The 57,671-nt window shown below is 43.1% G+C and carries 57 protein-coding genes and 1 pseudogene (1 of these 58 running past the window's edge); 43 read left to right on the top strand and 15 right to left on the bottom strand.

Annotated features, from left to right (window positions below):
- The 3 genes from E0H88_RS00290 to E0H88_RS00280 all read left to right on the top strand — a co-directional run.
- On the top strand, window positions 1–376 hold the end of the coding sequence (locus E0H88_RS00290) for a glucose/quinate/shikimate family membrane-bound PQQ-dependent dehydrogenase (protein WP_131272674.1). 2,027 nt of this gene lie to the left of the window's left edge; 376 of the gene's 2,403 nt are visible here — the last part of the coding sequence; its start codon lies off the left edge, out of view; it ends in the stop codon at window positions 374–376.
- Window positions 377–630: 254 nt separating this feature from the next.
- Window positions 631–2,274: a nitrite/sulfite reductase gene (locus E0H88_RS00285; RefSeq protein WP_092820405.1), complete on the top strand. Its 1,644-nt coding sequence runs from the start codon at window positions 631–633 to the stop codon at window positions 2,272–2,274.
- Window positions 2,267–2,752: a DUF934 domain-containing protein gene (locus E0H88_RS00280; protein WP_131272673.1), complete on the top strand. Its 486-nt coding sequence runs from the start codon at window positions 2,267–2,269 to the stop codon at window positions 2,750–2,752. Before E0H88_RS00285 ends, E0H88_RS00280 begins: the two co-directional genes overlap by 8 nt.
- A gap of 74 nt (window positions 2,753–2,826) precedes the next feature.
- On the opposite strand, the gene E0H88_RS00275 is transcribed toward E0H88_RS00280, so the two are convergent.
- The 3 genes from E0H88_RS00275 to E0H88_RS00265 form a co-directional block, all read right to left on the bottom strand.
- Complete coding sequence (locus tag E0H88_RS00275; protein ID WP_092820403.1) at window positions 2,827–3,276, bottom strand: VOC family protein; 450 nt, start codon at window positions 3,274–3,276, stop codon at window positions 2,827–2,829.
- Window positions 3,277–3,445: 169 nt separating this feature from the next.
- Window positions 3,446–4,621, bottom strand: a complete 1,176-nt coding sequence (locus E0H88_RS00270; RefSeq protein WP_092820402.1) for a thiolase family protein — start codon at window positions 4,619–4,621, stop codon at window positions 3,446–3,448.
- Window positions 4,622–4,738: 117 nt separating this feature from the next.
- Entirely contained in the window at window positions 4,739–5,260 is a 522-nt protein-coding gene (locus tag E0H88_RS00265; protein ID WP_092820401.1) for a GspH/FimT family pseudopilin, read from the bottom strand.
- Window positions 5,261–5,642: 382 nt separating this feature from the next.
- Here E0H88_RS00265 and omp38 point away from each other — a divergent pair, with 382 nt between their 5' ends.
- Complete coding sequence (omp38, locus tag E0H88_RS00260) at window positions 5,643–6,698, top strand: outer membrane protein Omp38 (RefSeq protein ID WP_092820400.1); 1,056 nt, start codon at window positions 5,643–5,645, stop codon at window positions 6,696–6,698.
- 142 nt (window positions 6,699–6,840) lie between these two features.
- Window positions 6,841–7,668 (top strand): alpha/beta fold hydrolase, encoded by an 828-nt coding sequence (locus tag E0H88_RS00255; protein ID WP_131272672.1) that lies wholly within the window; start codon window positions 6,841–6,843, stop codon window positions 7,666–7,668.
- 57 nt (window positions 7,669–7,725) lie between these two features.
- On the opposite strand, the gene E0H88_RS00250 is transcribed toward E0H88_RS00255, so the two are convergent.
- From E0H88_RS00250 to E0H88_RS00240, 3 genes are all read right to left on the bottom strand, one after another.
- Complete coding sequence (locus E0H88_RS00250) at window positions 7,726–9,186, bottom strand: amino acid permease (RefSeq protein ID WP_131272671.1); 1,461 nt, start codon at window positions 9,184–9,186, stop codon at window positions 7,726–7,728.
- 9 nt (window positions 9,187–9,195) lie between these two features.
- On the bottom strand, window positions 9,196–10,221 hold the full coding sequence (locus tag E0H88_RS00245; RefSeq protein WP_131272670.1) for a methyltransferase: 1,026 nt from the start codon (window positions 10,219–10,221) through the stop codon (window positions 9,196–9,198).
- Between the two features lie 66 nt (window positions 10,222–10,287).
- Complete coding sequence (locus E0H88_RS00240) at window positions 10,288–11,658, bottom strand: uracil-xanthine permease family protein (protein ID WP_092820396.1); 1,371 nt, start codon at window positions 11,656–11,658, stop codon at window positions 10,288–10,290.
- A gap of 174 nt (window positions 11,659–11,832) precedes the next feature.
- Between E0H88_RS00240 and typA the strand changes: the two genes are divergently transcribed.
- From typA to E0H88_RS00225, 3 genes are all read left to right on the top strand, one after another.
- Window positions 11,833–13,665 (top strand): translational GTPase TypA, encoded by a 1,833-nt coding sequence (gene typA, locus E0H88_RS00235; protein WP_092820395.1) that lies wholly within the window; start codon window positions 11,833–11,835, stop codon window positions 13,663–13,665.
- Window positions 13,666–13,874: 209 nt separating this feature from the next.
- On the top strand, window positions 13,875–14,312 hold the full coding sequence (gene mscL / locus E0H88_RS00230; protein WP_092820394.1) for a large conductance mechanosensitive channel protein MscL: 438 nt from the start codon (window positions 13,875–13,877) through the stop codon (window positions 14,310–14,312).
- A gap of 140 nt (window positions 14,313–14,452) precedes the next feature.
- Window positions 14,453–15,151, top strand: coding sequence for an HAD family hydrolase (locus tag E0H88_RS00225; protein ID WP_165493257.1), 699 nt, complete (start codon window positions 14,453–14,455; stop codon window positions 15,149–15,151).
- Here E0H88_RS00225 and E0H88_RS00220 read toward each other — a convergent pair.
- Both E0H88_RS00220 and mutM read right to left on the bottom strand, forming a co-directional pair.
- Complete coding sequence (locus tag E0H88_RS00220) at window positions 15,132–15,413, bottom strand: peptidylprolyl isomerase (protein ID WP_092820391.1); 282 nt, start codon at window positions 15,411–15,413, stop codon at window positions 15,132–15,134. The genes E0H88_RS00225 and E0H88_RS00220 overlap by 20 nt on opposite strands.
- Window positions 15,410–16,270 (bottom strand): bifunctional DNA-formamidopyrimidine glycosylase/DNA-(apurinic or apyrimidinic site) lyase, encoded by an 861-nt coding sequence (gene mutM, locus E0H88_RS00215; protein ID WP_092820390.1) that lies wholly within the window; start codon window positions 16,268–16,270, stop codon window positions 15,410–15,412. The genes E0H88_RS00220 and mutM overlap by 4 nt, the downstream gene beginning before the upstream one ends.
- Window positions 16,271–16,843: 573 nt before the next feature.
- Between mutM and E0H88_RS00210 the strand changes: the two genes are divergently transcribed.
- The 3 genes from E0H88_RS00210 to E0H88_RS00200 all read left to right on the top strand — a co-directional run bounded on the left by E0H88_RS00210 (window position 16,844) and on the right by E0H88_RS00200 (window position 21,100).
- The gene (locus E0H88_RS00210) at window positions 16,844–18,949 is read left to right on the top strand and encodes a TonB-dependent receptor domain-containing protein (protein WP_131272668.1); all 2,106 of its coding nucleotides are present in this window, start codon (window positions 16,844–16,846) and stop codon (window positions 18,947–18,949) included.
- A gap of 15 nt (window positions 18,950–18,964) precedes the next feature.
- Window positions 18,965–20,074, top strand: a complete 1,110-nt coding sequence (locus tag E0H88_RS00205; protein ID WP_092820388.1) for an NADH:flavin oxidoreductase/NADH oxidase — start codon at window positions 18,965–18,967, stop codon at window positions 20,072–20,074.
- A gap of 99 nt (window positions 20,075–20,173) precedes the next feature.
- Window positions 20,174–21,100 (top strand): AEC family transporter, encoded by a 927-nt coding sequence (locus E0H88_RS00200; protein ID WP_092820387.1) that lies wholly within the window; start codon window positions 20,174–20,176, stop codon window positions 21,098–21,100.
- Window positions 21,101–21,184: 84 nt separating this feature from the next.
- Here the strand turns inward: E0H88_RS00200 and E0H88_RS00195 are convergent, their stop codons facing one another.
- Window positions 21,185–21,991 carry a tetratricopeptide repeat protein gene (locus tag E0H88_RS00195; RefSeq protein ID WP_092820386.1) on the bottom strand — a complete coding sequence of 269 codons (807 nt, stop codon included), beginning with the start codon at window positions 21,989–21,991 and terminating at the stop codon, window positions 21,185–21,187.
- A gap of 364 nt (window positions 21,992–22,355) precedes the next feature.
- Here E0H88_RS00195 and E0H88_RS00190 point away from each other — a divergent pair, with 364 nt between their 5' ends.
- Entirely contained in the window at window positions 22,356–22,601 is a 246-nt protein-coding gene (locus tag E0H88_RS00190; RefSeq protein WP_131272667.1) for a hypothetical protein, read from the top strand.
- Between the two features lie 54 nt (window positions 22,602–22,655).
- On the opposite strand, the gene ygfZ is transcribed toward E0H88_RS00190, so the two are convergent.
- Together ygfZ and E0H88_RS00180 are read right to left on the bottom strand one after the other, a co-directional pair.
- Window positions 22,656–23,381, bottom strand: a complete 726-nt coding sequence (ygfZ, locus tag E0H88_RS00185) for a CAF17-like 4Fe-4S cluster assembly/insertion protein YgfZ (RefSeq protein ID WP_131272666.1) — start codon at window positions 23,379–23,381, stop codon at window positions 22,656–22,658.
- 122 nt (window positions 23,382–23,503) lie between these two features.
- Window positions 23,504–25,639, bottom strand: a complete 2,136-nt coding sequence (locus tag E0H88_RS00180; protein ID WP_131272665.1) for a multicopper oxidase family protein — start codon at window positions 25,637–25,639, stop codon at window positions 23,504–23,506.
- A 527-nt stretch (window positions 25,640–26,166) separates the two neighbouring features.
- Here E0H88_RS00180 and acnD point away from each other — a divergent pair.
- The 21 genes and pseudogenes from acnD (at window position 26,167) to E0H88_RS00075 (ending at window position 43,548) form a co-directional block, all read left to right on the top strand.
- Window positions 26,167–28,785, top strand: coding sequence for a Fe/S-dependent 2-methylisocitrate dehydratase AcnD (acnD, locus tag E0H88_RS00175; RefSeq protein WP_131272664.1), 2,619 nt, complete (start codon window positions 26,167–26,169; stop codon window positions 28,783–28,785).
- Between the two features lie 182 nt (window positions 28,786–28,967).
- Window positions 28,968–29,792 (top strand): hypothetical protein, encoded by an 825-nt coding sequence (locus tag E0H88_RS00170; RefSeq protein ID WP_131272663.1) that lies wholly within the window; start codon window positions 28,968–28,970, stop codon window positions 29,790–29,792.
- Between the two features lie 100 nt (window positions 29,793–29,892).
- A pseudogene (locus E0H88_RS16025) lies at window positions 29,893–30,120 on the top strand (antitoxin).
- 87 nt (window positions 30,121–30,207) lie between these two features.
- A complete protein-coding gene (locus tag E0H88_RS00160; protein ID WP_131272662.1) occupies window positions 30,208–30,825 on the top strand; it encodes a hypothetical protein in 618 nt (205 codons plus the stop codon).
- Window positions 30,826–30,975: 150 nt separating this feature from the next.
- Window positions 30,976–31,125, top strand: coding sequence for a zinc ribbon-containing protein (locus tag E0H88_RS00155; protein ID WP_086198845.1), 150 nt, complete (start codon window positions 30,976–30,978; stop codon window positions 31,123–31,125).
- A gap of 119 nt (window positions 31,126–31,244) precedes the next feature.
- Window positions 31,245–31,823: a DUF4126 domain-containing protein gene (locus E0H88_RS00150; protein WP_131272661.1), complete on the top strand. Its 579-nt coding sequence runs from the start codon at window positions 31,245–31,247 to the stop codon at window positions 31,821–31,823.
- A 313-nt stretch (window positions 31,824–32,136) separates the two neighbouring features.
- Entirely contained in the window at window positions 32,137–32,343 is a 207-nt protein-coding gene (locus E0H88_RS00145; RefSeq protein ID WP_131272660.1) for a hypothetical protein, read from the top strand.
- 253 nt (window positions 32,344–32,596) lie between these two features.
- A complete protein-coding gene (locus tag E0H88_RS00140) occupies window positions 32,597–32,818 on the top strand; it encodes a hypothetical protein (RefSeq protein WP_086198842.1) in 222 nt (73 codons plus the stop codon).
- 277 nt (window positions 32,819–33,095) lie between these two features.
- A complete protein-coding gene (locus E0H88_RS00135; protein ID WP_131272659.1) occupies window positions 33,096–33,797 on the top strand; it encodes a DUF1003 domain-containing protein in 702 nt (233 codons plus the stop codon).
- Window positions 33,798–34,373: 576 nt separating this feature from the next.
- The gene (locus E0H88_RS00130; protein WP_171458652.1) at window positions 34,374–34,622 is read left to right on the top strand and encodes a DUF6868 family protein; all 249 of its coding nucleotides are present in this window, start codon (window positions 34,374–34,376) and stop codon (window positions 34,620–34,622) included.
- Between the two features lie 131 nt (window positions 34,623–34,753).
- Window positions 34,754–35,467 carry an SIMPL domain-containing protein gene (locus E0H88_RS00125; protein WP_131272657.1) on the top strand — a complete coding sequence of 238 codons (714 nt, stop codon included), beginning with the start codon at window positions 34,754–34,756 and terminating at the stop codon, window positions 35,465–35,467.
- Between the two features lie 602 nt (window positions 35,468–36,069).
- Window positions 36,070–36,516 (top strand): hypothetical protein, encoded by a 447-nt coding sequence (locus tag E0H88_RS00120; RefSeq protein WP_131272656.1) that lies wholly within the window; start codon window positions 36,070–36,072, stop codon window positions 36,514–36,516.
- A 79-nt stretch (window positions 36,517–36,595) separates the two neighbouring features.
- Entirely contained in the window at window positions 36,596–37,261 is a 666-nt protein-coding gene (locus tag E0H88_RS00115) for an RluA family pseudouridine synthase (RefSeq protein WP_131272655.1), read from the top strand.
- Window positions 37,262–37,498: 237 nt separating this feature from the next.
- Window positions 37,499–38,452, top strand: a complete 954-nt coding sequence (locus tag E0H88_RS00110) for an SNIPE associated domain-containing protein (protein WP_092820374.1) — start codon at window positions 37,499–37,501, stop codon at window positions 38,450–38,452.
- Window positions 38,453–38,612: 160 nt separating this feature from the next.
- Entirely contained in the window at window positions 38,613–38,993 is a 381-nt protein-coding gene (locus E0H88_RS00105) for a ribonuclease E inhibitor RraB (RefSeq protein WP_092820373.1), read from the top strand.
- A gap of 439 nt (window positions 38,994–39,432) precedes the next feature.
- Window positions 39,433–40,533: a catalase family protein gene (locus tag E0H88_RS00100; protein WP_131272654.1), complete on the top strand. Its 1,101-nt coding sequence runs from the start codon at window positions 39,433–39,435 to the stop codon at window positions 40,531–40,533.
- Window positions 40,534–40,738: 205 nt separating this feature from the next.
- Window positions 40,739–41,191 (top strand): SRPBCC family protein, encoded by a 453-nt coding sequence (locus E0H88_RS00095; RefSeq protein WP_092820371.1) that lies wholly within the window; start codon window positions 40,739–40,741, stop codon window positions 41,189–41,191.
- A gap of 10 nt (window positions 41,192–41,201) precedes the next feature.
- Window positions 41,202–41,549: a DUF488 domain-containing protein gene (locus E0H88_RS00090; RefSeq protein WP_131272653.1), complete on the top strand. Its 348-nt coding sequence runs from the start codon at window positions 41,202–41,204 to the stop codon at window positions 41,547–41,549.
- Window positions 41,550–41,955: 406 nt separating this feature from the next.
- Window positions 41,956–42,297: a zinc ribbon domain-containing protein YjdM gene (locus E0H88_RS00085; RefSeq protein ID WP_131272652.1), complete on the top strand. Its 342-nt coding sequence runs from the start codon at window positions 41,956–41,958 to the stop codon at window positions 42,295–42,297.
- Window positions 42,298–42,487: 190 nt separating this feature from the next.
- The gene (locus E0H88_RS00080; RefSeq protein WP_131272651.1) at window positions 42,488–42,847 is read left to right on the top strand and encodes a 5-carboxymethyl-2-hydroxymuconate Delta-isomerase; all 360 of its coding nucleotides are present in this window, start codon (window positions 42,488–42,490) and stop codon (window positions 42,845–42,847) included.
- Window positions 42,848–43,212: 365 nt separating this feature from the next.
- Window positions 43,213–43,548 carry a YegP family protein gene (locus tag E0H88_RS00075; RefSeq protein WP_131272650.1) on the top strand — a complete coding sequence of 112 codons (336 nt, stop codon included), beginning with the start codon at window positions 43,213–43,215 and terminating at the stop codon, window positions 43,546–43,548.
- A 173-nt stretch (window positions 43,549–43,721) separates the two neighbouring features.
- Here E0H88_RS00075 and E0H88_RS00070 read toward each other — a convergent pair whose 3' ends face one another.
- On the bottom strand, window positions 43,722–44,489 hold the full coding sequence (locus tag E0H88_RS00070) for a hydroxymethylpyrimidine/phosphomethylpyrimidine kinase (protein ID WP_131272649.1): 768 nt from the start codon (window positions 44,487–44,489) through the stop codon (window positions 43,722–43,724).
- Window positions 44,490–44,590: 101 nt separating this feature from the next.
- On the opposite strand from E0H88_RS00070, the gene E0H88_RS00065 reads away from it, so the two are divergent.
- Complete coding sequence (locus E0H88_RS00065) at window positions 44,591–45,235, top strand: HAD-IA family hydrolase (RefSeq protein ID WP_092820365.1); 645 nt, start codon at window positions 44,591–44,593, stop codon at window positions 45,233–45,235.
- A gap of 57 nt (window positions 45,236–45,292) precedes the next feature.
- On the opposite strand, the gene E0H88_RS00060 is transcribed toward E0H88_RS00065, so the two are convergent.
- Window positions 45,293–45,757, bottom strand: a complete 465-nt coding sequence (locus E0H88_RS00060) for an Lrp/AsnC ligand binding domain-containing protein (RefSeq protein ID WP_086197651.1) — start codon at window positions 45,755–45,757, stop codon at window positions 45,293–45,295.
- Window positions 45,758–45,894: 137 nt separating this feature from the next.
- Between E0H88_RS00060 and E0H88_RS00055 the strand changes: the two genes are divergently transcribed.
- The 4 genes from E0H88_RS00055 to E0H88_RS00040 all read left to right on the top strand — a co-directional run bounded on the left by E0H88_RS00055 (window position 45,895) and on the right by E0H88_RS00040 (window position 50,296).
- A complete protein-coding gene (locus tag E0H88_RS00055) occupies window positions 45,895–47,154 on the top strand; it encodes a D-amino acid dehydrogenase (protein ID WP_131272648.1) in 1,260 nt (419 codons plus the stop codon).
- A 36-nt stretch (window positions 47,155–47,190) separates the two neighbouring features.
- Window positions 47,191–48,288 (top strand): alanine racemase, encoded by a 1,098-nt coding sequence (gene alr, locus E0H88_RS00050; protein ID WP_131272647.1) that lies wholly within the window; start codon window positions 47,191–47,193, stop codon window positions 48,286–48,288.
- 51 nt (window positions 48,289–48,339) lie between these two features.
- Window positions 48,340–48,699 (top strand): RidA family protein, encoded by a 360-nt coding sequence (locus E0H88_RS00045; RefSeq protein ID WP_165493256.1) that lies wholly within the window; start codon window positions 48,340–48,342, stop codon window positions 48,697–48,699.
- Between the two features lie 136 nt (window positions 48,700–48,835).
- Window positions 48,836–50,296 carry an amino acid permease gene (locus E0H88_RS00040; RefSeq protein WP_131272646.1) on the top strand — a complete coding sequence of 487 codons (1,461 nt, stop codon included), beginning with the start codon at window positions 48,836–48,838 and terminating at the stop codon, window positions 50,294–50,296.
- Window positions 50,297–50,342: 46 nt separating this feature from the next.
- On the opposite strand, the gene hemJ is transcribed toward E0H88_RS00040, so the two are convergent.
- Window positions 50,343–50,795, bottom strand: coding sequence for a protoporphyrinogen oxidase HemJ (gene hemJ / locus E0H88_RS00035; protein WP_086175357.1), 453 nt, complete (start codon window positions 50,793–50,795; stop codon window positions 50,343–50,345).
- A 70-nt stretch (window positions 50,796–50,865) separates the two neighbouring features.
- Window positions 50,866–52,095 carry a beta-ketoacyl-ACP synthase II gene (locus tag E0H88_RS00030; RefSeq protein WP_131272645.1) on the bottom strand — a complete coding sequence of 410 codons (1,230 nt, stop codon included), beginning with the start codon at window positions 52,093–52,095 and terminating at the stop codon, window positions 50,866–50,868.
- 281 nt (window positions 52,096–52,376) lie between these two features.
- Between E0H88_RS00030 and E0H88_RS00025 the strand changes: the two genes are divergently transcribed.
- The 5 genes from E0H88_RS00025 to E0H88_RS00005 form a co-directional block, all read left to right on the top strand.
- Window positions 52,377–53,804: an EcsC family protein gene (locus tag E0H88_RS00025; protein ID WP_131272644.1), complete on the top strand. Its 1,428-nt coding sequence runs from the start codon at window positions 52,377–52,379 to the stop codon at window positions 53,802–53,804.
- Window positions 53,805–53,983: 179 nt separating this feature from the next.
- The gene (gene rpsL / locus E0H88_RS00020; RefSeq protein WP_004648013.1) at window positions 53,984–54,358 is read left to right on the top strand and encodes a 30S ribosomal protein S12; all 375 of its coding nucleotides are present in this window, start codon (window positions 53,984–53,986) and stop codon (window positions 54,356–54,358) included.
- A gap of 178 nt (window positions 54,359–54,536) precedes the next feature.
- Window positions 54,537–55,007 (top strand): 30S ribosomal protein S7, encoded by a 471-nt coding sequence (rpsG, locus tag E0H88_RS00015; RefSeq protein WP_092820358.1) that lies wholly within the window; start codon window positions 54,537–54,539, stop codon window positions 55,005–55,007.
- Between the two features lie 130 nt (window positions 55,008–55,137).
- Window positions 55,138–57,273 (top strand): elongation factor G, encoded by a 2,136-nt coding sequence (fusA, locus tag E0H88_RS00010; protein WP_092820357.1) that lies wholly within the window; start codon window positions 55,138–55,140, stop codon window positions 57,271–57,273.
- Between the two features lie 96 nt (window positions 57,274–57,369).
- Window positions 57,370–57,671: GTP-binding protein (locus E0H88_RS00005; RefSeq protein ID WP_252151958.1), on the top strand; the 302-nt coding region annotated here is incomplete at its 3' end.

The following is a 57,671-nucleotide window of genomic DNA, read 5'->3' as shown; positions in this document are numbered from 1 at the left end:
GGGCTATGTGGCAGGTGTCGATTTAAATACCCATAAAGTGGTCTGGAAACGCCGGATCGGTACCATTCGTGACAGTATGCCGGGTATTCCATTACCGCCATTTAAAATGGGTGTGCCAATGCTGGGGGGGCCAATCTCTACTGCTGGTAATGTCATGTTTGTGGGTGCAACCCAGGACAATTACATCCGTGCCATTAATGTCACCAATGGGGATGAGCTTTGGAAAGGCCGTTTGCCGGCGGGTGGCCAGGCAACGCCAATGACTTATGAAAGCAACGGTAAACAATATGTAGTCATTATGGCAGGCGGTCATGGTTCATTTGGCACCAAAATGGGTGACTCTTTGGTTGCTTATGCCTTACCCGATAAAAAATAAGCTATCTATTTATGAGGTTAAATTTGAAAAGCCCGATTCGTCGGGCTTTTTTATGAAAATAAATGCTAAAGAATAAATAAAATAAGCAATATCATTGAAAATGAATCAAAAAAGGCTGAAAGGCTTTATATCTGTGCAGGTCGGGCACACTTATCAATAAAATCGCTATGAAATATGTAAAAAACGCATTTTGTTGATAGATCAAATCTCGTTATGCTGTGCACCGTTATAATAGAAACTACTAGCTGTACGCCATGTATTTATATACTGATTTTGACCAGCAACTGGTCAATGAACGTGTTGCACAATTCCGTGATCAAACGGAACGTTATTTAGCCGGTAAATTGACGGAAGATGAATATCGTCCACTTCGTCTGCAAAACGGCCTTTATGTACAACGTTATGCGCCAATGTTGCGTATTGCGGTTCCTTACGGCCTGATGAATTCAAAACAATTACGTAAAATTGCGCAATTGGCTAAAGACTATGACCGTGGTTATGCACACGTATCAACACGTCAAAACATTCAGTTTAACTGGCCTGCACTAGAAAATGTACCGGACATGCTGCAAGAACTGGCCTCTGTACAAATGCATGCCATCCAGACCTCTGGTAACTGTATCCGTAATACCACAACTGACCAGTATGCCGGTGTGGTTGCCGGTGAAGTGGCTGACCCGCGTCCAACCTGTGAATTGATCCGTCAGTGGTCTACATTCCACCCAGAATTTGCCTTCTTGCCACGTAAGTTCAAAATTGCAGTTTCTGCATTGGAAGAAACTGACCGTGCAGCGACTTCATTCCATGACATCGGTGTATACATCGTGCGTAATGAAGCAGGCGAGATGGGCTATAAAATCAAAGTCGGTGGTGGCTTGGGCCGTACCCCGGTGATTGGCAGCTTTATCCGTGACTTCCTGCCACGTGAAGACCTGATTGCCTATTTGGAAGCGGTACTGCGTGTCTATAACTTGCATGGTCGCCGTGACAACAAATACAAGGCCCGTATCAAAATTCTTGTTAAAGCACTAACTCCGGAAGTGTTTGCAGAGAAAGTTGAAGCTGAATTTGCGCATACCGTAAAAACTTTAAAAATCGATGCAGACACCTTGGCGAAAATGGATGAGAACTTCACGCCATTTGATTATCAAGACTATGCTGATGAAGACTTTACAGAACAGTTTGCAGCGCATCCGAAGTTCAAGCAGTGGTTCAATATCAATACCAATGCGCATAAAGTCAAAGGTTATCGTATTGTTACCATTTCACTGAAACGTGCGGGTATCGCACCGGGTGACATGACGGTTGAAGAGATGAACCTGATTGCCGATCTGGCAGACAAGTACACCTTCGGCGAGTTCCGTACTACACATGAACAAAATGTGGCCTTGGTTGATGTGCCGCAAAAAGACCTGTTTGAATTGTGGCAGATTCTTGATCAGCACAACCTGGCACGTGCGCACATTGGTTTCTTGACTGATATCATCTGCTGCCCGGGCGGTGACTTCTGTTCGCTTGCCAATGCGAAATCTATTCCGATTTCAGAAGCCATTTCACGCCGTTTTGATGATCTGGATACCATTTATAATCTAGGCAAGCTTGACCTGAACATTTCAGGTTGTATGAATGCCTGCGGTCACCACCATGTCGGTAACATCGGTATTTTGGGTGTAGACAAAAAAGGTGCTGAATTCTACCAAATCACGTTGGGCGGTAATGCAGACCATGATGCATCGATTGGTGACATCCTGGGGCCATCATTTGCGGCAGACCGTATTCCAGATGTAGTGGAAGAAATTTTAAATACCTATCTTGACCTGCGTAATGAGGGTGAAGAGTTTATTGATACCTACCGCCGTGTTGGCATTCAACCATTCAAGGAGCGTGCATATGCTTAATACCGCACTACAAGTGCTCTCTAAAGATGGCACGATTGCAGACAATACCTATCAATTGATTGGTGAAGATGGCGTATTGCCACAAGGTGACGTGGTTTTAACGGTTGACCAGCTCGACAAAATTGCCCAGGTTTCTGGTAAGAAAGCACTTTACATCACTGTAGATGCATCTCCTGAAACGCATGAATTTCCACTTGACCAGTTAGATGCAATTTTTATTGAATTTGCAGGTTTTAACGATGGTCGTGGCTATTCATTCGCTGCATTGTTACGCCGTCAAGGTTTCCAGGGCGAATTGCGTGCGACAGGTGATGTGTTCAAAGACGTGTTGAACTATATGAAGCGTTCTGGTTTCGATACTTTCGTGATTAAAGAAGGGAAAGACATTCAGGAAGCTGCTGCCGGTCTGGGTGATTTTACCAATCCATATCAGGCTTCAACTGCGGTTGAAAAAGCAAGTTATCAAACAGGTGCTTGATTGTTTTAAGCTGATGTTCAAAAGCCGGATTGATGCCGGCTTTTTTTTATGCGTGTTTAAATAAAAAACCGAGATTACATGGCTTCTAACTGGCAATTCACCATCCATTTAATCCCGAACTGATCGGTGAAGGCACCATAGAGTGCACCCCAGAATGTCTTTTCTAAGGGCATTTCAATTTGTCCATTTACAGATAAGGCATCAAATAAGCGTTTCGCCTCATCTTGCTCATGGGCATTCAGATTAATTGAAATATAGTGATTATTGCCCGGCGTAAAAATGCTATTGTTTTGTGCACAGAATTGATCATTGGTGTCAGATCCCATCAATTCTGTAAATGCATTAATCGGTAAGGATACATGCAGAATAAGATTTTTATCCGCTTCAGATAGCGTGACACCTTCTTGCGCTGGCATTTCACCATAACGGGTCAGATTGGAAAATTCACCACCAAAAACAGATTTATAAAAATTAAAAGCTGCTTCGGTTTCACCTTGAAAATTCAGATAATGATTAAGTTGCATGCAAAGCCTTTGTTGTTGTTATTTTGATGGTTCTAATCTAGCAGGTTTAAGCTCAAATTTTGATGATGAAAACATAAAAAAGTGTAAGCATAAAAAATCCCTCAAACGAGGGATTTTTTTCTCATCTCTCCCAAAGAGGAGAGATGAGAAGCACTGCTTCGCAAGGAGATTAAAGCAACTCAATCGCCACAGCAGTCGCTTCACCGCCACCGATACACAGTGCCGCAATGCCTTTTTTGCCACCCGTACGTTTTAAGGCATGAATGAGCGTCAAGATAATGCGCGAACCGGTAGAACCGACAGGATGACCGAGTGCACACGCACCGCCGTTAATGTTGACTTTAGCCGGATCAAGCTTGAAATCATCCATCGGACACATGGTCACCATGGCAAAAGCTTCGTTAATTTCCCAAAGATCAACATCTTGAGCATCCCAACCGGTTTTATTTAAAACTTTCTGAATGGCACCGACTGGAGCAATGGTAAATTCTGAGGGATGCTGTGAATTAGAAGCATAAGCCACAATTTTTGCCAGAGGTTTTAAGCCCTTAGCTGAGGCATTTTCACTTGAGGTGAGCACAAGGGCAGAGGCGCCATCTGAAATCGAGCTGGCATTGGCCGCAGTAATCGTACCATCTTTGGCAAATGCAGGACGTAGCGTTGGAATTTTTTCAATATTGGCATTGAAAGGCTGTTCGTCTTTATCTATCACGACATCGCCTTTACGGGTAGATACCGTGACTGGGACGATTTCATCGGCAAAGTAACCTTCATTGACCGCGTTTTGTGCACGTTGTAATGAACGAATCGCAAAGGCATCCATCTGTTCGCGCGTATAGCCACGCGTATTTGCCATGTCTTGTGCAAAAGAACCCATTAAACGGCCTGTTTCTGCATCTTCTAAACCATCCAGGAACATATGGTCTTTGATTTCACCATGTCCCATGCGCAAACCGCTACGCGCTTTAGGCAATACATAAGGGGCATTGGTCATCGATTCCATGCCGCCTGCAACCACGATTTCAGCAGAACCGGCTTTAATCATGTCAGCCGCTTGCATCACCGCTTTCATGCCAGAACCACATAACTTATTAATAGTCACTGCACCAGTTGAATCAGGTAAGCCGGCTTTGCGCATTGCCTGACGGGCTGGTCCCTGCTTCAGGCCAGCAGGGAGTACGCAGCCCATAATGACTTCTTCGACATCGGTTGCTTGTAATCCTGCACGTGCAATCGCTTCCTTAATACATGCTGCGCCAAGTTCTGGGGCTGTTACATTGGCCAAGCTACCTTGAAAGCCGCCCATTGCAGTACGTGCACCATTTACAATTACGATGTCTGTCATTGTTCTTTCTCCGAGATTGATTTTTTTAAGGAATTATTTTTCCAAGTTTAAGCAGTATATTGAAAAATGAGCCGGAATAAAGAGGGGATGGCAGCATGTCTTTAGACTGAGAAGTTTTTAGCAGAGGGAGAGGGTTTCTATCCGCATATGCCCCATGGCACTCAGAACCAGTTTCCGATGATGATCAGAAACATTTGAACAATAATAAAAACTGCCATTTGAACCTATCGGCAGGCCATTTTCAGCTTGAAACGTTAGGCTGGGGGCACTCAATGTCCCTCTCCAGTCTAAATGCCCGTATTTTAAATTGGTTGATTCTGTATAGATAATTTTTTCGCCTGTATCAATTTGTCTATTTTTATTGCTGTCGAGAAAAACCAATAAACCGGCAGCCCATTGATTTGTTTGACAATTCAAGTTATTTTGACTTGGACACAACACCACATTGCTATGATAGAGAAGGGCTTGAGATTTGGCTAAATGAATTGTTGAAATCAGTTTATTCGTAGTGGCGTTGACTTCCTGTTTGGCTCTTATTTCTTGAAAATAAGGTAAAGCGATGGTAGCCAGAATTGCAAAAATAGCCAAAGTAACGATTAGCTCAACCAATGTGAACCCATTTTTTTGTTGAAAAAGCATTTAAAGTAATCCTGCAATGTATTTTTTTTTAATTATGTGTGTTATTAATATTTTGTTTTTTAATTGTTTTTTTGCGATTGATATTTATTTTTCAACTTTATAACAAAGCTGTTAAAATAATTCGCAAGTGACGATAAGCTATTCATAAGAATAAATTGAGTAAAAATTTACCGAATTACAACGGAAATTGTAAGTAATTTTGTCAATAATTTACTTGATTAAAATTATCAAGCACTTGGAAAAAAAATAAAGTGTTTGTATGATTCACTGTGAATAGCTTAAGAATTAAGAAAAAAACTGGGGTATAAGAAAGCCTATCTCAGAATAGCCAAATTCTAGGCTTGAGCTTGAACAACAATTGTTATCTCTGGAGGATAAATCCATGAAAATGAGTCGTATTGCTTTAGCAATGCTCGTTGCTGCACCTTTAGCTGCTGCAAACGCTGGCGTAACTGTTACTCCATTAATGGTCGGTTATACATGGCAAGATACTCAACACAACAATGGCGAAGATCATTTAACAGATGGTCCTGAGCTTCAAGACGATTTATTCGTTGGTGCAGCACTTGGTGTTGAATTAACGCCTTGGTTAGGTTTCGAAGCTGAATACAACCAAGTAAAAGGTGATGTAGAAGGCCTTGGTGTACCTGCAGGTGCAGAGTATAAACAAACTCAAATCAATGGTAACTTCTATGCGACTTCTGATTTGATCACCAAAAACTATGACAGCAAAATCAAACCTTATGTATTGTTAGGTGCTGGTCATTATAAATATGAAGCTACAGGTTCAATTGCAGGTGGTGAGGCTGAAGAAGGTACTCTTGGTAACGCTGGTCTAGGTGCTTTCTGGCGCTTAAATGATGCTTTATCTCTACGTACTGAAGCTCGTGCTACTTATAACATCGACGAAGACTTCTGGAACTATACAGCTTTAGCTGGTCTTAACGTAGTTCTTGGCGGTCACTTGAAGCCTGCTGCTCCTGTAGTAGAAGTTGCTCCAGTTGAGCCTGTAGCTCCAGTTCAACCAGCTCCACAAGAGTTGACTGAAGACCTTAACATGGAACTTCGTGTGTTCTTTGATACAAACAAATCAAACATCAAAGACCAATACAAACCAGAAATCGCTAAAGTTGCCGAGAAGTTGGTTGAATATCCAAACGCTACTGCTCGCATCGAAGGTCACACAGACAACACTGGTCCACGTGCATTGAACGAACGTTTATCTTTAGCTCGTGCTAATTCTGTTAAATCTTCACTTGTAAATGAATACAATGTAGATCCAGCTCGTTTGTCTACTCAAGGTTTCGCTTGGGATCAACCGATTGCTGACAACAACACTAAAGAAGGCCGTGCTATGAACCGTCGTGTATTCGCGACTATTACTGGTAGCCGTACAGTTGTTGCAGAACCTGCTCAACAAGCGCCTGCAGCTCAATAATTTATTATTGAACTGAGTTAAAAAAGCAGCCTTAAGGCTGCTTTTTTTATGTGCTACATAAGCATAACTTGTTTAATACACAGTTTTATTTTGATCTTGTTCTAATAAACACCCATATAGACAATAAAAAGAGGGTGACAAAATGACGCAGATGTTAACGACAACAGATGGAACCTCGATTTATTATAAGGATTGGGGGGAGGGGCCGGTTGTGGTCTTTTCTCATGGATGGCCTTTATCCAGTGATGCTTTTGAAGACCAGATGTTATTTCTTGCAGAACATGGCTATCGGGTGATTGCATTCGACCGACGGGGTCATGGACGCTCGAGTCAGCCTTGGGCTGGGCATAACATTGATCAGTATGCACAAGATATGCATCAACTGATTGAGCATCTTGGGTTAACCGAGTTCGCTTTAGTCGGACATTCTACAGGTGGGGCCGTCGTGACCCGTTATACGGCAAAATATGGTCAGCATAAAGTCACTAAACTTGCGCTTATTGCGGCGGTAACACCTCTCATGATTAAACGGGATGATCATCCAGACGGTGTAGATTCAGACGTGTTTGATGAGATGCGCGCTAATTTACTGGCCAATAGAGCCGATTTTTACCTGGATTTTGCTAAATCATTTTATGGCTATGACAAGCTGTTAAATAAAACCTCAGAAGGGGTAATACAAAGTTTCTGGCGGATTGCCATGCAGGGTTCAATCAAGGCGCATTACGATTGTATCCACGCATTTTCAGAAACCGATTTACGTGAAGATTTAACCCGGATTACTGTGCCGACCTTGGTGCTTTATGGAACAGCAGATGACATTGTTCCGCCAGAAATTTGCAGTCGGCAAACCGTCAAACTTTTAAAGAATGGCGTAGAAGAGCAAATTAAGGGAGCACCGCACGGGTTGTGTACCACCCATAAAAATGAAGTCAGTTTTGCCTTGAAGGAATTTCTGGCACATCATTGAACGATGCGATAAATAAAAAAACAGCCTAAAGGCTGTTTTTTTATTTATATACTGCATTTAGTCCTGATCAGGATTCATGGGTTTAACATCCATATCTTGATAAGAAACCAACTTGGTTTTGTTCTTCCATTTATAGCCCAGCCAGATTGCCAGAAATAATGGAATACTGATATAGGTAGATAACACACCGAGCCAATCACCCGTAATAAAGGCTTGATAGTTCTGTCCAAGTACGACAATCGTACAAAGAATAAATGCAAACCAAGGAGCAAATGGGAAAAACTTGGCTTTATACGCTAAATCTTCCAGTTTATAACCTTGTGCCAAATAACCTTTACGGAAACGGTAGTGTGAAATGGCAATACCCAGCCATACAATGAATCCGCACATGCCTGACATATTCAGCAACCAGCTAAACACTTGCTGTTCCCCAATGAAAGTCGTGAGGAAGCAAAGAGCGGCAATTGCAGTGGTGGCATACAGTGCATTCATGGGTACGCCGCGTGCATCCAGTTTGCCAAAGATTTTTGGTGCACTTCCTTTGCGAGCCATGTCAAACAGCATACGGGTCGATGAATACATGCCTGAGTTACCAGCAGACAAAATTGCAGTTAAGATTACGGCATTCATTAAACCTGCGGCAAAAGCAAAACCGACTTTTTCATACAATAGGGTAAAAGGTGAGAGGGCGATATTTTCACTTGCGGCCGCTTGTAACAGGCGTGGATCATCATAAGCCACCAAAGTACCAATGATGAAAATACACACCACATAGAACAATAAAATACGCCAGAAAATTTGCTTGATGGCCACCGGAATAGTCTTTTTAGGGTCTTTCGATTCACCTGCGGCAACCCCCACCATTTCTGTGCCCTGGAAGGAGAATCCGGCAATCATGGCGACACCAATCATGGCCTGCAAACCACCAACAAAGGGTGCATCACCTTTGGTCCAGTTGGCAAAGGTCACCATATTTGGCGTCAGCATGATTTTTGCAATCATGGCAATACCAATAATGATAAAGACAATAATGGCAATCACTTTGACCAAGGAGAATAAAAACTCACTTTCACCAAAGCCTTTTACAGAGAGTGAATTAATGGCAAAAATCACGCTAAGAAAAATGGCACTCCAGTAGAATCCGGGAATATCAGGAAACCAGAATTTCATAATAAACTGGACTGCCACCAGTTCAAAAGCAACCGTAATGGCCCAGTTGTACCAATAGTTCCAGCCTAGAGCAAAGCCAAAACCGCCTTCTACATATTTTGTACCGTAGGTAAAGAAGGCACCCGAGGTCGGGTTATGTGTCGCAAGCTCGCCCAGACTGGTCATCAGGAAATAAATCATGATCCCAATCAGGCAGTAAGCCAATAAAGCACCGCCCGGACCTGCATTGGCAATGGTTGCACCAGAAGCCAGGAATAAGCCTGTGCCGATAGAACCACCAATGGCGATCATATTCAAATGACGTGCACCCAGCTTACGCTGTAAATGTGCAGATTGAGTTTCGCTCATCGTTGTTCCTTAAGATTTCTTTTCAGTGCTAGCGAACAGCACTTTAAAGCCTTGTTGATCGGCTTTGGTTGTACATTTGCCAAAGCTTTGTTCAATGAGTAATGGATAATTTAAAAAGCGGTTTGCCACAATCCAGAGTTCACCACCAGATTTCAAATGACGGCGTGAAGTCTTGCACAGGCTTTCACTGGCATCATAATTGGTCTGAATGCCTTGATGGAAAGGCGGATTGCTGACGATGGCATGCAAGAAAAGCGGTGCATCTTCAATACCGGTCACAGCGGTAATTTCCAGCTGTTCGGGAGAAAGGCCATTTTTTTCAAACGTCATGCGGGTTGAGGTCAAAGCAAAAGCATCGACATCCAGCGCAAAAATACGGTTTTTCGGATTCAGTTTTGCCAGATAGGCACTGATCACACCGGCACCACAGCCAAAGTCGGCAATTTTACCTGAAGTAACCTGTGATAAAAACGGTAAAAATACCGCTGTACCGACATCTAAACGATTTTGGCTGAATACGCCGGGCAGGGCACAAATAGTGAGATCACCTTTCGGTGTTGCTACCGTATATGCTTGAGCCCAGTCTGCCAAAGCCTTTTCTTGAGTCGTCGATTCAACCTTGACCTGCCAGAGCTGGCAATGACGTGCACTGTCCAGTTTAATGGCTTTACCATAAGGCTGGAGCTGTTTGGCTGCGCGTTCAACGCCGCCTTTTTTCTCACCCACCAGGAAAATGGAAGCACCTAAACCTAGACGGCTGACGACATTATGCAGCACATAATTTAGGAGTTCTTTGGACTTCGGTACAAAGATAATGGCCTGGTCAAAACTGCCTTCAGGAAGCTCTACGCCAAAATGGACATTGGCCTGTTGCGACTGAAAATATTGAAATTCATTATAATTCCAGGTCCAGAAACAAGGGCTGATGTCTTTTCCTAGATTGGAAAGTAACTCATCCGTAGGTGCATTGACCAAAAGCACACGTCCAGAAAGATATTCATGCTGCCGAATGACAACTTCACTTCTTGGATCCATTTTTTTATCTCGCCATTGAAAAACTCTGCCCAGACAATGCTGGGCAGAGTTGATGCTGAAATGAAATTATTGCTTCGATTCAGGAAGAATAATATTTAAAAGCAATGCTGCAATACCGCCAGTCGCTACGCCAGAACTGAAGATGTTACGGAATAATTCAGGAAGATGTTCCAAAATTTGTGGGACTTGTGCAACACCCAAACCGAGTCCCAGTGAAATCGCAATAATTAACAGGGCACGACGGTCAAGATGAATCCCTGACAGGATATTAATACCAGACGCCGCTACCGCACCAAACATCACCATCACAGCACCGCCGAGTACGGCTTGAGGGACTGCTTGAATCACGCCGGCAACCGCAGGCAACAAGCCTAAAATCACCAGTAATGCTGCAATCCAGATACCCACATAACGGCTTGCAACCCCGGTAAGCTGAATGACGCCATTATTCTGTGCAAACACCGAACTCGGGAAAGTATTGAATAAGCCGGCAAGCAGAGAGTTGGCACCATTCACCAGTACCCCCCCTTTAATACGTTGCATCCATACCGGGCCATCGACTGGCTGGTTGGAAATCTTTGAAGTGGCGGTAATGTCACCAATGGCTTCCAGTGATGTCACCAGATAAATAAATGCCATTGGAATAAACAAGCTCCAGGAGAAGCTTAAGCCAAAATGCATCGGGGTTGGAATTTGAATCATCGGCGCATCTTTCAGGCCTGAAAAATCAAGATGTCCCATGAAACCGGCAAGAGCATAACCAATAATCAGGGCAATCAGAATGGCTGAGCTTTTGATCCAGGTAATACGGATACGGTTCAGGACAATAATAATTGCCAGTACCGTACAGGACATGATCAGATTGTCGGCATTGGCAAAGGTTTTGTCACCCATGGCCTGATAACCGCCACCCATACTGATTAAACCTTCTTTAATTAAGGTCAAGCCAATCAGCAGCACGACAATACCTGTAACAAGAGGGGTGATCAGCCGTTTTACCCAAGGTAAAATACGTGAAACACCCATTTCAATGAATGAGCCGGCAATTACTACACCAAAAATAGAAGCCATCACTGCTTCAACAGGGGTGCCTGCCGCGACCATCGCTGAACCAATGCCGATAATCGGGCCAATAAAGTTAAAACTGGTGCCCTGTACAATTAAAAGACCTGCGCCAAAAGGACCAACTTTTTTACATTGTAAGAAAGTTGCAATCCCCGAGATCACCAAGGACATGGAAAGAATCATGTTGGTGTCTTCTTTGGATACGCCTAAAGCAAGACAGATCAAAAGACCTGGGGTGACAATCGGGACAATAATCGCAAGTAAATGTTGCAGGGCAGCGAGAAAAGCGATAAGGGGTTTGGGGCGATCGTTTAATCCGTAGACCAAATCAAGACGATCTTGTTGTTTGGGAGAGTTTTCTAAATCAGACATGTAAAAAAAGGTACAGCAGTAATTTGGCGTTATTCTAATCGAGTTACAGTACTTTACAAACCGAAAAAGGGATGAATAGTCAAAAAAACTTGTAACTGTCAATAAACTGTCACTATAAAAAGCTAAGTTTTTTCTGTATAATTTGCCCTCAAATTTAAAGCGTATCGAATTTACATGTCAGATATTAAAACTCTCCGTAATATTGCCATCATCGCGCACGTCGACCATGGTAAAACGACTTTAGTCGACAAACTTTTACAACAATCAGGTGCTTTGGGTGAACGCGCGGGTGAGATCGAGCGTGTTATGGATTCAGGCGCTATTGAAAGTGAACGTGGTATTACCATTCTTGCAAAAAACACTGCAATCAAATGGTTAGATAAACGTACAGATACAGAATACCGTATCAACATCGTGGACACCCCGGGACACGCCGACTTCGGTGGTGAAGTTGAACGTGTAATGTCTATGGTTGACTGTGTACTTCTTCTTGTCGATTCTCAAGAAGGTCCAATGCCGCAAACCCGTTTCGTAACGCAAAAAGCGTTCGCACGTGGCTTGAAACCAATCGTGATCATCAACAAAGTCGACAAGCCAAACGCGCGTCCTGACTGGGTAATTGACCAGGTATTTGACCTGTTCGACAACCTGGGTGGTACTGACGAACAGTTGGACTTCCCGGTAGTTTATGCTTCTGGTCTTCGTGGTGTGGCGGGTCCGTCTCCAGAAGAACTTGCTGAAGACATGACACCATTGTTCCAAACAATCGTAGACATCGTTGAACCACCAGCAGTTGACGTTGATGGTCCATTCCAGATGCAAATTTCGTCTTTGGACTATAACAGCTTCGTTGGTGTAATCGGTGTTGGTCGTATCCAACGCGGTTCAGTAAAATTAAACACACCTGTAACTGTTATTGATAAAGAAGGTAAGACACGTAACGGTCGTATCTTAAAAATCATGGGTTACCACGGTCTTGAGCGTATTGACGTTGAATCTGCTTCTGCTGGTGACATCGTATGTGTCACAGGTATGGAAGAGCTTCATATCTCTGACACGATCTGTGATCCTAAGAACGTTGAAGCATTGCCACCGCTTTCTGTAGATGAACCTACAGTTTCGATGACATTCCAGGTTAACAACTCACCGTTTGCCGGTAAAGAAGGTAAATTCGTAACTTCACGTAACATCCGTGAACGTCTTGACCGCGAATTGATCCACAACGTGGCACTTCGTGTTGAAGATACAGACAGTCCTGACCGTTTCAAAGTGTCTGGTCGTGGTGAACTTCACCTTTCAGTTCTGATTGAAAACATGCGTCGTGAAGGTTTCGAGATGGGTGTATCTCGTCCGCAAGTGATCTTGAAAGAAATCGACGGTCAAATGCAAGAACCGTACGAAAACGTAACTTTTGACGTTGAAGAACAGCACCAAGGCGCTGTGATGGAACAAATGGGTCACCGTAAAGGCGAGATGACCAATATGGAAGTTGACGGTAAAGGCCGTATCCGTATTGAAGCAACTGTTCCTTCACGTGGTTTAATTGGTTTCCGTTCTGAATTCTTGACCATGACTTCTGGTACAGGGATCATGACATCAAGCTTCTCGCACTACGGTCCTATGAAACAAGGTACTGTTGCGAAACGTCAAAACGGTGTATTGATCTCTATGGTTCAAGGTACTTGCCTGGGTTATGCATTGTTCAGCTTGCAAGACCGTGGCCGCCTATTCGCTAAACCTCAGTTAGAAGTTTACGAAGGTATGATCGTGGGTATTAACTCTCGTTCAGACGACATGGTTGTGAACCCGACTAAAGCGAAACAGTTAACCAACGTACGTGCGTCAGGTACTGATGATGCTTTAACACTGGTTCCAGCAATTGAATACACGCTTGAACAAGCGCTTGAATTCATTGAAGATGACGAGCTGGTTGAAGTTACACCGAAATCAATCCGTATCCGTAAGCGTTGGTTGACTGAAAACGAACGTAAACGTAACCGCTCTTAATGATTTAATTGAATCAGATTTAGAATGTAAAAAATGCTATCACGTCAGTGGTAGCATTTTTTTTGTTTATAATTAGAAAATCAATATGTCCAAGATGTTAAATTCCAAGTAAATTATAAGGAATTATGAACTGTTATTCGTGCTTAAAAGGGTAGGACAGTTTTTAAAATACTTTAAAAGAATAGCATCAAGAAAAGCTGGAGAAAGTTATGAGTATTATCCAAGAATTTAAAGAATTTGCCATTAAAGGCAATATGATGGATTTAGCGATTGGTGTCATCATTGGTGGTGCGTTTGGTAAAATCATTGATTCTTTGGTTAAAGACATTATTATGCCTTTAATCACGGTTATTACGGGCGGTGGTGTCGATTTCACCCAGAAATTCTTTGTGCTCGGCAGTAACCCGAATAATTTGCAATCTTTAGCTGAATTGCAAAAAGCGGGTGTGAATGTCTTAACCTATGGTAATTTTTTAACTATCTTCATAAACTTCCTGATTCTTGCCTGGGTGGTTTTCTTGCTGGTTAAACTTATGAACCGTTTGCGTAAACAGGAAGGCCCGGTAGAGGAAACACCGACTACCCCGGCCGACATTGAATTGCTGCGTGAAATTCGTGATGAGTTGAAAAAACGCCCGCAACTTTAATGGCTGAAAAAGAAAAAAACGGCACTCTCTGTGCCGTTTTTTATTTTTACTCATAACTGTTGGCTTGGATTTTAAATTTAGATTTTAAATCTAGTGTCTACCCTTTGTGATGTTCGACCTTCTGTTTTATGGACCAACCCATGCTGAAATTGGTGATTTTTGATCTTGATCATACCTTGTTGGACTGGGATCGGACACAGCGCTTTGCCAGACAGCAGTTGAATGAAAAGATTGTTCAGCACCTGTCTGTAGATGTCTTTTGGCAGGCCTATGAGGTATTGCATGACACTTTGTGGGACGCCTATATGCAGCAGGATTTAACGGTAAGCGAATATCATCTATATCGTTATCTCAAGCCCTTACAGCAATGTGGTATTGATGATGTGGATTTGGCGACAACATTAAACCAAAGCTTTATGCAGCATGCTTTACAACATCAGCATTTTTGTGAGGGGGCAGAAGAGGCATTAAACCTATGCCAGGATTTAGGCTTGCAGATGGCAGTACTGACCAATGGACCGACACAAGGTCAATTGCAAAAAATCCGTCATCTTCATTTAGAGCGTTGGTGTACACATTATTTTATAAGTGATGAGCAGGGTGTTGCCAAACCCCATCCCCAGGCATTTTTAAATGTTTGTCAGGCTTTTAAGCTTCATCCACAGCAATGTTTAATGGTTGGAGATGACAATGAAGTGGATATACAAGCAGCACAGCAGTTAGGGTTACATACTTACTGGATCAGTCCTGCCCAGCAGCAAGATACAGAAATTCAGTCTCATACATGGACTGAATTCTTAAGTGATTTAAAACAGATGTTTAGTCCATGCGAAACTTAACTTCAACCAGGTGAAAACCAAACTGACTTTTGACAGGGCCGTGTAAAACACGTTCAGCTGCAGTAAAGACCAGTTTATCAATGACTGGTACCAGTTGTCCTTTCTTGACTTCACCTAGCTCACCTCCTTTTTTGCCCGAAGGGCAGGTGGAATATTGCTTCGCAATTTTTGCAAAGTCAGCACCGGATTGAATACGCTTTTTGAGTTGTTCACAGGTATCTTTATCTTTGACAAGGATGTGACGAACAATCGCAGTTTTCATGAAGTTTTCCCTCGCGACTTGGCAACACGTTGAGGTGTCACTTTGGCTTTTTTTAAAGGTTGGCACTCAGGACAGAACACAGAGGCACGTTGTCCAAGTTTTATATTTTCAAGCGTGGTTTCGCAGTTCACACACATTTCACCGGCACGACCATAAGCAAGCAGGGTTTGCTGAAAATAACCATTTTCACCCATGGCATTGGTATAGTCACGCAAGGTAGAACCCCCTAAATCTATGGCTTGCTGCAAAATACGTTTAATTTCAATCACAAGTTTTTCAATCTGTGCAAAGCTTAAATTTTTTGCAGGTTGTGCCGGGTGAATGCCTAAATTAAACAAACTTTCTGTCGCGTAGATATTGCCCACACCAACCACAACATGGTTATCCATAATTGCAACTTTAGTGCCAACCTGTTTGTTTTTGAGTTTCTCAGCCAAGTAGTTTGCATTGAAATCATCGCTCAAAGGTTCAGGACCTAAAGTGTCAATCAGTTTGCTTTGAGTTGCAGCATTTAACCATAAAATACAGCCAAAACGGCGGGGATCGTGATAACGCAGTTCAATATCTTCAAATTGAATGATCAGATGATCGTGTTTACGCAGTTCATCGGTTGTTGCACACAATCTGAAGCTGCCCGACATGCCCAAATGCCAAAGCATGCTGTCCTGTTCAAATTCAGCCAGAATATATTTGGAACGGCGGGTCAGCTGAACTAATTTTTGCCCCACCAATTTCTGTATATTTTCGGGAATAGGCCAACGTAAGCTCGGTTGACGGACTTCTACCTTTAAGACGGTTTGCTCCAACAGTGGCAAAAGACTGGTTTTGGTGGTTTCAACTTCAGGTAATTCGGGCATGGCAGATCAGGGACAGGAGAATATGGCTAATATTGGGCGATTTCAGCTTGATTGCAAGTAAAAATGCGAAAGGAAAACCAGAAAAATGGCCGATTATTTTATTTTGATGCATCTTAAAAATGTCGACATCAGAGATTTGTTTCATCAGCCAAAAATGTTCAGGATAAAATTTTTTGTTTCCCGTACACGAGGTCCTGAACCGGTTTGAAATACTGGACTGTAGGCGACACACATGAACAAATGGAGAGGCATGCTATGAATGAAGATGCCGGTTTCACAATGGCTTGCGGTTTAAAATATAGCGGCTGGTTTCATTTCCATCCAAATGCCATTTCAGGTGTGGCCATTAACCGGATACATGTCAACGACGTGTAACAATCCCTGTATTTAATGCCAGTGCGGAATATAATGTGGAATTGAATGACAGTCCTAATCCCACCCAATGACTGATGATTCGTCCAAACTTGCAAGATGTGATCCATCCAGGATTAACCTACAATGTGAATAATGCATTCGTGTTAGGCTGAGGATCAAAAATCGCGTTCTAACTGAGAAGAAGGCAGGTACAGGCTCATGCAAAGTAAAAATCTGATGATGTCCTTCCATACGAGTTTGCTTTGCTTAACAGCATGCATCTGCCAAAATCTATATGCACAAACAGGGTCTGCGGAACCTGTTTTGCTTCCTATCCTAAAAATAGAAGCGACACGTACGGATACTGAATGGCTGCAAACACCGGCTTCTGTGTATAGAATCGAACAAGATAGCAAGGCTAATCATCTGGGGGTCAATCTTTCTGAAACCTTACAAGGGGTGCCAGGGCTACAGTTGAATAACCGCGAAAATTACGCTCAGGATTTACAGATTTCCATGCGCGGCTTTGGTGCACGTTCAACTTTTGGGGTGCGTGGTATCCGTTTATATGTTGACGGTATTCCTGCAAGCATGCCGGATGGGCAGGGCCAGACCTCAAATATCGATTTAAGCAGCCTGGATCATATTGAAGTGTTGGGTGGACCATTTTCTGCACTGTATGGCAATTCTTCTGGCGGCACAATTTTGACCACGACCAAACAGGGCGAAGGCCAAGATTCCATTGAACTGGGTTATTCAGGGGGCAGTCAGCATAAAAGCCGTGCCGATGTGGTGTTGCAAGGTGGTGCAGATCAAGCCGGTGAGCCGAGCTATGTGGTCAGTTCATCCTATTTTGATACCGATGGTTATCGTGAGCATAGCGCGGCCAGAAAAGTACTCAGCAATGCCAAACTGACCTGGAACCTGGATGACGGTTCCAGGCTGAACTGGATTGTGAACCATGTCGATATTAATGCGGATGATCCGCAGGGCTTGAATCGAAACCAGTGGAAAAATAATCCCAAACAGGTCAATGATGCTTCCAACCAATACGATGTACGTAAAGAAATCAATCAAACCCAGACCGGTCTGACCTGGTCCAAACCAGTCAGCGATCAGCATGAACTGTATGCCATGGCTTATCTGGGACATCGTGAAGTCATACAATACCAGTCGATTCCTCGGGTACCGCAAAATAACCCGCGTCATGCCGGTGGGGTGATTGATTTCAGCCGTGATTATTACGGTACGGACTTGCGCTGGACCGGCAAAGATTTGCTGCCCAATACACGGTTGACCGCGGGACTGGCCTTTGACTATATGGATGAAGACCGTCAGGGGTATGAAAACTTTAATGCCAATGGGCAGTTTGGCGTAAAGGGGAATCTACGCCGGGATGAGCAGAATATCCTCTGGAATCTGGATCCTTATTTGCAGGCCTCCTGGGATTTCATGCCAAGCTGGACTTTGGATGCGGGGCTGCGTTATAGCAATGTGCATTATGAGTCCAAAGATCACTATATTGTCACAGGCAATGGCGATGACAGCGGCAAGACCGACTATGACAAAGTGTTGCCTTCAGCGGCTTTAAGCTGGAAAATCAAGGATCAGCTGAATGCCTATGCCAGCTATGCCAAAGGTTTTGAAACACCGACCTTTACCGAAATGGCCTATTCCGCAAATGAGGGCATAAACTTTAATTTACGCCCTGCCAGCAGCGATAATTATGAGCTGGGTGTAAAAGCGCAAAATGCATGGGGAGCTTTCACGGCTGCAGTTTTCCAAAGCAAAACCCGAGACGATATTGTCTCTGCGGGGACAATAGATGGCCGTGCGACCTATAAGAATGCGGATAAAACGCGACGTGAAGGGATAGAGCTGTCCTGGAACAAAAATCTATGGCGTGATTTAACTGCTCAAGCCAGCTACAGCTATATTGATGCTACATTTGACGCAGCGATTCCGGACAGTACGGTGCAGAAAGGCAACAAGATTCCCGGCATTGCCAAAAATCAGGCTTTTGCCTCTTTGGGCTGGCAGCCGGAAACCGGCTTTAATGCGGGTGTTGATGTCCGTTATATGGACAAAATCTATGTAGATGATGCAAATAGCGATGCCGCACCAGGCTATAGCTTGGTTTCGGCCAATGCAGGATATGTCTGGAAACAGGCCGACTGGAAAGTCCGGACTTTTGCTAGAGTTGATAATATCCTGGATGAGGACTATGTCGGTTCAGTGATTGTCAATGATGGCAATGGGCGCTTCTTTGAACCCGCGGATGGTTTGAACTGGAGTGCGGGATTAAGTGTGAGCAAAGTATTCTAACAGAGGGGGCCAAGCGTGGCGTTATTATTTCAACCGATTCAGTTTGGTTCATTAAAACTGAGCAATAAAATTGTGATTGCTCCAATGTGCCAGTATTCGGCAACAGAACAGGGCGAAGTGACTTATTGGCATGAACAGCAATGGGCCAATTATGCCTTGTCTGGTGCAGGTTTATGTATTGTTGAAGCAACAGCAGTGCAAGATGAAGGGCGGATCAGTTATGCCGATTTGGGGCTATGGAATGATACCCAGCGTGATCAGATTAAGGCATTGCTGACAAAAATAAAGACACTTTCGCCTATGCCTTTTGCAGTACAACTGGCACACGCAGGGCGTAAATCTTCTACCGATAAACCCTGGAATGGAAAAGGCCAATTTAAGCCGGAAGAGACTCATGGCTGGCAAACAGTTTCTGCCAGTGATTTGCCGTTTAATCCGACTGATCACCCGCCACATGCGCTGAGTAAAGATGAAATCCGGCAAGTGATTCAAGACTTTGCTAATGCGGCCAAGCGTGCGGTAGATGCCGGGTTTGACCTGATTGAAGTACATGCAGCCCATGGCTATTTGCTGCATCAATTTATGTCGCCGTTATCGAATCAGCGTCAGGACGAATATGGCGGCAGTTTCGAGAACCGTATTCGCTTAACGCTGGAAGTTTTTCAGGCCATGAAGAATGCAGTTCCTGAAGGTTATCCTATAGGCGTGCGTATTTCTGCAACGGACTGGATGGAGGGGCAGGACAGTTGGGATATCGAATCTTCAATCGGTCTGTCCAAAGCTTTAGAGCAATTGGGCGCCGTATATATTCATGTGTCGAGTGGTGGCTTGCATGCCCAACAGAAAATTGAGCTACAACCAGGGTATCAGGTGCCCTTTGCTGAAGCCATCAAGAAAACAGTCAATATCCCGGTGATTGCCGTGGGTTTGATTACAGAAGCGATGCAGGCCGAAGGGATTTTGCATTATCAGCAAGCTGACGCAATTGCTCTAGCACGTGCTATGCTATATGACCCGCGCTGGCCATGGCATGCTGCAGCAGAATTGGGTGAAAATATTCAAATTGCACCGCAATATTTGCGTTGTCAGCCGCATGGGTTAAAAGCATTGTTTCGTGCTTTTTAATACTCCATCCCGATATTTCGCTTGAACATTTTAATGCTCGGACTCTGATCCATCAGGGTCTGATCAGGTAATTTTATTTATTGAAAGGACAAATTCCATATGGTCTTTTCGGTCATCGTGCCGATCTTTTTCTTATTGGCCTTCGGTTATCTCTCGGTAAAATGGCAACTTTTAAGCAAGGTACAGCTCAATAGCGTTGGTGCTTTTGCCATTAAAATTGCTTTGCCTGCGTTGTTTTTACAGTCGCTTGCGTCAAAAGATTTGCATGAAATCTGGTATCCCCAATACTTCTTTGTCTATAGCGGCGTGACTTTTATTTTATATGTGACGGCTTTTTTTATTGTTTCACATTATTTTAAAAATAACCGTTCACAGTCTTCGGTTCTGTCGCTGGGTGCGGCAATGTCGAATACCGGACTCATTGGTACTGCGGTATTGTCCTTGTTGCTGGGGCAAAAAGCGATGACCTATACCTCGTTGGTCGTGATCATTGAAAGTGTGCTGCTTATTCCGGCAGTGCTGATTCTGGCTGAACTGGGAAGCTCGCAACAGGCTAATTTTGCCCAGATTCTCCAGAGTACAGTGGTCACTTTATTGAAAAATCCTTTATTTATGGGCGTCATGCTGGGGATGGCCTGTGCCATTTTCCAGATTGAAATTCCTCGGCAGCTGGATCAGGTTTTGGCCATGATCGGACAAACCGCGTCGCCTCTGGCCTTGTTCTCGATTGGTGGGGGAATTGTGGGGCTGACGCTGAAGTACGTGAATGTACAAAGCTTTTATCTGGTGATTTCCAGCAACCTGATTATGCCTTTGCTGATGTTTCTGGGGTTGAGTTATTTCACCGATGTGAGTCAGGAGATGGTCTATGCCGGAACCATTATTGCCGCTTTGCCGATGCCTACCATTTTTGCCATGTTAGGTCAGGCTTATGGTTTAAATGAAAAAACTTTAACGCCTTTATTGATGAGCACCATTTTAGGATTCATTGTGGTGAGTGTGTTAATTACTGTCTGGTGGGCTTAAAATTTTTACGCTCAGCATGGATTAAAACAAAAGAACCGGTATAAAAAAGCCCCGGATTCCGGGGCTTTTAAAACATCTTGGCGCTTAGCTTTTCTTTGCTTCTTTAGGCGGATTTTTGGCCTGTTCGGCAATCATTTTATCCACCACAGCTAAAGATTCTTTGGCTTGCGGGACATTTTCTTTGGCTAACGCTTCAAAAATCTTTTTCGCTTCAGGCAGGTTTTGCGGAACGATTTTACCGTTTGCAAACATGTTGCCTACAGCCATTAAAGCGGGAATATAGCCTTTTTGTGCCAGATCCTGAATGCTCTGTAAGCCTTGCTTAATCGGGGCTTCGTTTTTGTTTTTAAAACCTTGGCTGATGTCATATAAGGCTTTGGCATGAATGGCCTGATAATTGCCTTTTTTGATCAGCGGCTCTAGTTTTTGCAAAGCCAGTTTATCTGATGCAGGTGTACCTTCAGAAAACAGTAATACGGCTAAATCGACACTGGCATCATCGAAGCCTTGCTTAGACGCTTTTTCTAAATACTGTTTGGCTTTTTTAGTGTCCTGAGGAAGGCCTAAAGTCCCGGTGATGTGGTTTTTACCCAATACATAGTTTGCTACCGGATAGCCTTTGTTTGCAGATTCCTGATACAGCTTGACGGCTTTTTTCTCATCTTTGGCAGTTCCCTGTCCGGTTTGGGTCAGGTAGGCCAGATTATAAAGTGCCTGGGCATTTCCTGTTTTGGCTAATTTATCCAGTTCCTGATAAGCACCTTTCATATTGTTGGCTTTGACCAGGGTTTCTATTTTGGCAAAGGCCGGATCAACCGAAGTGGTTGCCATTTCAGCCATTGCGAAATTTGAAGATAAAGCGATAAGGCCGGCAAGTATAATTTTTTTCATATTTTTAAAAACCTTTTATAAACATGCACATAATTCCATTTATGTGTTTAAAATGAATGTGGACCACTTCATACAACATCATAAGTTTATTTATGCGAATGTAAATACATGATGTGTGCATTGCAATAAGATTTCATCGATATTTACATAATCATTACTGGAGGAATTCTGGGCGGACAATCTTAAACCCAGCTTAAGCGATTTGAATGCTTTGTATATCAATTGTCTTGTGTCTAATAAATTGAAAACCTTCAAGTCCAGGCACAGATAAAAAACAGATGAAAATATGCCGTGGCGAAACGGTACTTTGTTTTTAAGCCAATCTTTGTTTAAATCGCGACTGAATTAATGTGTGAGTAGATGAATGTTCATTAAAGCGATTAAACGGGCCTATGATCGAGTCAATCTTGACAGTACGATTGCTGAAGAAGAAAAAATAGATGCTTTACTGATGAAACTGGGTGCTGAATATTTGGTCAGCAAAGAGGACCGTGTCTATATCTTTAAAAAAGGTGAACTTGAAGCAAAATTTGACGCCAAGCATGCGCGTGATTATTCATTTAAAGAATATGTCTGCAAAGATATGAACAAACTGTTTTATGGTTTTTAATCAATCAAAAGCCTCCATTGTTGGAGGCTTTTTTATGAATTTAATCTTTAGAATTTACTGTGGACGTGCCACATCGCCATTTAAGGCTTCAGGCAAATCTAACACTTGCAGCCCTAGTTCAGCCAATGCTTCCGGTTTAGCCACGACCAGGGCCTTATAACCGCCATCAACAGCAATGCTATTGACCACTTCAACATCATTATTCAGTTGGGTTGCAGCGGCAGGGGCATCACCTGTTCCTTGAACCAAATGCAGCCAGTGTTTCGGTTTTGCCTTGAACCACAGACGTGCAATAATTTCCTGACCCAAATAGCAGCCCTTGTCGTAATGTACGCCTTCACGCTGATGCAAACGCAGTTCTTGCGGCTGGAATTCTTGAGCGGTGGTTGCTTCAATCCAGGCCTGACCGGCTTCAATCGCTTGAAGCTGCCAAGCGGCGATATCGGTTTCGTTTGTGGAAAAGTCAGTACTGGCGCCATTCAGGGTAGGGTAAACTTGGCCGACTTGTTCCAGTTTCATTTTCGAAAAAGCACCAAACTTTTTAATGTGTTTGGCAAATTCTTCGGCCTGATCGGCAGTGACCACAATTTCAAAACTTTCCGGATTGATTTTTTTTAGCCATAAGCCAAACTGGATACGTCCTTTTAAACTACAGATCGCGGTATAGCGAGTCAGGTTTTCTGCCAAAGCTTCAGTATTTAAAGTGACCTGACCTTGAAGGAATTTTTGCGCATCTACACCATTTAAAGTGAATAGCGTAAAAGCAGTAGACGTTGCCATGACCAGCCTCTGGGTAAATTTCACAAATTGTTAATGCAGATATTTTGCAGCAAGCAAGACAGATAGGCAAACAAAAAGCCCATATTGCTATGAGCTTGCAAGATGAAAGAGGGTACTTCAGGTCAGTGATGTGCTGGGGGGGGGGTATTACAGTCAAACTTGTCACCACAGATGCGGACAAATTCCATCATGCCCTGATCTTCATGATCCAGAATATGGCAGTGCTGAACAAAATCACCTTCAAACTTTTTATAGTGCGATCTAAGGATGATACGATAGCCGCCCGGTTTCACAAAGATGGTGTCTTTGAATACACCTTTTAAACCACGGTACTGGGCATCCACCACGCCACCTGTTTCATCTTTGACCTCATTATCGGCAACACTGACATCAACACCATCAGGATCTAAAATTTTGACAATTTGGAACGGGTTGATGTGAATATGGAATGGATGCCCGCCGACTATACTTCTGAGTTCCCACTCATCTGTTGCTCCAACTTGTAATTGACGCACATAATGGCCATTAATAGAGCCCGGACCTTCAAACAGATCTCCAAAACTAAGAGAGCTGGTTGGGTTGTTTATATCATGGCTGAAGCCAAATTTAGGGCCTCCAGGGGAGCCAAAACCACTGATAATAAATGAATTAAATTGAGTTGGTCTTGCCGCAACCTCTTGATCGATTTCCGGGGTCATCAGTGAGGCGTGATCTGCAAATGCTGAAAGATTCAGTTGTGAGAGCTGAGCTTGAATCTCTTTGTTTAAACCAATTTTTTTCGCCTGTGCTTGCAGGAACTGGGCTGCTGTTTGTGCTGGCTGTTTGCTGGCTTTGACATTGACCCATCCAATCAGTTGTGCATTTAAAGGGTTATTCGGGGCGAGCTGTGGCTGGATTTGATCGGGTAATGCTGAATTGATTTGGTCATCCACATTTAACACTGTGTCATAAATACAGTATTTATTGCTGGTCGGGAAGGCGACCATGGCATCTTGACGATAACCCGGATGGAATACCGAAAGTGTTCGGGTTTGTACATGATTCATGGTCAAACCATCTTGGGCAATGGTGTTGACCTGTAAACTTTTCAGGCGATCAAACGCCTCTTTCTGGTTTTTTTCTTGATAAGATGAACAGGCCTGAATGGTTTGTTCGGCAGTATAGTTTTTAGATTCAGGAAGTTCTTTAATCATTAAACCGATGGTGTCTCGAACACCGCCATGAATCATGCGCCAACGATTAAATTCATTCTGCTCTACTTTCATCTCGCCTAAAACTTTGCCATTGATGGAGGTGTGATATTTATCCGCTCCCCACGTGGCCGGAGAATTCAGACCGGAATTAACATAATCTTCCAGTATCCCTATCCCTACACAATTATCGGGATTGGTAAGGGTGCCGTCTGAAGCATTGCATCTGTATTGAATTTGTTGAAATAACAGGACTTTTTCATTCGAATCGCTGTTTTTGGCTTTATCTTTCCACAGAATATCCATATCTCCAGTTTCGGTGATTTTGCCTTGTTTATATTTTGGCACTCTGGAACCTTCAACAATGAGTGGGCCGGCCATACCGCTGGAAACTTGAATCGCTGTTGAGCCGTGCACGTGAGCGTGATACCAAAAGGTTCCAGCAGGATGGTTTTTTTCAATTTTATACTGATAGTCAAATTTTTCTTGTGGGGCAATTCTTACGAAGACATTATCACCGTTGCCTTGAGGAGTGACCCAGAACCCATGCGTATGAATGTTGGTGGTATTAAAGCAATTTGGGTTGTTGATATTCTCTACATGATGAGGACAGGTTTCTTCCGATTCGACTGGAAGCTGGTTATTTACGTTCAGGTTCAGAGTTTCACCTTGTTTGATATGAATTTGTGGTCCCACCAAGAGATCATTAACGTAATGCCCCTCTTGTTTTTTATTCAATAAGCTGGGGTTGGTTAAATAGCCTCGCAAGAGAACGGGATTCCATACTTTCGTATTGGGGTTATAGAGCTTATTGAGTTTATAAGTAACAACAAGTTCGTGTTTGCCCTTGGCATTTTTGGGTAATAAGGGCGGGTTGCTAATCACTGAATCAGATGCTTCGGAATTAGGGTGAGAAGGGTGTGACGGGTTGAATGGCTGGGATGGGTTAGAGTGATGTGGTGGATGGGCTGGATGCGATGGGCTGGATGGATGTTGAGCTCCATACCAACTGGAGATCAAAACTGCCAAACCCGCAGTGATGATTCCAATAATGGCTATTTGCAACATTTTATTTCACCTTCTTTGGTTTTTTTGTAATGAGGTTTTTTTTATTGAACAATAATTAAATTCTTAAGAAAGGCTTGATTATAGGGGAATCTGGATGGCTGAAACAGAATAATTGTAAAAATATCTAATAAATATAAGTATTTATGATCAAAGTTTATGTAATTTTTAATGCTTAAGTTTGATAGATAATAGTTTAGAAAAACTTAATTTTTTAAGTGATGACAGACTGTTTAACATCAACATAAATCGCACAATGGACGCTTGTTTTTTATTCGCTTAGGTATATCTAATACTAAAGAATGAGGCCTATTTCCTGCTATTTTTCCAAAAAAAGCACGATTAGAGCAAATATCTTAAAAAATGTGTAACAATATATTTCTAAAACACCTATTTTTATATCTAAGTTTATGAAATATAAAAGATTTGGGAAATGGCTTTTCGGCAGTGTACTATGCCGTTGAACCGATTGTAACTCGTCAACAACAATTACGTAGTCAAGAAAAAGTGATTCAAGAGGCAGGTAAGCTATGAACAACAACTACCGTAAACCGCTGCAAGGTACCCAGCTCGAATATTATGACGTACGCCAAGCCGTAGAAGATATTCAGCCAGGCGCATATGCAAAACTTCCCTATACCTCAAAAGTACTTGCCGAGCAGCTGGTACGCCGTTGTGAGCCTGCCATTCTGGAACAGTCTTTACGTCAGCTGATTGAACGTAAGCAAGACCACGATTTTCCTTGGTATCCGGCACGTGTGGTGTGTCACGACATTTTGGGGCAAACCGCACTGGTGGACCTTGCTGGCCTCCGTGATGCGATTGCCGACCAGGGCGGTGACCCGTCTAAAGTCAATCCGGTCGTTCCAACCCAGCTGATCGTTGACCACTCTTTAGCGGTGGAATATGGAGGTTTTGACCCGGATGCGTTCCGTAAAAACCGCGAAGTGGAAGACCGTCGTAATGAAGACCGTTTCCACTTTATTGAATGGACCAAAACTGCATTTGAAAATGTCGATGTGATTCCTGCGGGCAACGGCATCATGCACCAGATTAACCTGGAAAAAATGTCTCCAGTGATTCAAAAGCGTGACGGCATGGCATTCCCGGATACCTGTGTCGGTACAGACTCACATACACCACATACCGATGCCTTGGGCGTAATTTCCGTGGGCGTGGGTGGCCTGGAAGCAGAAAACGTGATGCTGGGCCGTGCATCATGGATGCGTCTGCCGGACATTATTGGTGTGGAACTGGTGGGTCAGCGCAAGCCGGGCATTACCGCAACCGATATCGTATTGGCATTAACCGAGTTCCTGCGTAAAGAACGTGTCGTGGGTGCGTACCTGGAATTCTTCGGTGAAGGTGCCGACAGTATGTCTGTAGGCGACCGTGCCACCATTTCCAACATGACCCCTGAATATGGCGCGACTGCGGCGATGTTCTATATTGACCAGAACACCATTGATTATCTGACTTTAACCGGTCGCGAAGCAGATCAGGTGAAACTGGTTGAACAATATGCCAAAGAAATTGGTCTTTGGGCTTCAGACATGAAACAGGCGGAATATCCACGTGTACTCCGTTTCGACCTATCGACCGTAACCCGTAACATTGCCGGCCCGTCAAACCCGCATGCACGTGTATCAACGGCTGACCTGAAAGAAAAAGGCATTGCAGGCAATTTAGAAGCCGCTCGTGCGCAAGAAGCAGAAGGCTTAATGCCGGATGGCGCGGTGATTATCGCGGCAATTACTTCTTGTACCAATACCTCTAACCCGCGTAACACGGTAGCAGCAGGTTTATTGGCACGTAAGGCAAACGAGTTGGGTCTTACCCGTAAGCCTTGGGTGAAATCTTCTTTTGCACCGGGTTCTAAAGCCGCTGCACTTTACCTTGAAGAAGCAGGCGTATTGCACGATCTGGAAAAACTCGGTTTTGGTATTGTGGCTTATGCATGTACGACCTGTAACGGTATGTCGGGTGCGCTAGATCCAAAAATTCAGCAAGAAATTATTGACCGTGACCTGTATGCCACTGCGGTACTTTCAGGTAACCGTAATTTCGATGGTCGTATCCATCCTTATGCAAAACAGGCTTTCCTGGCATCTCCGCCACTTGTTGTTGCTTATGCGATTGCCGGTACCATCCGTTTTGACATCGAAAAAGATGCGTTAGGTACAGATAAAGACGGCAATCCAGTTTACTTAAAAGACATCTGGCCATCGGATGAAGAAATTGATGCGCTGGTAAAAGTTGCGGTAAAACCTGAGCAATTTAAGAAAGTTTACATTCCAATGTTTGATTTGGGCGAGCGTGAAAAAGCGGCAAGTCCACTGTATGACTGGCGTCCGCAAAGTACCTATATCCGCCGTCCTCCATATTGGGAAGGTGCTTTGGCTGCACCGCGTACCTTGACCAACATGCGTCCGCTGGCGATTTTGCCGGATAACATCACCACCGATCATTTATCGCCATCGAATGCGATTATTATGGATTCGGCTGCGGGTGAATACCTGCACAAAATGGGCGTGCCTGAGGAAGACTTTAACTCCTATGCAACCCACCGTGGCGACCACTTGACTGCACAGCGTGCAACTTTAGCTAACCCGAAACTGTTCAATGAAATGGTGGTTCGTGCTGACGGTACCATCAAGCAGGGTTCGAAAGCGCGTGTCGAGCCGGAAGGTGAAGTGATGCGTATGTGGGAAGCGATTGAAACCTACATGAACCGTAAGCAGCCGCTAATCATCATTGCGGGTGCGGACTATGGTCAGGGTTCTAGCCGTGACTGGGCTGCCAAAGGTGTGCGTCTTGCCGGTGTGGAAGCGATTGTGGCAGAAGGTTTTGAGCGTATTCACCGTACTAACCTGGTGGGTATGGGCGTGTTGCCGCTTGAGTTTAAACCGGGTACGAACCGCAAGACTTTAAAGCTGGATGGTACGGAACTGTATAGCGTAGTGGGTAATATTGCGCCACGTTCGACCTTGACCTTGGTGATTGAGCGCGCAACTGAGGATGGTAAAAACCAGATTGTGGAAGTGCCTGTCACCTGCCGTCTGGATACCGAAGAAGAAGTTTCCGTTTATGAAGCAGGCGGTGTATTGCAACGCTTTGCACAGGACTTCTTGGAAGGGAATGTGGCTTGATTCATTGTTGAAAAATCTCCCCTAACCCTGAACCATATATGACGCAAGGGGAAAGAGGAAACTCCCTCCTTTTTAAAGGAGGGTTGGGGTGGGTTAGATATTAAAGTAATTGATTTTGTTGTAAAAAGACCCTACTGTTAAGTGGGGTTTTATTTTAGAAGTGTTCAGAGTGACTGAAAAAAATGCAGGTAGAGATATTAAATTCAGCTAAAGAGCTATTTGATAGAGTGAATTTAGATTATCAGAATCTATCTGTTGATTATGCAGATAATATAAATTTTGAAAACAATTTCGATTTGACCCCTGAAGATTATTTAAATTTTACTAAGCAAGATTTAAAGCAGAGGGATGATCGTGGGCTAATTAATGCTCTATCTAATGCTAAAAGGTCAATAGACTGTTTAATTGAAAATATATTAAAAAATTTTGATATTAATATCAAAAGATTACCCAAAGCAGCCTTGGATTTTTGTGATGAGGTGCTTAAGGATGAAAGTAAGCAAATACATCCATTATCTCTCAGGTTATTTTGTGCTTTAGGTTTATCACCAAGGATATTGGTTAGTGAAGTTAGAAACTTAAGAAATAAAGTAGAACATGAATTCAATAATCCAAAGAGTGAAGATGTCTTACGAGCTTATGAGGTTGCTGAATTATTAATTAATAATTTAAAAGCGAAAGAAATTTATTCGTGTGCAATTGATATATCTGATATTCATAAGCATGATGGTTTACCTGCTGGCAGAATTTCAGGAGTACGTTTTTCAGATACATATGGTGAATTACGGAAAAACGGTTCTTTCTATATTTATTTTCGTGATAATAATGATAAAATTTTTTATCATTATTATTTAAGACAAGAAGATAAAATATTCTATTATTTTTTAAAAGCAATGTTTATAGCTGAATTTGATACTGAAGAATTATTGATTTGTATAAAACAAATTATATTAGAAATAAACCCAAATTTAACATTAGCTGAAATAAACATAAGTTTAAGAGAATAAAAATTATTTAAGTTATTTGGGCATTGAAAAATATTAGTGTTGAAGAACACTCAATAAATAAATGTCAAAAGAATATATCAAAATTTATGGACGTAGAAGAATATCTACCACAAAAGTTTTTATGACAGGGCGCAGTCAAGCTATTCGTTTACCCAAAGAATTTCGTTTTGAAGGTAAAGAAGTCGAAATTTTTCGCCGTGGTGTTGAAGTCACTACGTGAAAAACTGCCACAGCAGATCGAGTATTAAAGATATTGGTGCAAATGCCTAATGACTTTTATGCAGAGGGAAAGGTGGATGAACCTCCTCAAGAAAGAGAAGAATTTTGACAAGTAGAATACTTAAAAGTCGAAAATTGGGTAAGACAGGTATTATAATTTTAACTGTATTTTTATAACACATTTTGATTAGTAAAAATGAAAAATCAACTTTTAGCAGAAATAAAACAATCATTTACTCAAGCAAAAGCACATTGTGCAAACAATGAGTTTTTATCCGATGGAAAAGATGAAGTACGAAAGAAACATGCTTGTCGGAGTAAGTTGTGGATAAATTATCTGGCTGAGCAGCTTTTAATTTCCTTAAAAAAAGATAGGTTAGAGGCAGAAGAATATTTAGCATTTTATCAAGCGAATAATGAGAGAAGACAGCTTTTAGGTTTGAATGAATTTTTGTTTGATATTGTGATTGGAAAAATGACCAATATTCAAACAGCGAGTGGATTTCGTAATTCACTTGCTAATGATGAAACACTTAAGGCAATGAGTCATGCAATTTGGATTGTTGAAAGCGAATTAAAATTAAAAGATTCAAGGGCCTTATTGGTTGATATGAATAAACTGGTTCTAGGAAAAGCCAAAAATAAACTTTTTGTAATGAGTATTGATAAGCAAAGTCGAATAGAGCATTGGGCTGAAGAAACATTAAGACAATTAACAAAAGATGATGAGGCGAATGTTTATTTAGCTCGAATCCCTCATCCTAAAGATTGGTTTGAATTAAATGTAGATGACATTGAAGTAATTGAAATTTGATAAAACTTAATGAATATTTCTAAAACTTTAGAGGTTTTTGTAATCATTTCTTGCAAAAATGACACCATAATTTTTCAAAATGAACAATAGACAAACTGAAAAAAGCGACTATACTTTGTTCACCATTTCTAAAACCTATGGAGAACAAAAATGGTTACTGCTGGCTCTAAACCCGGAACAGGCTTCTATTTTTGTGTCAAATGCGGACACCGCACCTACTTAGAAATTGGTACTGATCGTCTACCACCGTGTACCAAATGCCTTGGCAATCAATTTAACAATAAAATTGCGATTGCCTAAGCAGCACCCATAAAACAGTTATCCTCTGTTTTGAACAAAGCCCTATTCATCCATAGGGCTTTTTTGTTACTTTCATTTTAAAGCACCGCAATAAATGCAATCCATAAAAGGAAATACGCATGGAAACAATACTCGGTTTATGTATAGGCATTGGCCTAAGTGCTGCCTGCGGTTTTCGTGTCTTTGTACCCTTACTGGTCATGAGTATTACATCTCTCATGGGCTGGTTTGAGCCAATGCAAGGCTTTGAATGGCTGGCGCTGCCATCCGTCTGCGTGGCTTTAGGCATTGCAACGCTGAGTGAAATTGCTGCTTATTATATTCCTTGGGTAGACAATGCCCTGGACACGGTGGCAACCCCCGCAGCAATGATCGCCGGAACCTTGGCAACCATGGCAGTGAGCAGTGGGGAAATGTCGCAGTTTGCCAGCTGGGCGGCCGCAATTATTGTCGGTGGCGGTACCGCAAGTGCAGTTCAATTAAGTACGGTGGCTGTTCGTGGCGTATCAACTGCAACAACGGGTGGAATAGCCAACCCTGTGGTGTCTACAGGGGAATGGATTGGGGCATTTTTACTTTCGATCCTGTCCCTGCTGGTACCTGTGCTGGTGGTGATTGTTGTATTGCTGTTGATGGTGTGGGTTGTACGCTGGATACGCCGTAAGAAACAGGACAATATCAATAGTCCGGTGCTATAGGGAATGGGTTTGCATCAGGTTGAGGTCATTTGAGTGGGCTGCACTTTATTCCTAATGCTTATTTTTCTTAGCCTTACCCGACTCATAAGCTTGCGGAAAGCTCTATCGTGATTTTGCCCAATCAAATCGAATTGAGAAATAAGCTGCTGTTTTATATAAAAATAAAAAAATATGAAAAAAAGATGTAGATCACCAAAACTAGTGATTGATTTTTACTCAATAAAGGCATAATTTTAATATGGAATTAAACCCATAAATTTTATATGGGTTTGTTTGTGGTTCAACTTTATAAAAATTATTCGGGGAACTATCAATGATCAAATTTATTGTAGATGAACAGCCTGCAGCTAAAGGCGTACACTATATACACAATGCGACACTGGGCTGCGAAGACCTGCCAAAATCGGATGACCAGATTTTGATTGGCTACTTTGCAAATTATGAACTTGCCTATAAACGCGCAAGAATGAACTGGCCAACAGAAAAAGTGGAAGGTTGTAGCAAGTGCTGTACAAAATAATTCAAAGCTGAAACCGAAAAACTCTGCCCGATTGGCGGAGTTTTTTTATTGGGCTGATGATTAATTTCGCTGCGAAACCCTAAAATGTTTCAATCATAAGTCAGTTTTTTGAATAAATATAAATAGATAGGAATAAATAACGAATAAAAATCGCTCCTCATTCAACTACGGACTGATTATTGGGAATTGTTTGAAAAATGCTCAATACACCCTCATTTTAAACTTTATATTTACTGTGTTTAGGGCGGCTTAATTGCAACATTATCTTGATCTGAACCACGACTCTGGTGTGGCCAACTATGAAATTGGCAATGAGTTTATTCGTGTTCAATTTAAGAAGAATTCAAAAATTTACACCTATAGCTATGCCAGTGCCGGCTATCAGCATATTGAAAACATGAAACAGCTGGCGCAGTATGGCGATGGCCTAAATGCCTATATCAATCATCATGTGAAACAGCTCTATGTTCGGTAAATGACAGTGGAATTTTAAGCTGGTCTTTGCTTTAAATTTTTGTTTATTCATCCATAAACGGAATAATGGTTTAACGGCTATAGGTATATAGGGCGTGGCACATGCATCTTAAAAATTGCTGGATGCTTGCTTTAAAATTAATCTAAAAATATGGAACTGAATTAATCTAAAACCAAGCTTTCCCTGGCAAAATGTAAATCAATAAGCGTTGATTAGACTCGGAAATCATCATCACATCACGGCATATTGCATAGAGATAAAACAGAAGGTATGGGGTATGAATGGAAAAACAGAATGTCAAACATGCATGGTCTGCAAGAAAAGCTTTCCTAAAAAAAATCTTATCCCGATCGGAACAATTCGAAAAGTCATTACCGAGGAAATTTCAAAGGATTTTCCACAGTGGTCACCTGGCGACTTTATCTGCCAGGTCGATTTAACCAAATACCGCATGCAGTATGTACAGTCCATATTAAAATCTGAACAAGGTGAAGTCACCGATCTGGAATATGAAGTGTTGAACAGTATGCAACAGCATGAGCTGATCAGCAAAAATATAGAGAACAAGCTTGATCAGAATTGGACTTTTGGAGAAAAACTGGCCGATAAAATTGCAAGTTTCGGCGGTAGCTGGACCTTTTTGATCTGCTTTGCCATTTTCTTGGCGCTGTGGATTTTGGTCAATACCGTGATCATGGTGAAACATCCAGCAGATCCATATCCCTTTATTTTATTAAATTTAATGCTGTCCTGTTTGGCCGCCATTCAGGCACCCGTAATCATGATGAGCCAAAACCGGCAGGAAGCCAAAGACCGCTTGCGTTCGCAAAATGATTATCAGGTCAACTTGAAAGCTGAACTGGAGATTCGGCATTTACATGAAAAACTCGATCATCTTTTAATGCATCAGTGGGATCGTCTGGCTAAAATTCAGGAAATTCAACTGGATTTGCTGGCGGAAATGACCAAGAAGAAATAGTGGCTAGGGAGCTGAAAGGTAAGTTTTAGTACTCCAGTGCATGAAGATGGAGAAAATATTCCGGTTCATGTCAGTTTGGCGCAATAAAAATCGGCATTTTGCATCAATTTGGGAAATTTTTTTATAGATTTAGATAAAGCGGGAAAATATTCCAAAAACAATTAAAAATGCAAAATCTTAGGAAATTAATCCCGCATCTCTTTGGTTATTCTATATCTCAAGGGTGTGAAGGGATCGAAAAGAGTAGATTGCTGCCAGTTGCGTACAACGTGAGTGTAGTACTTACCCACAAGGTCTTGATTCGGCTTAGGACGCTATAGATTACCAATTTATAGGCATAAGGTTATAACTTACAAAGTTATAATAGTTGAAGTAAAACAGTATGTTTTCCCTGACCCCCTAAAAAATTCTCCAGCCAAGACAAGTATTAAAAAAAATTATAAAAATTATTAAAAACAAATACATGGTTTTAAATTTAGCTGCAAAAAAGCGGATACAAATCAGTTGTTCATTTTCCTTCATAAAATCTGCTAATTTAGAATATATAAGCAAGCATCCGGTCAGGTCATAAAAATGATAAATGATGATGTTTGGAGCCGTTTTTTACTGTGTTCATTACTTATAAATTACATCATCTTAATGATCTGGTTTTTGGTGTTTATTTTTGCCCGTAACTGGATGAAACAGGTGCATGGCAAATGGTTCCAGCTTTCCGATCACACCTTCGATGCCATTCATTATGGGGGCATGGTCGTATATAAAATTGGCATTCTATTGCTTAATCTGGTGCCATTTCTGGCCTTATATCTGATCCGAAATTCCTAGGCCGGATTGGAGGATTGAAACGGTTGATATAGAAAGGTTGATATAGATAGATCGTCTGTAAACAGCGGTTTCGGAGCTGATAAAAACAGAACCGCTGCTATAAAAAATAAGCAAAAGAGGAATTCGGCAGTATGAATCAATTCAAGTCCGCACTGGTTTTAGGTGCTTTCATTTGTCTGGGGATGATTCTTGCGGGATGGATTCTGGGCAGTAGTGCAGTCAAAATCAAGCAGTATGAACGTATAGTCTCGGTCAAAGGTTTATCTGAACGAGAGGTAAAAGCCGACGTTGCGGTATGGCCGATCCGTTTTAGCTCGGCCAGTCAGGACCTGACCCAGCTGTATGACACTATGGAAATACAAACCCAGCAAATTCAGGCATTTTTAAAAGCCGAAGGTTTTAGCGCGCAGGAAATTACCACCGCAGCTCCGGTCACGACCGATAAATTTGCCCAGCAATACGGCGGCGATGCCAATGTCGCGCTCCGTTATACCGCGCATCAGACCATTACCGTTTATACCCATAAAATAGATGCAGTGCGGGCGGCACAAAGCCGTCTGGTGGCTTTGGGTAAAAAGGGCATTGCCTTTGGTGGTGATGATTCAGGTCAACGAACCGAATATTTATTTACCAAGTTAAATGACATCAAGCCGGCCATGATTGAGCAGGCGACCCAGAATGCCCGCAGTGTGGCAGAAAAATTTGCCGCCGATTCCAAAAGCCGTCTAGGCAAAATCAAGGCGGCCAATCAGGGATTGTTCAGCATTGAGGATCGCGACAGCAATACCCCGTATTTAAAGAAAGTCCGTGTGGTGTCCACCGTTGATTATTATCTGGCTGATTGAATGGGATAACAGGGCACAAGAAAAATGTGCTTTGATTTATGGATAAATTCCAATAATCCTGCTTTTTCCGTAATAAAAAACCTTTATTTTAATGTGAATGATAAAAAATTCTTTTAAATCTTTATTTAGAGAAAAAAATTACCAAAATTGATGGAAAATTAAAAGTCTTAGGAAATTAATCCCGACTGCCTTTGGCTAATATATGTCTCAAGGGTGTGAAGGGATCGAAAAGAGCAGATTGCTGCCAGTTGCGTACAACGTGAGTGCAGTACTTACCCACAAGGTCTCGATTCGGCTTAGGACGCTATAGATTACCAATTTATAGGCATAGGGTTATAACTTACAAAGTTATAATGGTTGAAGTAAACCACAGATGTTTTCCCTGACACCCTCAAAATTTTTATAAACAATAAAAAATAACAATTCTTTTTCTTTTCATTTATTTAACCTACATCAAATTTTATCCCCCTGAATGTGCATTGCATCATCAAAAATATACTGATCACTTGATATAAAGTAATTTTCCATAAAAAAACAAAATAGTCGGCTGAAAAAACGCTTGCTAGAATGGTATTCGATCATTTCAACATGAGCCAATAACAATGAAAAAATACGAATTGGAAATTCGTCATCCACAGCACTTGAGTGAGCAGGATGCAGAAGCTTTAGGATTATTTGAAAGTACAGAAATATTGAGCCAATTCGATGCAATCAACTGGCGCCGCCAACTGGTTTCACAACTGGAAATGAATGGGGCCATTACCAGTTTTACCGTAACCGATACCGCTACCCAGCAATGCCTGCGCCTCAGTTTAAATGCCTATTCGGCCTCCGATCAGCTGGCATTCAAGCTGGACAGCGATATTGAAATTGTTACTCCACAAAAGAACCTGTTTGGTTTAATCACTTTAAAAAACAAGGATTATGTGGCTTTTAAACAGCTCAGTCTGGGGCAGGCCAGAGCCTACCTCAACCATTTTCTAAATGGTCAGCTCGACACCCTGAAAGACAGCTATAAAACCACGCTGGAAAAACCGAAGCAGACATAATTTTGGCGGGATGGTCCAGCATTGACAGCTCTGGCAGAGATTGTTATTTTGCGCGCATTCTCCCACGTGCCGTAATGCTATGCCCATCAACGATAACTTCGTGTATATGCCGCCTCAGGAACCGCTTGCCATCGTCTATGAAGATGAAGACCTGGTGGTGATTGAAAAACCGGCAGGGCTGTTGTCCGTTCCGGGACGTTTGCCTGAACATCATGACAGTGCTTATTTTCGGGTATTGGAACGCTATCCCAACGCTAAAATTACTCACCGTTTAGATATGGCAACTTCCGGTATTTTGATGTTTGCCAAACACCGTGAAGCAGAAGTGGCGGTCAGTAAAATGTTTCAGGCACGTACGGTCAAAAAAAACTATATTGCGCTGGTTCAAGGCAAGCTCGAAGCCGAGGGGAGTGTCGAGGTGCCATTAATTACCGACTGGGAAAACCGGCCGCGTCAAATCGTGCATTTTGACTTGGGAAAACCCGCCAGAACGCTGTATCAGGCCTTGGAATATTCTGAAGCGGAAGACATTAGCCGGGTACTGCTGACCCCGATTACCGGACGCTCTCATCAGTTGCGGGTGCATATGCAGTATATCGGCCATCCGATTACCGGCGACAAGCTCTATCATCCAGAGCCCTACCAGAGTCCATTAAAACGTATGGCCTTACATGCCAGCTATCTGGCTTTTAAACAGCCTTTAAGCGGAGAAGATGTTGAAATTAAGGTGAAAATTCCTTTTTAATCAATATCTTGTAATTTTACTTATTCAAAGGCCCATAATTTTAATAATAAGTTACATATATGCTATGAGGGTTGACTTCTTCTTGTCGGCCAACTGATTTATGATGATGAAAATCTAAGAATAATAAAAAAATGCGACCAATCGCACACAATATCCCTTTTTCTAATGATTGAAAAACATATTACTAATAAATAATGTGTCACCTTTCTTCGAAATAATAATTTTGAGATAATAATAATGCTTTATCTATATATCCTGACCACCTTCATTTTGGTGGGATTGCTTTATCGGGCAATCATAAAAATAAGAAAAAAACAGCGCACTCTGGAATCTTTGCAGGTAAATCTGGATCGCACGCGAAATAATCTGGCAGAGCATGAACAGCAAAACGATGCGCTGCACCATCAATTAAATACCTGTCGTATCGAGATCGGCAATCTAAAAAACCGGGTTGAAAAGTTGAGTCAGTATCAAGACGTTTTGGATACTGAGCATTACGTTGCAGAGCGAAAAAACCAGGTCGAGAGCTTTGTCGAAGCCACTAAAACTGAAGCAGAGTTTCTGCTGGAAAAAATGAAGGCAGAGATTGAAAACACTCGACATTATCTGGAAAAACTGGAAAAAAATAGCCGGCTTAACCTGGAAGCCCAGGCCAGAGAACGATTAGGGGCTTTTTATCATCAGGCAGTAGAACAAGAAAAATTGGCCACAATTTCAAAAGCACTGGAAAACAAGATTCAGGGTTATGGCCTTCAATATGTGTATCCTGCACAAATCCTTTTGGATCAATTGATTGAAGGCTATGAGGATATTCATGCCGCGCAGCAGTTAACAGAAGTCCGCCGAAAAATAAAAAATGCCATTGCAGCAAACAAGGTGGGTCAATGTGAGTATGTCGAGGAAAATCGCAGACTTTCTGCCATCGCTCTGGTTACGCATGTGTTTAACAGCAAGGCTGACCTGTATTTATCTCAATTAGAGCATGACACGGTGGGGCTGTTTATTCAGGCGTTGCAAGATGATTTTATCCTGATCAATCATTATGGAGCAGCATTCAGCCATGCCCGAATTCATGAATCATTTTTAAAGTTACGTCTGGAAGAGTTTAAGCTTGCAGCCCTGGTTTCAGCCTTCAAGGCACAGCAACCGAATGAGCCAGGTGAATTGCAGCAGCAGATGGTGGAAGGCTAAGACCAGCGATCTGTGGAAAATAAAATGGCAGGACAAAGGGGACTTATCCGCACAAGTGCTGTAGTTAAGCTAAACAGTGAAATGGCTAAACTGAAACAAACTTGAGCTAATCTGTATGGCATGATATAGCTGATATCTAATTACAATAAGGAAACACTCCATGACACGCGATTTTGACCAATTCCCCGATGATGAAAATGGTAATGTACTTTGGCAAATGGCCGAAGATGGCGACGATCTGACTGAAGCGCATGAAATTGAATTTTCCATAGCTTTTCAGACTGAAGAACAGGCACAAAAATGTGCACTTTATCTGCTCAAAGAAGAACAAAAAATTAGCCTGTTTGAAGATGAAGAAGCCGACACGGTCGAGTGGATTATCACCATTTATGTGTATATGGAACCTGAATATTCAGACATCGTCGATCTGGAAGAATGGTTCACTAAAATCGCGACGCAATATGGCGGCGAATATGATGGCTGGGGCTGTATGGCTTATGTCTATGAAGATGAAGACTGGGAAAATGAAGTCAAAAGTTAATCCCTATTCCTAAAAAATTTTAATGGCTGGGGGATGATCCAGGTTTGAGCCAGTACAGTTAATTGGATCGAACCTGTTAAAAAGGCCTTAAACATTTAGATGCTTAGGGCCATTTTCATATCAAGATTTTATAAGAATCATACCCCATCCACTGAAACTCAGAAGAAGCTGTTCAAGCAGCTTTCGCATTCTATTCCTTTCTATTGATTTTAAACCTTCTAAATTTATTTAATTAAATATTTGATTTTAAAATTAAAAAAATTATGTGATGGACTGATGCTTTGCAGCCACGCCAGTTTAGTTTCATCTTTCTGCTTTATTTACCAAATACCTTCAATGTGTATACCAAGCACTTCCTTTGTAAAGCAAACTCCTTGCTAGATTAATACATAAATTTCAAAACAGTTTATTCCTCTTCAAGGCATGAAAGGAGCACGGCATGGCAGTGAATAATTATGTGGCCTATGGTCCAGAAGTCGAACAAAAACAGGAAAATGAAGAAGAAGATATTCAGTATATTGTAGATTATATGACCCAAAGCAATACTGAGGTTTTCGACAAGCATCGTCATGCAGTTCGCGATGCGCATGCTAAATCCCACGGTTTCTTAAAAGGTATTTTAACCATTCCTGAAAATCTGCCCGATCACTTGGCGCAGGGAATTTTTGCCTATCCGGGCTATTATGATGTCATGGTCCGTCTGTCTGCTGCTCCCGGAGATTTGCGTAGCGATAAGACACCGGTGCCGCATGGTTTTGCCCTTAAAATTTTAAATGTGCCGGGCGAGCGCTTATTGCCGGAAGATTCCAGTGAGGGAAAAAATCAGGATTTTCTGATGGTCAATATGCCGGTGCTGGTTTTTGGAACGGTACGCAAATATATGCAAATGCTGCCTTTTATGACTGAAGCGGAAAGGGCACCTGAACTGGTCATGCGGGGTTTACGCGGTGTCATGCGTGGGGTCGATCATCTGGTCAGTCGTGCGGGATTGCCGGCATCTGCGACGATCAAGGGACTGGCACGTAGCCAGCATCATATACTCGGGGAAACCTATCACAGCATGGCAGCATTACGTTATGGCAACTATATTGCCAAAATCAGTGTGGCACCTGAATCTGAGTCGGTAAAACAGCTGACTGGCATACCGATGCAAATTCAGGAAGATTCCGGCATACGTGATCTGGTCCAGGATTTTTTTAAGCGTAATACGGCTGATTATGTCATTCGCGCTCAGCTATGTACCAACCTGGACCGTATGCCTGTTGAAGATGCCGCCGTGTTGTGGGATGAAGATGAATCACCGCATCAGGTCATCGGGACTTTACATTTTCCAAAACAGCAGACCTTTAGTCCGGCACGTCGGGTCTATTCAGATGACGTGCTGTCTTTCAATCCGTGGCATGGGGTAAAAGAACACCAGCCTTTAGGTTCCATCATGCGGGTACGCATGCAGGTGTATGAGCGTTCATGCTGTTTTCGGCACTATATGAATACTCAGCCGCGCACAGAACCTAATCATATTGATGACATGCCAGATTAGATATTCAAAACTGGATTTGATATTTAGATAAAAATATCGGCTTGAATGCTGCTATTCTGGACCTATAATGTTTTGGAACATTGATAAATGTTTTATGAACAAGGAATTGAAAACCCTGTTTCATATCGGACCAAAGCCCTGCAGCATCAGAGAATAACCGCAATCAACTTGCATTTTAAAAATAACAATAAGACGAGGTTCGCAAATGACTGAAAGTAATACAGTGAAACTGCATCGCGTATTTACCGCACCACCTGAACGGGTGTTTAAGGCATTTATTGACCCGGATGCTCTGGTCAAGTGGATGGCACCCCATGGTTTTACCGCTAAGGTTCATCATCTGGATGCCAAAGTCGGTGGGACCTATAAAATGTCGTTTAGCAATTTTTCTACCGGTTCTAGCCATTCCTTTGGTGGCATCTATCATGAAATTATACCCAACCAATTGTTGCGCTATAGCGACCAGTTCGATGATCCCAATTTGCCCGGAAACATTGAAGTGATCATTCAATTCAAAGCAGTGTCCGTGGGAACCGAAGTGCATATTACCCAATCAGGTATTCCTGAAGTTATTCCAGTGGAAGCCTGTTATTTGGGATGGCAGGAGTCATTGCAACTGCTCACTTTACTGGTTACTCCTGAAATTCCAGATCAATAGCTGCTGTGCGATGAACATTCAAATTAAACGTGCTTATGCAGAAGTTCTAGCTTCAGACGGCAAACGGATTCTGGTTGACCGGCTGTGGCCCAGGGGCATTACAAAGGCAGATGCCAAAATTGATTGGTGGGCTAAAGAAATCACGCCGTCAACTGAGCTGCGAAAATGGTATGCGCATGACTCCCAGCATTGGGACGAATTCCAGCAACGTTACAGGGCTGAACTGCGCTCACAAACAGAGGTGTTGAAGCAAATCAGAGAGATGGCCAGACAAGAAAAAGTCAGCCTCATCACTGCGGCTAAAAGTGAAAACCATAATCATGTGATTGTACTTAAACAGGTTTTGGAAGAAAGCTGAAAAGCATCTGATAAGCGATTTTATTCCATAAGATAAGAGGGTCAGTTGACACTTCGTCTATGTTTGTGACTAAGAGTATTGTTTAGAGGATACGAGGCGTGAAATACAAAATTTAGTCCTTCTAAATGCGTAGTTCACAACGACGTAGCATCAAAAAATACTCTAGTCCTTAGCTGCGCCTTGCGCTGCAAACAAAGCAATGCTTTGTTCTTGCTCAGGTTATGGCTAAAATTATCTCAAACTGCGTCATGAAATTTAAAAATGGAACCACCATTCTTTGCATTTCATTCCTTGTTTGCTCAATTTTAGCCTACAACGCAAGCCATTTATGAAATGTCAACAGACCCTAAGGTTTTAGCAAAAGATTGCTTTATAAAATGTTATAATAAGGCTTTTGAGGTTTTTTATGTCTTTGCCAAATTGCCCCAAATGTAACTCAGAATATGCTTATGAAGATGGCGGTTTGCTGATTTGCCCAGAATGCGCTCATGAATGGAAAGAAGGCGAAAGCAGTACTGAGCAGGCTACAATTATTAAAGACGCAAATGGCAGTGTGCTTGCTAATGGCGATACGGTTACCCTGATTAAAGATTTGAAAATCAAAGGTTCTTCATCGGTAATTAAAGTGGGAACCAAGGCGAAGAACATTCGTTTATTACCGGACTCAAGCGATGGTCATGATCTGGACTGTAAAGTGGATGGCTTTGGTGCCATGAAATTAAAATCTGAATTTGTGAAAAAAGCTTAATTCACGACATTAAAACCCAAAAAGCTCTGGCGATATGCCGGAGCTTTTTTTTATGAAGTCGTGACTGCATGAATTATCGTACTATTGGTTTTTATCAGAAGCATTATGGCTTAAACATTGACAGAGCCATTTTAGGATTAAAGCACCAGCATGCTATAACCTTAGTCATTCATGTTAAAGAGTTCTTGTTATGCCGCATATCCATCTTGAATATTCCGACAATGTAGAAAACTTTCAACCCAAACCACTCTTGCTTGCCTTAAACCAGGCCCTGGTTGAGGGCGCTTATGTCGGTGCTGCGAATGATCTCAAAAGCCGTGCCATTTGCCAGCATGATTATGTCATTGGTTTGGGAGATGTTTCACAAGCCTATGTGCATGCCAAAGTTTCTTTATTGACTGGACGTAGTCTGGAGTTACAACAGCAAATTGCTCAAGTGATTCTGCACACACTTGAACAGCATATTCCTGCACAAAGCCAAGTCAGTGTACAGATTTGTGTGGAAATACTGGAAATGCAGAAAGCCACCTACACTAAAAAAATTGTTTAAGGCTGGGCAGGTTGTTGAGTCAACAGCTGGGGAGAGAATAGACCGGCAATTTAGTAGACTTCTTTTATAAATTTCCTTTATTTCTCCCAAGGGGAAAAAAATAAAAAGGGTGTGAATAATTATGAAAGAAGTCTACTCTCTTGCTTGCAGTTCATGGAACGATGGCTATCAACAGTGTCTGGATCAAAATAGCGCAATGTATTCATTTAAGGCGATAAATCATAATAATCTAGATTTAAATTATGATCATAAAATGTGCTTTCTTTGAAATAAAAAGTCATTTATATTTAATACAAATAGCATATTATTTAAACAATATAAATTCTATTCTTTTATAACTCTTACAATAACAAGGGGTATTTTATATGGCAGGATGGTATGAAGTCAGTCAGGCGAGCGATGGGCAATATCGCTTTGTTTTGAAAGCGGGCAATGGGGAAGTGATTCTGACCAGCGAATTGTACAAGACCAAAGCTTCTGCACAAAATGGCATTGAATCAGTGCAGAAAAATAGCCCTGAAGATGGTCGTTATGAGCGTCTGGAAGCAAAAAATGGCAAACCCTATTTCAATTTAAAAGCAGCAAATTATCAAGTTATTGGCACCAGCCAATTTTACTCAAGCGAGCAGTCACGCGAGAAAGGGATTGAGTCGGTGAAAAATAATGGTTCAAGTACCACCATTAAAGACCTGATTGCTTAATTCTGATTGTTTAAATCGGGTCAATGTTCAGTTAAAGCATGTATGTATACATGCTTTTATTTTTGAATATAAAAAGTAAAAGACCAAGATCAAACCCGAATAGCGGGCTGATCATCAGGTTTTTATGCAGGTTCGTATGCAGGTTTTTATGCAGCAGAGCAGCAGATGGATTTTTAAAAACGTTTCGGGATTTTCTGGCCATTAGGCACCGGGGATTCCGCTTTTTTCAGTATGCCAAACAGCCAGGTTTCGGCATGGTTGACCGCCTGTTTTAAGTCATCACCTTGTGCTAAACGGCCGGCAATAAAGCTGGCCAAAGAACAGCCTGAACCGTGATATTGACCTTCAAGGCGGGGACATCGGGTTTCAGATACCAGTTTACCCTCTACGTATAGTGCATTGCGGATATAGTCAGGGGTATCTTCGTGTCCACCTTTCACTAAAACGGCTTTGGCACCCATGGCAAAAAGTTTTGCTACAGCTTGGTCGATATCTTCCACGCCAGTTAAGGCACGAAGTTCGACGGTGTTCGGGGTCAGCACAGTAGCTAGCGGAATCAGCTCCACAAAGGCTTTGACCAGTGTGGCTTGATCGCCCAATGAACCGCCGCTATTGGCCACCAGAACTGGATCAAGCACATACAGATATTCAGGATGTTCACGTAAAAATTCAGCCAAAGCGGCAATATTGTCGGTGGTGCCTAACATACCGGATTTCACACATTTAATCGGTAAATCACCGACTACAGCATGCGCTTGGGCCAGCAATAATTCTTTGGAGGTTGCTTCAAAATCAAACACCTGCTGCGAGTTTTGAATGGTCAGCGCAGTACAGGCAATTGCTGCATGTGCACCACTTTGGCCAATCGCTTCAATATCTGCCTGCAAGCCAGCACCACCCGATGGGTCTAAACCAGAAAAGCAAAGTACAGTAGGGCGCACAATGATGTCCTTAAATCACAAAATTTGCGTTAGTATAGGCAACTTTGAGCCAAGTCTCGATAGTATTTGTGAAGTAAAAATTTAAGTTGAAGGGTCGGTTGGTGATTAAGAATATTTTGATTGATTTAGACGGAACATTAACTGATCCCAAAGTGGGGATTACTACTTCGGCACGCTATGGTCTGGCTAAAGTGGGCCATCCAATTGCCGATGAGGTCAACATCGACTGGATTATTGGTCCACCTTTGCAGGCCTCTTTGGCGAAAATTTTAAATGTGCCGGTGGATGATGTTCTGGCTGAACAGGCCTTGATGGGCTATCGGGAACGCTTTGCTGTGACCGGCTTATATGAAAATCATGTTTTTGAAGATGTGGCTGCAACTTTGCAAACCTTGCAGCAAAAGGGCTTCCGTTTGTATTTGGCTACGGCAAAACCTCAAATCTATGCCAAGCAGATTTTAGAACATTTTGATCTGCTGCAATATTTTAATTATGCCTATGGCAGTGAGCTGAATGGTGAGCGTACCAACAAGGGCGAGTTGATTGCCTATATCCTTGAAAAGGAAAATTTAAACCCAGCTGAATGTGTGATGGTGGGTGACCGTGAGCACGATATTTTTGGTGCCCGCAGCAATGGGATAGACACCATCGCAGTCGAGTATGGTTATGGCTCTGATCAAGAGTTGACAGCAGCTGCACCTAAAGCGCGGATTAAAACCTTTGCTGAATTACTTCAATTTGTTTAACTCAACATGAGTACGCAACTTCCTCGGTATTTACCCTGAATCAAGCTTTGGGGACTATTAACGCAGATCCAGATAAAAACTTTCCTTCACTTCTTCCATTACAATGTAACTGTGTGAGGAAGCGGAGGAGGGAAGTTTTTTAAGTAAGTCGCCGAGCAGACGTCGATAGGCACTCATTTCCTTTAAGCGCGCTTTCACCAGATAATCAAATTCGCCTGAAATCAGGTGACATTCCAGAACCTCAGGAATTTCCACCAAATCACGTGCCACCTGATCAAACACATCGCCCGATTTTGCAGATAGTTTAATTTCTAAAAATACTAACAGGTTGCGATCGACCAGTTGCGGATTCAGCCGCGCATAATAGCCCATGATGATGCCATCGCGTTCCAGACGTTTGACCCGCTCCGAACAGGGGGTGGTAGACAGGTTGACCCGAGATGCCAATTCACTAATCGCAATCCGTCCATCGCGCTGCAAAATATCCAGAATCTGCTGATCTATACGGTCTAATTTGCGCATTATGATTTTCCTTTTTTTAGAATTTTTTCGCGACAAAACTATCAAATTACCTAGATTATAGTGCTTAAAACAGTGAAAAAAACTATCAATCAAAAAATATACTAGTGAAATAAACTAGTATGCGTTAGGGATAAGCAATGCGTGTAATTGTCTTGGGTAGTGGTGTCATCGGGGTTGCCAGTGCGTATTACCTCGCACAACAGGGAGCAACCGTTACTGTCTTGGACCGTCAGTCTGGTCCTGCTGAAGAAACCAGTTTTGCCAATGCAGGTCAGGTTTCGCCAGGTTATTCAACGCCGTGGGCAGCTCCAGGTATTCCATTTAAAGCAGTCAAGTGGATGTTTCAGCATCATGCACCGCTTGCCATCAATATGGATGGCAGCATGTGGCAATTACAGTGGATGGCGCAGATGCTCAAGAACTGCAATCCGCACAGCTATGCCATTAATAAAGAGCGCATGACCCGGGTGGCAGAGTATAGCCGTGACTGTCTCAGAGAGCTGCGTAAAGAAACCGGCATTCACTATGAAAACCGTTCTAAAGGCACCTTACAAGTTTTTCGTAATGAAGCGCAACTGGACATGGTGCAACGTGACATTCAGGTGCTAAAAGAATGTGGCGTGGAGCATGAACTTTTGCTCAAAGATGATCTGGCCAAAGTGGAACCTGCTTTGGAATTTGCCAAAGATAAACTGGTCGGTGGTCTGCATTTACCGAATGATGAAACTGGCGACTGCTACCTGTTTACCAATGCGCTTGCAAGCTTGGCCAAAGAGCTGGGCGTAGAATTTAAATTTAACCAAAACGTTGAAAAACTGGTGCTTGAAGGAGATGACATCAAGGGCGTGCTGGTGAATGGCCAAGTTCTCACAGCAGACCGTTATGTCTTGGCATTTGGCAGTTATTCACGTGACTTCTTAAAACCACTGCACCTGAATTTGCCTGTTTATCCGGTGAAAGGCTATTCACTCACCATTCCAATTGTTGATCCTGCATTTGCACCGCAGTCTACGGTGCTGGATGAGACTTACAAGATTGCGATTACCCGTTTTGATAAGCGTATCCGGGTGGGTGGCATGGCTGAACTGAGTGGATTTAACCATGGCCTGAACCAGGACCGCCGTGCCACGCTGGAAATGGTCACCAAGGATTTGTTCCCGGGTGGAAACCTGGCAGAAGCGACCTTCTGGACCGGCTTGCGTCCAATGACACCGGACTCCACTCCGATTATTGGTGCAACCCGTTTTAAAAACCTGTTCCTCAACACCGGTCACGGCACGCTGGGATGGACCATGGCCTGCGGCTCAGGCAAGCTCATCAGTGACCTGGTCATGAACCATCAACCGGACATCAGTACCGAAGGTTTATCGATCCAACGTTACCCTTCAGCAGCCTAATCTGTTTTAGGTCAGATTGATTCAAGGAAGAACAACATGCCACGTCCGATTACTGCAGTGATTCATCATCAGTCACTGCAGCACAATCTCTCTATTGCACGTCAAAAAATGCCGAATAGCCAGGTCTTTGCGGTGGTCAAAGCCAATGCCTATGGTCATGGCATTGAGCGCGTCTATCAAGCTTTCAAATCTGCCGATGGTTTTGCACTGCTTGATTTGGCAGAGGCGAAACGCATTCGTGCCCTGGGCTGGAAAGGCCCCGTCTTGTTGCTTGAGGGCATCTTTTCCGAGCAAGACCTGTTTGAGTGTGATGAGCTGAATTTAAGTTTCACCATTCATAGCCAATATCAGATTGAATGGTTGGCCCGATTTCCCAGACCCGCCCGGTTTGATGTTTACCTGAAAATGAACAGTGGCATGAACCGTTTGGGTTTCCGCCCTGAACAGTATCGTCAAGTGTGGCAGCAGCTTTCAAACTTGCCTCAAGTTCAATGTTTGACCCATATGATGCATTTCTCGGATGCTGATGGTGAGCGTTTAGGACGTGACGGCATTGAGCATCAATGCCAGTTGTTTGATTCAATCACCCATGATTTACCGGGTGCGCGTTCAGTCAGCAACAGCGCCACCATCTTACGCCATCCACGGTTGCAGTCGGATGTGATCCGTAGCGGCATCATGCTGTACGGCAGTTCTCCGGATTATCCAAGCCATTCTATTCAAGACTGGAACCTGCAACCTGCGATGAGCCTGCGTAGTGAAATTATTGCGATTCAACGGCTCAAAGCGGGGGATAGTGTCGGTTATGGCTCCAGATTTGTTGCTGAACGCGAGATGCGTATTGGTATTGTGGCTTGCGGTTATGCCGATGGTTATCAGCGTATTACCGCAACAGGTACGCCTATTTTAGTCGATGGACAACGCAGCAGTTTGGTCGGTCGTGTCAGCATGGACATGCTGGCGGTCGATTTATCTCATCTCCCCAGTGCCCAAGTCGGCAGTGAAGTGATGCTGTGGGGTACATCGAAACACGGCACTGTACTCAGTATTGATGAAGTGGCGGCAGGTTCAGGCACCATTGGCTATGAGCTGATGTGTGCTGTTACTGCACGCGTCAATTTTATTCAAGATTAAATTTTAAAAAATCAGATTATTCATTCAAGTCATTGATACAAGGAAATGTAGATGTCCCATAGCGATATTGAAAAGTTGAATAGCAACGCCGTCATGAGCGCCGTGACGGTGTTTAATCAGGTAGTTTATCTTTCTGGACAGGTACCGAAAAACACCGGGAATGATGTCGCAGGTCAGACCCGTGAAATTTTGGCCAGCATTGATGAACTGCTGGCTTTGGCCGGAACCGATAAATCCCGACTGCTGTCTGCACAGCTTTATATAAAAAATCTCGCTGACTTTTCAACCGTCAATGCCATTTGGATTGACTGGATGAAAGGTTGTACTCCACCTTCGCGTGCCACCATTCAGGCAGATCTGGTCAATCCGGACTGGCTGATTGAAATTGCTGTAACGGCGGCACAGCCTTGACCTAAAAATCTCCCGCAGGGCAGCAAAGCGGTTGCGACCGATGTGCTGCCTGGCGTGTAAATGTCGCTGGTTGGGATGACTGGCAATGTAAAGCACATGGTTTACACGCAATCGTATGTTAAAAGGATGTTCAGTTATGACCACTACACCACGAGCAGACGATGCCCAGGCATCATCGCATGAACTACAACGAAAACTGTCCAACCGTCACCTGCAACTGATTGCCATTGGTGGCGCGATTGGGACAGGCCTTTTTATGGGCTCAGGCAAAACCATCTCCCTGGCTGGCCCTTCAATTTTATTGATCTATATGATCATTGGTACCATGTTCTTTTTCCTGATGCGCGCATTGGGTGAAATTTTACTCTCCAACCTGCACTACAAATCCTTTATCGACATGGCGCATGACCTGATTGGTCCGGGTGCAGGCTACTATATTGGCTGGTCATACTGGCTGGGTTGGGTGTTGGTCGGCATTGCAGACCTGGCTGCCATCATCAACTATCTTGGCTTTTGGCTGCCTGAAGGGATGGCCTTTACGCCATCCGGACAGGCCATGATCAGCGTGGCCTGCGTGTTGCTGGTGCTCGGCATTAATATGCTCGCCGTACGTCTGTTTGGCGAGATCGAATTCTGGTTTGCGCTTATCAAGATTTTGGCCATTTTAGGGCTGATTGGTATTGGCGGATTTATGGTGTTTAACCATTTTCATGCACCGGGTGGCTCGCTGGCCAGCTTTAGTAATGTCTGGTCGCATGGCGGCATGTTCCCGCAAGGTGGCAGTGGTTTCCTGGCCGGGTTCCAAATTGCCTTGTTTGCTTTTGTGGGTGTGGAACTGATCGGAACCATGGCGGCAGAAACCCAAGACCCTGAAAAGAACTTGCCAAAGGCAGTGAATGCCATTCCGACCCGGATTATTCTGTTTTATGTATTGTCGCTGTTCATTGTGATGTCGGTGACTCCGTGGAACCAGATTCCTGCGGATCAAAGTCCCTTTGTGTCGCTGTTCATGCATGCAGGCATTGGTGCAGCAGCGATTATCATGAACCTGGTGGTGCTGTCATCGGTCATGTCCTCCATGAACAGCGGTGTGTTTTCAACGTCGCGCATGCTGTTTGGCTTGGCGCGGGAAGGGCAGGCTCCGCAAAACCTGGCGCAATTGTCCAAGCGTGCCGTGCCTGACAAAGGTTTATTGTTCTCTTGTGCCTTTATTATGGCGGGTGCAGCATTACAATACTTTGTACCGAATACGGTTGAAGCCTTTACCTTAGCAAGCTCGCTGTGCGTGATTTTGTTTATCAGTATCTGGAGCATCATCATGGTGTGCTATATCCGTTACCGTAAACTGCGTCCAGAACTGCATGCCAAGTCCACTTTTAAAATGCCGGGCGGAATATGGATGTCGTATGTGGTACTGGTGTTTTTATTCTTTACTTTGATTATTTTAAGTCTGGAAGCCGATACCTTGCGTGCCCTGATGATCAGTCCGCTTTGGTTGATTATTTTGGCCGTGACCTATCAGCTCCTGTATAAACCGCGGATGCGTAAACGTCATCAGGAGATGCTGATGAAACGCAATCAGGAAATGTTGAACTAAGTTTTGTCAGATGTAAAAAGCCCTCGATTGAGGGCTTTTTTGATGCTTAGAAGATGGGTTTCACCACCACTAGAATGACTACGGCAAATAAAATCAGCGTTGGCATTTCATTAAAGAAGCGCCAGAACTTGTGTGATTTGTAATGCGCATTGCCGATCAGTTTTTTACGGTAATACCCACACACAAAGTGGTAAATCACCAATAATCCGACCAGTCCGACTTTCAGGTAAAACCACAGTGCATCATGGTAATGACGCGTTGCATCACCCCAATCGACCAGAAAGTGCGCGGTGATGAGTGTTGCAACCATTGAGGGCCACATGATGCCGCGGTATAGCTTACGTTCCATGACTTCAAAACGCTGATGACTCACCGCATCTTCACTCATGGCGTGGTAAACGTACAAACGAGGCAGGTAGAACAATGCCGCAAACCAGCAAACAACTGCAATAATATGTAATGCTTTTACCCACAAGAAAGCATCAGAAGGAGCATCCATCCATTCACCCTTTTAAGGGCAGTGTGGCAGAAGTTGATCATCCATGGCTGAATGATCAACACTTCTTAGCTTAGCCTTCCCATTTTTTGAAAACAAGACAGGCATTTACACCGCCAAAACCAAAACTGTTACTCATCACAGTATTCAATTTTGCGTCACGTTTTTCAAGTACGATATCAAACGGTTTTGCACCTTCATCCAGTTCAGTCACGTTGATGTTTGGCGCAATAAAGTCGTTTTGCATCATCAAGACAGAGTAAATGGCTTCATGTACACCCGCAGCACCCAGGCTGTGACCGGTCATAGACTTGGTTGAGCTGATAGGCGGAACCTGACCTTCACCGAATGCACGTTCCATCGCTTTCAGTTCAGTCACGTCGCCTGCAGGCGTTGACGTACCATGCGTGTTCACATAGTCAATCTTGTCCACGCCATGCTGTTTCGCTTCTTCAAGGGCCATCAGGATACAGCGTGTTGCGCCTTCACCGCTTGGAGCGACCATGTCTGCACCATCAGAGTTGGCAGCATAACCCACCACTTCAGCTAAAATTTTTGCACCGCGTGCTTGCGCATGTTCCAGTGACTCAAGTACCACAAAACCGCCACCACCGGCAATCACGAAACCGTCACGGTCAGCTGAATATGGGCGAGACGCTGTTTCTGGTGTGTCATTGTATTTAGAGCAAAGTGCACCCATGGCATCAAACAACAAGCTTTGAGACCAGTGATCTTCTTCACCACCACCGGCAAGCATTAAATCCTGTTTGCCCAACTGAATCAGGTTATAAGCATAACCAATGGCATCGGCAGAAGTTGCACATGCGCTGGTAATGGTATGCGCCACACCCTGTAATTTGAATGCCACACCTACGTTTGCGGTAATGGTGTTGGTCATGTTACGTGGAACAAAGAAAGGACCGACTTTACGCGCACCTTTAGTGTGCAATAATTCGTTCATTTCAATCACGGAAGCAGTTGAACCGCCACCTGAACCGCCTGAAATCCCGTAACGCGGGTTGCCGGCCAATTCTTCAACGCTTAAACCTGCATGTTCTACTGCAGCAAGCGCCGAGTTGTAGGCATACATGGCACATACGCCCATGAAGCGTTTCAATTTGCGGTCAATATGGTCAAAATCTTGATCAGCAGCTGCACTGACATGGCTCTTAAAGTTTAATTCTGCATAAGTCGGGTTAAAACGTGTTCCAGAAATCCCGTTTTGTAAAGAATGAGTGACATCTTCTAAAGAATTACCAATGCATGAGTTGATACCCATACCAGTGATTACAACACGCTTCATCTACAGATCCCTTATATGGTGATATTTTGAGTAAAGGCAGCTGATTCAGGAAGAAAAGTAAAAACCTCAATCCAGCGCATTACTCATGTCTTTCGGTTGCATTCATGATAGCAGAAAGGTTTTTGAATTCTTATGGCAAATATTATGCCTATTTCGGCAGTATGTATCTGTAATGTTTACGCGGAATAATTAACTAAAAGATACACATTCGTATTGAGATAAACTTAGACTACACCTAGTATTTATCAATAATTGTAAGAATAGAAGATGAGGGTAAAAGAATGGCAAATACCAATAATAAACATTCAGGTGGATTCTTCTCGAATGCTTTGGGAGTGGCTAAAAAGATCAGTGCAACAGGAATGAATGCACTGAGTCATGCGGCTGCCGAGCATGCAGGCAAGGCCTCAGGAGGCTTGAGCAATGGCCATGTCATTGAGGGAAGTGCCCGTTCTCAAAGCGTATTTGAATCCAGAAAATATGATAATCCTCAACAAGTGATACGTGAGTATTTACCCAATGTCTCAAGGCAATTGCTGGGTCGTCAGTACAGCAAGGTCAATCGTGTGGCGAATTTTGTTTCGCCAGATTTTTCAGACAAGGTTTCAGACTATTTTTTTGACCATTTAAATCAGTTCACTTCAAATCTGAGTTCTGTAGATACTGTATTGGATCAGGCCGGAGCAAAAGATTTACAGGAACTGACTCAAGATGTCGACCGTTCCAAACGGCTGAGTCAGGCATTGGCAGAACAAAACAAATGGCTTGCTTCTATACAGGGTGCAGTTACGGGTGCCACAGGCGTAGTCGGTTCAGCGATTGACGTGCCTTTGTCGCTGCTGATGTCCTTGCGCATGATTTATCAGGTCGGGCGTGCTTATGGCTTTGAACTGAATAAAGACACCGAACAGGATATTGTCCAGTTTGTGTTTAAACAAATCGACTTGGGTCAGATTGCTGAAAAACAAAGTGTATTGATGGCACTCAAAATCGTGTCCAATATGCTGCAAACCAATGATACCGCCCAATTGCAAAACATGCTGGGTTCCAGCAATGACAGTGAGCCACTAAAAAAATGGCTGGTCAATGAAAATGGCGAAATGAAATGGAACTGGTTGAATCATCTTCCAAAAGTTTCTTTGATCAGTAAATTGACGCCGGTTGCCGGAGCAGGTATAGGTGCAGCCTATAGCTGGAAACTGGTGGAAGATGTCAACCAGAAAGCCCAGCAAATCTTTTCCCATGCCAGAAGCTATTTGCAGCAGCATCAAGGAGCGGAATTGTCTCCTATTGCGGCTTATGAAAAATCCCTGGAGCTGTTGGCACAGGCAGCGCCAAGGTTACTAAACCCCTTTACTAAAGACGAGCTGAATTCCGGCGAGCTTAAACTGGATCAGGATATTGCAGTGGAAGGGCATGGTCCTATTGCCAAAGTGACCATTAAAAAGAAAGCCGAGGATGCCATCGCGGATGACGAGCGTAAAAGTGAGCGGGTAGAACAGGGATTAGAATATTTGGCTGAACACATGGTCGAACCGCATGCCCAGGTTGAGCCGCAAAAACCGGCCATCACGCTAGATGAACCGGAAATAGGTGACTATGCTCAGGCAGATGTTCAAGAAATTGACGCGGGCAGTGAACAGCTTGCCGCTTCCCAACCTGAACAAAATGAAGCACCTAAACCAACCAAGAAAAAAGTTACAAAATAGAAGGTGTAAAAGCCTGGGCTAGAGTCTTTAAAAAACGCATCTACTGACCTATATATAAGAAAGTGGTCAATATTTGACATGGCCTCGAATATTGACCATTTTTCTATCTTCGCTTACAATTGTGTGCCCTCAAAAAGTGGTATTTTTTTGAGGCTTTTTATTAACGGGAGAATTGCCAAATGGCAACAACAAATCAGTTGATCCGTAAGGGTCGTACGACTTTGATTGAAAAATCAAAAGTTCCTGCGTTGAAGGCTTGTCCACAACGTCGTGGTGTTTGTACACGTGTTTACACAACTACACCTAAAAAACCTAACTCAGCAATGCGTAAAGTTTGCCGTGTTCGCTTAACTTCTGGTTTTGAAGTATCAAGCTACATCGGTGGTGAAGGCCATAACCTGCAAGAGCACAGCGTTGTGCTTATCCGTGGTGGTCGTGTTAAAGACTTACCAGGTGTACGTTACCATACCGTTCGTGGTTCTTTAGACTGCGCTGGTGTTAAAGATCGTAACCAGTCTCGTTCTAAATACGGTACTAAACGTCCTAAGAAATAATCTTTTTAGATTAGCTTTTTAAGAACGTAGAACCGCAATCCTTTATCGTCTCGCTTGTCTGATTTCTGCATTTAAATTTGTGAAATTCAAGCGACGTGTAGTAAGGCCAGCGAATGTACATGACACTTTGTACTCATGCTGGATAAACCTGAAGTGTCATATTTATAGGTGTATTAAAATGCCAAGACGTCGCGTAGTCGCTGCCCGTGAAATCCTTCCGGATCCTAAGTTCGGCAGCCAAACAATCGCTAAATTCATGAACCACGTAATGCAAGATGGTAAAAAATCTATTGCTGAAAGTATCGTTTACGGTGCTTTAGACCGCGTTCAAGAAAAATCTAAAGTAGACCCAGTAGAATTTTTCGAGACTACTCTTGAAAAAGTTCGCCCTATGGTCGAAGTAAAAGCACGCCGTGTTGGTGGTGCTACTTATCAAGTGCCTATGGAAGTACGCCCATCCCGTCGTACTGCCCTAGCTATGCGTTGGTTGGTAGATGCTGCTGCTAAGCGTTCTGAAAAAACTATGGCTTTACGTCTTGCTGGCGAGTTGCTTGATGCATCTGAAGGTAAAGGCGCTGCAGTCAAAAAACGTGAAGATGTGCACCGTATGGCTGAAGCCAACAAAGCCTTCTCTCACTATCGCTTCTAAGCGGTTAAAACAGCCCCTATTCAGGAGGGTGATGAGCCAGTTTTCACTGCTTTGTCATCGAATCGCTTTAAGCTGCCAAGCGGCTTAAAGCGTCCTGTTTTAAACAACAAATTTAGGAATGCAAGAAATCATGGCTCGTCAAACCCCAATTTCTCGTTATCGTAATATTGGTATTTCTGCGCACATCGATGCGGGTAAAACCACAACTACAGAACGTATCTTGTTCTACACAGGTGTATCTCACAAAATTGGTGAAGTACATGATGGTGCAGCAACAATGGACTGGATGGAACAAGAGCAGGAACGTGGTATTACCATCACTTCAGCTGCGACTACTACATTCTGGTCAGGTATGTCTAAGCAGTTCCCTGAACACCGTATCAACGTAATTGATACCCCGGGACACGTTGACTTCACAATCGAAGTTGAACGTTCTATGCGTGTTCTTGATGGTGCATGTATGGTTTACTGTGCTGTAGGTGGTGTACAACCTCAGTCTGAAACTGTATGGCGTCAAGCGAACAAATATCAAGTTCCTCGTTTAGCATTCGTGAACAAGATGGACCGTACCGGTGCCAACTTCTTCCGTGTTGTTGAACAAATGAAAACTCGTCTGGGTGCACACCCTGTACCAGTTGTAATCCCTGTTGGCGCTGAAGAAAACTTCCAAGGCGTAATTGACTTGATCGAAATGAAAGCGATCATCTGGGATGAAGCTTCTCAAGGTATGAAGTTCGAGTACGGCGAAATCCCTGCTGACCTTCTTGATACTGCCGAAGAATGGCGTACCAACATGGTTGAAGCTGCGGCTGAAGCATCTGAAGAGTTGATGGACAAATACCTGGAGAACGGTGATCTTTCTAAAGAAGATATCGTTGCTGGTTTACGTACTCAAACTTTGGCTTGTGAAATTCAACCAATGCTTTGCGGTACAGCGTTCAAAAACAAAGGTGTTCAACGTATGTTGGACGCAGTAATTGAATTCTTGCCATCTCCGACTGAAGTTAAAGCGATCGAAGGTATCCTTGACGACAAAGACGAGACTAAAGCAACTCGTGAAGCGTCTGACGATGCTCCGTTCTCTGCGCTTGCGTTCAAAATCATGAACGACAAATTCGTAGGTAACTTGACATTCGTACGTGTGTATTCTGGTGTGCTTAAACAAGGCGACCCGGTATATAACCCAGTGAAATCTAAACGTGAACGTATCGGCCGTATCGTGCAAATGCACGCTAACGAACGTCAAGACGTTGATGAAATCCGCGCGGGTGATATCGCTGCATGTGTAGGTCTTAAAGACGTTACTACTGGTGATACACTATGTGATGAAAAAGCAATCATCACTCTTGAGCGTATGGAATTCCCTGAGCCAGTAATTTCTTTAGCTGTAGAGCCTAAGACTAAAGCTGACCAAGAGAAAATGTCTATCGCTCTTGGCCGTTTGGCAAAAGAAGACCCATCGTTCCGTGTACGCACAGATGAAGAATCTGGTCAAACCATTATTGCTGGTATGGGTGAGCTTCACCTTGACATCATCGTTGACCGTATGAAACGTGAATTCAACGTTGAAGCAAACATTGGTAAACCAATGGTAGCTTACCGCGAAACAATCAAGAAGACTGTTGAGCAAGAAGGTAAGTTCGTACGTCAAACAGGTGGTAAAGGTAAATTCGGTCACGTATATGTACGTTTAGAGCCGATGGATACAGACGCTGGTAAAGAATACGAATTCGCTGAAGAAGTTGTAGGTGGTGTAGTACCTAAAGAATTCTTTGGTGCGGTTGATAAAGGTATTCAAGAACGTATGAAGAATGGTGTCTTGGCTGGTTACCCAGTTGTGGGCATTAAAGCTACATTGTTCGACGGTTCTTACCACGATGTCGACTCTGACGAATTATCGTTCAAAATGGCAGGTTCTTATGCCTTCCGTGATGGTTTCATGAAAGCAGATCCTGTTCTTCTTGAACCAATCATGAAAGTAGAAGTAGAAACTCCAGAAGACTACATGGGCGATATCATGGGTGACTTAAACCGTCGTCGTGGTATGGTTCAGGGTATGGACGATTTACCTGGTGGTACTAAAGCAATCCGTGCTGAAGTTCCATTGGCTGAGATGTTTGGTTACGCGACTCAAATGCGTTCTATGTCTCAAGGTCGTGCGACTTACTCTATGGAATTCTCTAAATATGCTGAGACTCCACGTAACGTGGCTGAAGGCATCATTTCTAAATTCCAAACTGGTGGTAAAAAAGGTGACGACGAGTAATCTTTCGATTACTATAAGCCCAAACTAATTCATAGTTAAAAACCAAAATCACTTATGGAGCTAACCCTCCATAAGTATTTTAATAAGGAAGATCTCATGGCTAAGGCTAAGTTCGAACGTAACAAACCACACGTAAACGTGGGCACAATTGGTCACGTCGACCATGGTAAAACTACTTTAACTGCTGCAATTGCAACTATCTGTGCAAAAACTTACGGCGGTGAAGCGAAAGATTACGCAGCAATTGACTCTGCACCAGAAGAAAAAGCACGTGGTATTACAATTAATACTTCACACGTAGAATACGATTCTCCAACTCGTCACTACGCTCACGTAGACTGCCCAGGACACGCCGATTATGTTAAAAACATGATCACTGGTGCTGCTCAGATGGACGG

This window comes from Acinetobacter sp. ANC 4216 (assembly GCF_004331195.1).
Taxonomy (GTDB): Bacteria; Pseudomonadota; Gammaproteobacteria; order Pseudomonadales; family Moraxellaceae; genus Acinetobacter; species Acinetobacter kookii.
The sequence above is the reverse complement of the archived record's forward strand: the minus strand, read 5'-3'. Positions and strand labels throughout refer to the sequence as shown.

What these genes read in the sequence shown, in the direction of transcription:
- E0H88_RS00285 (WP_092820405.1), top strand. Translation starts at nt 631, where the DNA reads ATGTATTTATATACTGATTTTGACCAGCAACTGGTCAATGAACGTGTT.
- E0H88_RS00280 (WP_131272673.1), top strand. Translation starts at nt 2,267, where the DNA reads ATGCTTAATACCGCACTACAAGTGCTCTCTAAAGATGGCACGATTGCA.
- E0H88_RS00275 (WP_092820403.1), bottom strand. Translation starts at nt 3,276, where the DNA reads ATGCAACTTAATCATTATCTGAATTTTCAAGGTGAAACCGAAGCAGCT.
- E0H88_RS00270 (WP_092820402.1), bottom strand. Translation starts at nt 4,621, where the DNA reads ATGACAGACATCGTAATTGTAAATGGTGCACGTACTGCAATGGGCGGC.
- E0H88_RS00265 (WP_092820401.1), bottom strand. Translation starts at nt 5,260, where the DNA reads ATGCTTTTTCAACAAAAAAATGGGTTCACATTGGTTGAGCTAATCGTT.
- omp38 (WP_092820400.1), top strand. Translation starts at nt 5,643, where the DNA reads ATGAAAATGAGTCGTATTGCTTTAGCAATGCTCGTTGCTGCACCTTTA.
- E0H88_RS00255 (WP_131272672.1), top strand. Translation starts at nt 6,841, where the DNA reads ATGACGCAGATGTTAACGACAACAGATGGAACCTCGATTTATTATAAG.
- E0H88_RS00250 (WP_131272671.1), bottom strand. Translation starts at nt 9,186, where the DNA reads ATGAGCGAAACTCAATCTGCACATTTACAGCGTAAGCTGGGTGCACGT.
- E0H88_RS00245 (WP_131272670.1), bottom strand. Translation starts at nt 10,221, where the DNA reads ATGGATCCAAGAAGTGAAGTTGTCATTCGGCAGCATGAATATCTTTCT.
- E0H88_RS00240 (WP_092820396.1), bottom strand. Translation starts at nt 11,658, where the DNA reads ATGTCTGATTTAGAAAACTCTCCCAAACAACAAGATCGTCTTGATTTG.
- typA (WP_092820395.1), top strand. Translation starts at nt 11,833, where the DNA reads ATGTCAGATATTAAAACTCTCCGTAATATTGCCATCATCGCGCACGTC.
- mscL (WP_092820394.1), top strand. Translation starts at nt 13,875, where the DNA reads ATGAGTATTATCCAAGAATTTAAAGAATTTGCCATTAAAGGCAATATG.
- E0H88_RS00225 (WP_165493257.1), top strand. Translation starts at nt 14,453, where the DNA reads ATGCTGAAATTGGTGATTTTTGATCTTGATCATACCTTGTTGGACTGG.
- E0H88_RS00220 (WP_092820391.1), bottom strand. Translation starts at nt 15,413, where the DNA reads ATGAAAACTGCGATTGTTCGTCACATCCTTGTCAAAGATAAAGATACC.
- mutM (WP_092820390.1), bottom strand. Translation starts at nt 16,270, where the DNA reads ATGCCCGAATTACCTGAAGTTGAAACCACCAAAACCAGTCTTTTGCCA.
- E0H88_RS00210 (WP_131272668.1), top strand. Translation starts at nt 16,844, where the DNA reads ATGCAAAGTAAAAATCTGATGATGTCCTTCCATACGAGTTTGCTTTGC.
- E0H88_RS00200 (WP_092820387.1), top strand. Translation starts at nt 20,174, where the DNA reads ATGGTCTTTTCGGTCATCGTGCCGATCTTTTTCTTATTGGCCTTCGGT.
- E0H88_RS00195 (WP_092820386.1), bottom strand. Translation starts at nt 21,991, where the DNA reads ATGAAAAAAATTATACTTGCCGGCCTTATCGCTTTATCTTCAAATTTC.
- E0H88_RS00190 (WP_131272667.1), top strand. Translation starts at nt 22,356, where the DNA reads ATGTTCATTAAAGCGATTAAACGGGCCTATGATCGAGTCAATCTTGAC.
- ygfZ (WP_131272666.1), bottom strand. Translation starts at nt 23,381, where the DNA reads ATGGCAACGTCTACTGCTTTTACGCTATTCACTTTAAATGGTGTAGAT.
- E0H88_RS00180 (WP_131272665.1), bottom strand. Translation starts at nt 25,639, where the DNA reads ATGTTGCAAATAGCCATTATTGGAATCATCACTGCGGGTTTGGCAGTT.
- acnD (WP_131272664.1), top strand. Translation starts at nt 26,167, where the DNA reads ATGAACAACAACTACCGTAAACCGCTGCAAGGTACCCAGCTCGAATAT.
- E0H88_RS00170 (WP_131272663.1), top strand. Translation starts at nt 28,968, where the DNA reads ATGCAGGTAGAGATATTAAATTCAGCTAAAGAGCTATTTGATAGAGTG.
- E0H88_RS00160 (WP_131272662.1), top strand. Translation starts at nt 30,208, where the DNA reads ATGAAAAATCAACTTTTAGCAGAAATAAAACAATCATTTACTCAAGCA.
- E0H88_RS00155 (WP_086198845.1), top strand. Translation starts at nt 30,976, where the DNA reads ATGGTTACTGCTGGCTCTAAACCCGGAACAGGCTTCTATTTTTGTGTC.
- E0H88_RS00150 (WP_131272661.1), top strand. Translation starts at nt 31,245, where the DNA reads ATGGAAACAATACTCGGTTTATGTATAGGCATTGGCCTAAGTGCTGCC.
- E0H88_RS00145 (WP_131272660.1), top strand. Translation starts at nt 32,137, where the DNA reads ATGATCAAATTTATTGTAGATGAACAGCCTGCAGCTAAAGGCGTACAC.
- E0H88_RS00135 (WP_131272659.1), top strand. Translation starts at nt 33,096, where the DNA reads ATGAATGGAAAAACAGAATGTCAAACATGCATGGTCTGCAAGAAAAGC.
- E0H88_RS00125 (WP_131272657.1), top strand. Translation starts at nt 34,754, where the DNA reads ATGAATCAATTCAAGTCCGCACTGGTTTTAGGTGCTTTCATTTGTCTG.
- E0H88_RS00120 (WP_131272656.1), top strand. Translation starts at nt 36,070, where the DNA reads ATGAAAAAATACGAATTGGAAATTCGTCATCCACAGCACTTGAGTGAG.
- E0H88_RS00115 (WP_131272655.1), top strand. Translation starts at nt 36,596, where the DNA reads ATGCCCATCAACGATAACTTCGTGTATATGCCGCCTCAGGAACCGCTT.
- E0H88_RS00110 (WP_092820374.1), top strand. Translation starts at nt 37,499, where the DNA reads ATGCTTTATCTATATATCCTGACCACCTTCATTTTGGTGGGATTGCTT.
- E0H88_RS00105 (WP_092820373.1), top strand. Translation starts at nt 38,613, where the DNA reads ATGACACGCGATTTTGACCAATTCCCCGATGATGAAAATGGTAATGTA.
- E0H88_RS00100 (WP_131272654.1), top strand. Translation starts at nt 39,433, where the DNA reads ATGGCAGTGAATAATTATGTGGCCTATGGTCCAGAAGTCGAACAAAAA.
- E0H88_RS00095 (WP_092820371.1), top strand. Translation starts at nt 40,739, where the DNA reads ATGACTGAAAGTAATACAGTGAAACTGCATCGCGTATTTACCGCACCA.
- E0H88_RS00090 (WP_131272653.1), top strand. Translation starts at nt 41,202, where the DNA reads ATGAACATTCAAATTAAACGTGCTTATGCAGAAGTTCTAGCTTCAGAC.
- E0H88_RS00085 (WP_131272652.1), top strand. Translation starts at nt 41,956, where the DNA reads ATGTCTTTGCCAAATTGCCCCAAATGTAACTCAGAATATGCTTATGAA.
- E0H88_RS00080 (WP_131272651.1), top strand. Translation starts at nt 42,488, where the DNA reads ATGCCGCATATCCATCTTGAATATTCCGACAATGTAGAAAACTTTCAA.
- E0H88_RS00075 (WP_131272650.1), top strand. Translation starts at nt 43,213, where the DNA reads ATGGCAGGATGGTATGAAGTCAGTCAGGCGAGCGATGGGCAATATCGC.
- E0H88_RS00060 (WP_086197651.1), bottom strand. Translation starts at nt 45,757, where the DNA reads ATGCGCAAATTAGACCGTATAGATCAGCAGATTCTGGATATTTTGCAG.
- E0H88_RS00055 (WP_131272648.1), top strand. Translation starts at nt 45,895, where the DNA reads ATGCGTGTAATTGTCTTGGGTAGTGGTGTCATCGGGGTTGCCAGTGCG.
- alr (WP_131272647.1), top strand. Translation starts at nt 47,191, where the DNA reads ATGCCACGTCCGATTACTGCAGTGATTCATCATCAGTCACTGCAGCAC.
- E0H88_RS00045 (WP_165493256.1), top strand. Translation starts at nt 48,340, where the DNA reads ATGTCCCATAGCGATATTGAAAAGTTGAATAGCAACGCCGTCATGAGC.
- E0H88_RS00040 (WP_131272646.1), top strand. Translation starts at nt 48,836, where the DNA reads ATGACCACTACACCACGAGCAGACGATGCCCAGGCATCATCGCATGAA.
- hemJ (WP_086175357.1), bottom strand. Translation starts at nt 50,795, where the DNA reads ATGGATGCTCCTTCTGATGCTTTCTTGTGGGTAAAAGCATTACATATT.
- E0H88_RS00030 (WP_131272645.1), bottom strand. Translation starts at nt 52,095, where the DNA reads ATGAAGCGTGTTGTAATCACTGGTATGGGTATCAACTCATGCATTGGT.
- E0H88_RS00025 (WP_131272644.1), top strand. Translation starts at nt 52,377, where the DNA reads ATGGCAAATACCAATAATAAACATTCAGGTGGATTCTTCTCGAATGCT.
- rpsL (WP_004648013.1), top strand. Translation starts at nt 53,984, where the DNA reads ATGGCAACAACAAATCAGTTGATCCGTAAGGGTCGTACGACTTTGATT.
- rpsG (WP_092820358.1), top strand. Translation starts at nt 54,537, where the DNA reads ATGCCAAGACGTCGCGTAGTCGCTGCCCGTGAAATCCTTCCGGATCCT.
- fusA (WP_092820357.1), top strand. Translation starts at nt 55,138, where the DNA reads ATGGCTCGTCAAACCCCAATTTCTCGTTATCGTAATATTGGTATTTCT.